This is a genomic window from Actinomadura verrucosospora, from assembly GCF_039540335.1.
Classification (GTDB): domain Bacteria; phylum Actinomycetota; class Actinomycetes; order Streptosporangiales; family Streptosporangiaceae; genus Spirillospora; species Spirillospora verrucosospora.
Genome location: NZ_BAABEV010000014.1, coordinates 1 through 57,671, shown reverse-complemented (window position 1 = coordinate 57,671; position 57,671 = coordinate 1). Strand labels below are relative to the sequence as shown.

Here is a 57,671-nt window from a genome sequence, read left to right as displayed (position 1 = left end):
GCGTCGGCCGTCCGCAGCAGCCGGTCGAGCGCGTCGCGGTCGGGCGCGCAGTCGTCGTGCAGCAGCCAGATCCATTCGGTGCGGGGCTTGGGCGGCCCCTGGGCCTGGTCGGCGTGGTGGGCGGGGGCGGACTCGTCCTCCGGGACGGGAGCGGACGCGGCGTCCTGCCGCAGCGCCTCGGCGACGGCCTCGCCGTAGCCGGTGGTGCGGGGCAGCGTGAGGACCGCGTCCTCGCCGACCACCTCCGCGAGGACGGCGGGGCCGCGGTCGGCGCTCCCGGTGTCGACGGTCACGAGGCGCTGCACGGGGCGCGACTGCGTGAGCAGCGCCTTCAGCGCCTCCGGCAGCCACCGCGCGCCGTCGTGCGCGACGAGGACTGCGGTGACGACATGGCGATCGAGGGTGGGGGCCAAGGGTCGCTCGATCTGTGGGACGGACGGTGTCGGTGCCGGTCGGACGGGCCGTGCGCGGCGTGCACGCGGTCCCGGACGGACAGCAGCCGTGCCGGCCCTGGGGCCGACACGGCTGATAACTGTACGCGTGGCCGCGCCGGGCACGCTCCGGATCCACCGATCCGGGACGCGGCCCGCGAGTCAGACGGCCTGCCGCTTCAGCTTCCGGCGTTCCCGCTCGGAGAGCCCTCCCCAGATGCCGAACCGCTCGTCGTGCTGCAGCGCGTACTCAAGGCACTCCGTACGCACCTCGCATGCCCGGCACACCTTCTTGGCCTCGCGAGTGGAGCCGCCCTTCTCCGGAAAAAAAGCCTCCGGGTCCGTCTGCGCGCACAGGGCGCGCTCCTGCCAGCCCAACTCTTCGCCGTCTGTGCCGTGCGCCAGCGGGATGACCACCTCGCTCACAGCGCACCTCCCTGCCCGTGGAACCCCCTGGTCAATGCCCTCCCACGAGTTCCTTCCCCCGAGACGGCATTGAAACTACACCGACGAAATTACACGCGTGTAGCAGTGGCCCCGTCAAGCCGGAAGACATTCCCGGGCGACATAGCGGGTTTTGCCGGGATGTGAATGCCGACCTTTGGATGAAGATCAGTTAATCGGGCGGTCACCGCCGGGACGGCGGCCTCACTGCGGGGGCGGGGGGCGGTTGTCCCGGTACCAGTCGCCGCCCTCCTGGTCGCCCGCGGGCGGCGCGGGCTGCGTGCCCTGCGGGTCCTGGCCGGAACCTCCGCCGCCGCCGTAGGCACGGGTCCACTCGCCCATGTCCTCCTCCTCGGCGGGCGGCTGGCCCTGCTGGCCGCCCTGCTGGCCGCCCTGGTAGCCGCCCTGCTGCCCGTACTGCTGGTACTCCTGCGGCTGGCCGTACTGCTGCTCGTAGCCGGGCTGGCCCTGCTGGCCGGGCTGGCCGTACTGCTGCTGTCCGTACTGCTGCTGGCCGTACCCCTGGGCGGGCTGCTGCGGCTGCCCTTCGCCGTACTGCTGGTACTGCTGGTACTGCTGCTGGCCGTACTGCTGGTCGTAGCCGGGCTGGGCGGGCTGGCCGGGCTGCTGCCCGTACTGCTGCTGGCCCGGCTGGCCCTGCTGGTAGCCGAAGTCGGGGTAGCCGCCCTGCTGCTGCATCTGCGGCTGCGGGCGGGGCGGCTGCATCCCCTTGAAGACCGTGAAGGCGAACCAGCCGCCGACGCCGACCACGGCCAGGTCGCCGGCGCCGACCAGGAAGGTCGTGAGCTTGGTCACCGCGCCCGCGTAGTCCGAGTCGGCGAGCATCCCGCTCAGCCACGAGATCACGCCGAACAGCCCGATTCCGCCGAGGACGCCGAGCGCGCCCATGGTGATCGTCCGGGCCTGCGGGGTCGGGGTCGCGCCCCAGGTCGTCAGCATGATCGCCAGGACGACGAGGCCGACCATCGCGACCTGCAGGAAGGTCCCGTCGTTGGTCTGGCCGAGGGCGCGCAGCGTGAAGCTGCCGTCGCCGCCGAGAAGCGAGATGATGCCCGCGAGAAGGTGGACGCCCGCCGCGGCGAGCAGGACCCAGGCGGCCGGTTCGCGCAGGCGCTGGACGGCTTCCTTGTTCACGGTGGCATCTCCAGACTCGGGGCCGGGTGTTCTCCGATAGCACGCAAAGCTTTGCATAGTGTCGCCCGGAGCGGCGACCCCTCTGCTCTCCTCGGGGATCACCGTAGGGTTGAGGTCATGAAGATCGTGGCGTTGGCGGGCGGGATCGGCGGCGCCCGTTTCCTGCGCGGGCTCCTGGCGGCCGCCCCGGAGGCGGAGATCACCGTCATCGGCAACACCGGGGACGACATCTCCCTGTTCGGGCTGCGGGTCTGCCCCGACCTGGACACCGTGATGTACACGCTCGGCGGCGGCATCAACGAGGAGCAGGGCTGGGGACGGGCGGAGGAGACCTTCACCGTCAAGGAGGAACTGGCCGCCTACGGGGTGGGGCCGGGCTGGTTCGGGCTCGGCGACCGCGATTTCGCGACGCACATCGTCCGGACGCAGATGCTGGCGGCCGGCTACCGGCTGTCCGCGGTGACCGAGGCGCTGTGCGACCGGTGGCGCCCGGGGGTGCGGCTGCTGCCGATGACCGACGACCAGGTCGAGACGCACGTGGTGGTCGAGGACGAGCAGGGGCGGCGCGCGATCCACTTCCAGGAGTGGTGGGTGCGGATGCGCGCCTCGGTCCCGGCGCTGTCGATCGCCGCGGTGGGCGCCGCGGAGTCCGCGCCGGCGCCGGGCGTGCTGGCGGCGATCGAGGCGGCCGACGTGGTGCTGTTCCCGCCGTCCAATCCGGTGGTGAGCATCGGGACGATCCTGGCGGTCCCCGGCATCCGGGACGCGGTCGCGGCCAAGACCGTGGTGGGCGTGTCGCCCATCGTCGGCGGGGCCCCCGTGCGCGGGATGGCCGACGCGTGCCTGACCGCGATCGGGGTGGAGACGTCGGCGCGCGCGGTCGCCGAGCACTACGGCCTCGGGCTGCTGGACGGCTGGCTCGTGGACGAGGCCGACGCGGACGTGCGGGTGGAGGGCATCGACGTGCGCTCCCGGCCGCTGCTGATGCGCGACGCCGAGTCGACCGCCGCGATCGCGCGGGCGGCCCTGGACCTGGCGGTGGAGCTGAAGCGGGCGGGGGTCGCCGAATGAGCGCGGAGCCGGGCGGAGCGGGCCGGGAAACCGTCCCCGCGCAGAGCATCGAGGTCTTCGGCGTGCCGGGGATGCCGGAGGTCGCCGAGGGGGCCGACATCGCCGCGCTGATCCCGGACGGGACGGTCGAGGACGGCGACGTGCTCGTCGTCACCTCCAAGATCGTCAGCAAGGCGGAGGGGCGGGTCCTGGTCGCCGCCGACCGGGAGAAGGCCATCGACGCCGAGACCGTGCGGGTGGTGGCGCGGCGGACGCACGCGCGCGGGGAGACCCGGATCGTGGAGACGCGGCAGGGGCTGGTGCTGGCCGCGGCCGGGGTCGACGCGTCCAACACCCGGCCCGGCACGGTGCTGCTGCTGCCCGAGGACCCGGACGCCTCGGCCCGGCGCCTCCGCGCCGGGGTGCGGGAGCGGACCGGGGCCGACGTGGCCGTGATCGTGTCGGACACGCTCGGCCGGCCCTGGCGCAACGGGCTGACGGACGCGGCGATCGGCGTCGCCGGCCTGGCCCCGCTCAGCGACCTGCGCGGGCGCGACGACGCCTACGGCAACCGCCTGGAGGCCACGATCACGGCGGTCGCCGACGAGATCGCGGCGGCCGGCGAGCTGGTCAAGGGCAAGCTGGAGGGCGTGCCGATCGCGGTCGTGCGCGGGCTCTCCGGCCTGGTCACCCCGGAGGACGGGCCGGGCGCGCGGGCGCTGGTGCGCCCGCCGGAGGAGGACATGTTCCGGTTCGGATCGGCGGACGTGCTGGGCGCGCGGCGCACGATCCGCGAGTTCACCGCCGAGCCGGTGGACCCGGCGGCGGTGCGGCGGGCGGTCGGGGCCGCGATCACCGCGCCGGCCCCGCACCACACCACGCCGTGGCGGTTCGTCCTGCTGGAGTCGGCGGAGTCGCGGACGCGGCTGCTGGACGCGATGCGCGACGCGTGGGAGGCCGACCTGCGCCGCGACGGCTTCTCCGACGCGTCGGTCGCCAAGCGGCTGCGGCGCGGCGAGGTGCTGCGCCGGGCCCCCTACCTCGTCGTCCCGTGCCTGGTCATGGACGGGTCGCACGACTATCCGGACGAGCGGCGGTCGCGCGCCGAGCGCGAGATGTTCGTGGTGGCGGCCGGGGCCGGCGTGGAGAACCTGCTGGTCGCGCTGGCCGTGGAGGGGCTCGGCTCGTGCTGGGTGTCGAGCACGATGTTCTGCCGCGACGTGGTGCGCGACGTCCTCGACCTGCCGGACGAATGGGACCCGATGGGCGCCGTCGGGGTGGGCCACGCGGCCGCGCCCCCGCGCGAGCGGCCGCCGCGCGCCCCGGACGCCTTCATCGAGGTCAGATGAGGGGAACGTCAGGTAAGCGGAACAGAGTGAACGCGCGGGAATAGATCCGGGCGGGCCCCGGCTTCTACGGCCGGGGCCATTCCTTTTGTCCGTTATTTCGGACCCCGGCGCGGCGCGGAATATGACGATTGGCATAGAGTGCCCGCATGGACGCCACGAGCTCCGCTCTTCGCCGGGCCCTGGCCCGCGCGCGCGACGGCAAGACACTGGACCGATCCGAGGCCGCCACACTGCTGCAGGCGCGGGGTGCGCGGCTCGACGACCTGCTCGCCCACGCGGCGCGCACCCGGGACGCCGGCCTGGAGGCCGCGGGCCGTCCCGGCGTCATCACCTACAGCCGCAAGGTCTTCATCCCGCTGACCCGGCTCTGCCGGGACCGCTGCGGGTACTGCACGTTCGCGACCGTCCCCCACCGGCTCGACTCGCCCTACCTCAGTCCCGACGAGGTGCTGGAGATCGCGCGGCGCGGAGCGGAGATGGGCTGCAAGGAGGCCCTGTTCACGCTCGGGGACCGTCCCGAGGACCGGTGGCGCCCGGCCCGCGAGTGGCTGGACGCGCACGGCTACGACGACACGCTCTCGTATGTACGCGCGATGGCGATCCGGGTGCTGGAGGAGACCGGTCTTCTGCCGCACCTGAACCCCGGGGTGCTGACCTGGCGCGACTTCCAGCGGCTCAAGCCGGTCGCGCCGTCCATGGGGATGATGCTGGAGACGACCGCGACGCGGCTGTTCAGCGAGCGCGGCGGCCCCCACTTCGGGTCGCCGGACAAGGACCCGGCCGTCCGGCTGCGGGTGCTGGAGGACGCGGGCCGCACGAACGTGCCGTTCACGACCGGCATCCTCATCGGGATCGGCGAGACGGTCGAGGAGCGCGCGGACGCGATCTTCGAGATCCGGCGGACGATGCGCGAGTACGGGGCGATCCAGGAGGTGATCGTCCAGAACTTCCGCGCCAAGCCCGACACCAGGATGCGCGACACTCCGGACGCCGAACTGGAGGAGCTCGCCGCGACGATCGCGGTGACGCGCCTCGTCCTCGGCCCGAAGGCGCGCGTGCAGGCGCCGCCGAACCTGGTCGCCGAGCAGTTCGCGCTGATGCTGCGCGCCGGGATCGACGACTGGGGCGGGGTGTCGCCGCTGACGCCCGACCACGTGAACCCGGAGCGGCCGTGGCCGCAGATCGACGAGCTGGCCGCCAGGACCGCCGGGGCGGGCTTCGAGCTGCGCGAGCGGCTCACGATCTACCCCGAGTACGTGCGGCGCGGCGAGCCCTGGCTGGACCCGCGCCTCACCGCGCACGTCGCCGCGCTCGCCGACCCCGCGACGGGGCTGGCGCGGGAGGGCGCCGTCCCCGAGGGGCGTCCCTGGCAGGAGCCCGACGGCGGGTTCGCGGCGTTCGGCCGGACCGACCTGCACACCGAGATCGACACGACGGGCCGCACCGCGGACCGGCGCGACGACTTCGACGAGGTGTACGGCGACTGGGACGCCCTGCGCGACCGCATGGCCGCGCCCCAGCGGTTCGACGCGGACGTCAAGGCCGCTTTGGCGCGCGCGGAACGCGACCCCGCCGGCCTGTCCGACGACGAGGCGCTGGCCCTCCTGCACGCCGAGGGCCCCGAACTGGACGCGCTCGCCGCGCTGGCGGACGGCCTGCGGCGCGACGCCGTCGGCGACGAGGTCACCTACGTCGTCACCCGGAACATCAACTTCACCAACGTCTGCTACACCGGCTGCCGGTTCTGCGCGTTCGCGCAGCGCCGCACGGACGCCGACGCCTACACGCTGTCCCTGGAGCAGGTCGGGGACCGCGTGGACGAGGCGTGGGAGGCGGGCGCCACCGAGGTCTGCATGCAGGGCGGCATCCACCCGGACCTGCCCGGGACCGCGTACTTCGACCTCGCCCGCGAGGTGAAGCGCCGCGCGCCCGGCATCCACCTGCACTCCTACAGCCCGATGGAGGTCGTGAACGGCGCGTCCCGGACGGACCTGTCGATCCGGGAGTGGCTGGAGGCCGCGAAGGAGGCGGGCGTCGACTCGCTGCCCGGGACGGCCGCCGAGATCCTCGACGACGACGTCCGGTGGGTGCTGACCAAGGGGAAGCTCCCCACGGACCAGTGGGTCGAGGTCGTCACGACCGCGCACGAGATCGGCATCCCGACGACGTCCACCATGATGTACGGGCACGTGGACACCCCCGCGCACTGGGTCGCGCACATCAAGCTGCTGCGGTCCCTCCAGGAGCGGACGGGCGGGTTCAGCGAGTTCGTGCTGCTTCCGTTCGTCCACCACAACTCGCCCATCTACCTCGCGGGGCTGGCGCGGCCTGGGCCGACCGCGCGGGAGAACGTCGCCGTCCACGCCCTGGCGCGCATCCTGCTGCACGGCGCGATCCCCAACATCCAGACGTCCTGGGTGAAGCTCGGGGACGAACTGTGCACGCGCGTCCTCCAGGGAGGGGTGAACGACCTCGGCGGGACCCTCATGGAGGAGACCATCAGCCGGATGGCCGGCTCGGAGAACGGATCGTTCAAGCCCATCAGCGAACTGGAGGCGATCGCGGCCCGCGCGGGCCGCCCCGCCCGGCAGCGCACCACCCTGTACGGGGACGTTCCCGCCGAGCGCCTGGAGGCGTCCCGCCGCACGGACGGCATCGGGCATTTCGGACGGCAAGCCCTCACCCTGACGCCGGTGTCCCGGCCCGTGTGAGCGTCGCCGCCGCGGCGGGCCCGGTCAGGGCGCGCCGCGGCGGCAGCTCGGACGGCGTTCGACCAGCAGGTCCGCCGAGCGGCGCAGCTCGCGCAGGACGGCCTCGACCGACGGCCGCACCTGCGCGCCGACGCGCGTCCACATGACCATCCGGCGCTCCACGGGGGCGTCGGCGACGTCCCGCACGACGATGCCCTCCTCCCGCTCGGCGAGCGCGAGGTCGGGCACCAGGCACACGGCGCCGCCCTGGGCGACCATCGCGAAGATCACCATGAGGTCGTTGGACCTGAAGCGGACGTCGGGCCGGAAGCCGCCCAGCTCCACGCACGTCCGTTCGAGCAGGTCGGCGTGGTTGGTGCCGACGTGCCCGGTGGCCCACGGGCACCCGGCCAGGTCGGCCATCCGGACCGGGCCGCCCGGCCCGGCGAGCGGGTGGCCCTCCGGCATCCCGACCCGCATGATCTCGGTGACGAGCACCTCGGAGGTCAGCTCCGGCCTGCGCGGCCGCGGCAGGTGCGAGTACTCGTCGTTCAGCACGACGTCGATCTCCTGGAGCACCAGCGCCTGGAGCACCCGGTGGAACTCCTCGTCCAGCACGTCCACGACGAGGTCGGGATAGGTATCCGCCAGCCGCGGCAGCGCGGGCGCGAGGACGTGCAGCAGCGCCGTCTGGAAGCCGACGACCCGCACCGCTCCCGCGACGCGCCCGCTCGCGGCGAGCGCCGCCTCCTCGGCCCGCTTCGCCCGCTCCAGGAGCGCCTCGGCGTGCTCGACGAGCACCTCGCCCGCCTCGGTCAGCCGCAGCCGCCGCCCGGCGCGCTCGACCACCGGCACGCCGACGTCCCGCTGCAGCTGCGCGAGCTGCTGCGACACCGCGGACGGCGTGTAGCCGAGGGCGTCCGCGACGGCCGCGAGCGTCCCGCGCAGCTTGAGCTCGCGCAGCACCCGCAGACGTCCGAGATCCAACATGGTGAAGAGATTCTTACACAATCCCTACAGAAAGCCTCGCTGGACCTGAATGTTGGACTGAGTCAAACTGTAGGTGCGACGGTGAGAGCGGAGACCCCGGCTCCCCCGGTCGCCCCGCGCGGGAACGCCGCCACTGCGATCCCAAGGAAGAAGACCATGCTGTACGTGCTCGGCCTCATCATCGCCCTCGCCGTCCTCGGCCCCCTCTTCGGCGCCGACAGCCGGGACGGCCTCGACTGGACCCGGAACCATTTCTGGCTGCGCCGCCGCACGGCGCAGGCCCCAGTCAGAAGGACCGATAGTCCCGCACCGGCAAACGGGGGCCACGCCTCGGCGGGTGCATCCCGGACGATTCCAGCAGCCGGGTGACCCGGTATCGATGACCGGCGTAGGGCTCCAGCAGTTCGAGCATCCCGGCGTCGTCGACCTTGCGGCCCGCCAGCGCCCAGCCGACCAGGCCGGGCAGGTGGTAGTCGCCGACGGAGACGGCGTCGGGATCGCCCACCGCGCGCTGCCTGACCTCGGCGGCCGTCCACACGCCGATGCCCGGCAGCGACCGCAGCCGCGCCTCGCCCGGGTCCTCCTCCAGCCGCCGCGCGACCCGCGCCGCCCCGATGATCGTCCGGGCGCGGACGGCCTCCAGGCCGGACCGGTGCCACTCCCACGAGGGAATCCGGATCCAGACCTCCGGCGGCGGCGGCACCCGCAGGTGCGGGGCGCCGGGCGCGGGCTGCCCGAACCGGCGCAGCAGGTACGCCCAGGCGCGCCACGCCTCCTGCCCCAGGACCTTCTGCTCCATCACCGCCGGCACGAGCGCCTCGAAGACCCGCCCCGTCCGTCCGATCCGCAGCCCCGGACGCTTGAGCGCCTGGTCGCGGACGACGTCGTGCCGCGCGACGAACCCGTCCGGTTCGTCGGCCGCCCCCAGTAGCTCCGGCACCCCGTCCAGCAGCCATTCGGCGCCCGGCCCCCAGGCCTCGGCCTCGACGGAGTCCCCGGCCCACCCGACCCGCAGCGTGCCGGGACCGTCGGGGGTGTGGGACGTCCGCCAGACGGACCCGTCCCGCTCGAACCGGCACGCCGGATCGCGGGACCCGCGCCGATGCGGCGCCAGGACGTCCCGCAGATCCAGCTCCCACGGCGGCCGCCACATCCGGACCCGGCCGGGGAGGCGCCCAGCGGTCGCCTCCCCGGCCACCCCGGGCGACGGTTCAGCAACGCTCAACGAGCCGACTCTCCCTGCCTCACATGCTCCACCGGGGCCTTCTCGCACGTCGGCGCCTCGACGGTCTCCGGCACCAGTCTGCCACCGCCCGGCGGGTGAACTTCCCGTTCCACGGCAAAATATAAATATCGCCATAAAGCAGAATTCTTCTTGCTTTGCCCCGGCATAACTCTGACGCGACGGCCATCCGCGCCCTTACCTTGCGGCCATATTGCATTCAGAAAATGGCTGTTAATCTGCCGGGCAGCATCATCCCCCAACAAAAGGAAGAGTTCATGGCGAAAATGCCATTTCGGGCGTCCGCGTTCCTCGCCGCCACCTGCGCGGCCCTCCCTCTGGCCGCGACCGTGCCCGCGCACGCCGACGCCGGTGTCGCGTACCGAAGCTGCCTGCAAGTGCGCCAGAACTTCCCCAGCGCGCCGGACGGAACCTATCTGCTGAGCGACGGCGCGAAACTCTTCACGGTCTACTGCGCCGACATGACGACGACTCCCAAGGAGTACGTGACGCTCGAAAGGACCGGTTCGTCCGAGAATTACTCGCAATACAACGCCGGCGGCGCGTCGCCCGGGACGAACGTCAGGACCACCTTCACCCGGCTCCGCCTCGACCCCGCCGCGTTCACCGTGGACATCGGCGACCTGAAGTTCGCCTCGTCCACCGGCTCGCTCCGGCACAGCGGCTCCGAGACCGTGACGAGCATGCCCTACGCCGTGGCGATGTCGTGCACCGGCACTCCCGTCGGTGAGGGGAACATCGACCTGCGCGGCACGGCCGTCCGGGTGAACAACACGTTCGCCACCGGCGGCGCCGGCCCCTCGGGCACGGCCACCGTCAGCCCGGACGCGCAGACCGTCGCCCTGCGCGGCGGCGGCTTCTGCGGCTGGATCATGCCGGCCCCGGTCCGGTACAACCCGTTCAACCCGAGTCCGGGCATGCCCAACCTCAAACTGGACTGCACGAACCAGATCCGCAGCGAACGCCAGATCTGCCTGCGCCTCACCCCGGCGGCCGGCCCCCGGATGCAGGTGACGCGGGAAGGCTCGCACCGCCTGGTGCACCTGCGCCCCGGCGGCCGCACGGTGGTGCTCGGCCTGGACGGCCGGGTCCGCTCCCTCCGCTGACCCACGGCATCCGTGAGACCGCCTTGCGCCCTGGGCGCAAGGCGGTCTCACTTCGCCCGAACCCAGCGGTCAGCGGCCCCCACCGAGCACAGCGCATCAAATGGTCGCCATGAAGTGATTTCTTTGCCCGCCCCAAAAGCGACCACTACCGACGCTTTCCTCTGGCGAACAATCGTGGGTCGAGGCGGCCGAGCACACCAGAACCAGCAAGTATTACTGAGCGGATCGGAGCGTGTGAGCCGCGCCCGATACCGGTCAGGACGAAGAGTCAAATCGCCACTTGCATGGCGTCTGGTGTCAGTGGATTCTCTGTTGAGCGGATACCGCGGGTGCCTCTGACCGAGACAGCACGAGTACCCGCACGGTCTCTCGTCGTCGCCCCACGGAGGCATCATGCTCCCCAAAATCGCCACGACCGCCCTCGCCCTCGCCCTGAGCGCGAGCGGACTGGCCCTGACTCCCACCGCCGCCGGCGCCGCGGCACCGGCCACCGCGCCGAGCAGGGCACTCGCCGCGCCGGCGTTCAACGCCGCCGGCGTCTACACGATCTTCCAGAGCCGCGGGGGCAACATCCAGGTCAACGTGACCCAGGACGGCGCCGGCAGGCTCTTCGGGTCCGCGGTCTACGGCAGCACGGCCGGGACGATCGAGACGGGATCGGTGGACGGCTTCAACATCTTCTTCATCATCGGATGGTTCAACGGGACCCGGGGACGCTACGACGGCTCGCTGGGCGGCGACAGGCGCCTGTCAGGGATCACCGTCGACCTGAACCACCCCGGCAGCCAGGCGACCTGGTTCACCAGCCGCACCTTCTGAGCAAAGGGCCAGGCCGGAATACCGTTGAGAAAGGGCCGCGGCGCGGCCGAATTCGGCGCACCGCGAATACGCCGCCGGATGGGAACGGAGTAAAGAACTCAGTCGTCGGCGGAGAAGCGGATGGCCGTCGGCGGCAGTTTGATCCCGGGCCAGACGCGCACGCCGCAGCGCAGTTCGTTGCCGGGGCCCACCACCGCGCCGTCGCCCAGCACAACGCCGTCGAGGACCGCGCCGGGGCCCACCCGGGCGCCCCGGCTGAGGACCGAGTCGCGGACGGTGGCGCCCTCGGCGACGAACGAGTCCTCCAGCAGGACGCTGCCGATCACGGTGGCGCCCGCCTCGACCACGGCGCCGCGGCCGACGGTGGTGCCGCCGCGCACGACCGCGCCCGGCGCGACGCGGGCGCCCGTGAGAGCGAGGCGCTCGCCCGGCTCGCCGGGCATGGCGGGAGACGCCAGGGCGCCGAGGACGAGGTCGCGCGAACCCCGGACGAAGGCCTCGGGGGTGCCGACGTCCAGCCAGTAGCCCGACTCGACGTAGCCCATGACCACCGCTCCGGACGAGATGAGCGACGGGAACGTCTCGCGCTCGACGGAGACCACCTCGTGCTCGGGGATCGTGTCGATGGCCGACCGGCGGAAGACGTAGCAGCCCGCGTTGATCTGGTTCGTCACCGGATGGGGCGTCTTCTCCAGGAAGGCGGTGACGCGGCCGTCGCCGGCGGTGGGGACGCAGCCGAACCGGGACGGGTCGTCGACCTCGGTGAGGTGGAGCGTCACCGAGGCGGCGGCGGCCTCGTGCAGCTTCACCTGGGCGCGGACGTCGTGGCCCGACAGGATGTCGCCGTTCAGGATCAGGACCGGGTCGTCCGGGCCGCAGGTGAGGGCGCGCGCGGCGTTGCGGATGGCGCCGCCGGTGCCGAGCGGCTCGTCCTCGCTGACGTAGGCGAGGTCGACGCCGTAGGCGCGGTCGCCGAAGGCGGCCTCGAACATCTCGGCGCGGTAGGACGTGGCGAACACGATGCGCTCGACGCCAGAGGCGTGGGCGCGGGCCAGCTGGTGCGCGAGGAACGCCACCCCCGCCGTGGGTAGCAGGGGCTTTGGGGTGGAGATCGTCAGGGGGCGCAGGCGGGTGCCTTGACCTCCCACCAGGAGGATCGCTTCCACTCGGTTCCTTTCTCCACGCGCGGTCGGAGAGAGCCTAGTGGGTGCGTGCCGCGGCGTACTGGTCCACGGCACGCCGGTAGGAGGCCATGTGCGCCTCGGCGGACGCCGACCAGGAGAACCGCTCGGAGCGGGTGTGGGCCGCCTCGGCCAGTTCGGCTCGGCGGGACGGGTCGTCGATCAGCGAGGTGAGGGCGGCGCCGATGCCCTCCGGGTCGGGTTCGGTGTAGGCGACCGCGTCGCCTCCGACCTCGGGGAGGGGGCCGCGGTGCGTGGTCAGGACGGGCGCGCCGCAGGACATGGCCTCCAGGACGGGCAGCCCGAAGCCCTCGCCGCGGCTCGGGAGCGCCACGACCAGCGCGCCGCCGAAGAACCCGGGCAGGGCCGGCCAGGGCAGGTAGCCGGGGCGCAGGACGCGCAGTTCCAGCGGGACGGTGGCGAGGGCCGCGTCGACCTCGTCGTCCCAGCCGCCGCTGCCCGCGAGGACGAGCGCCGGCGCGTCCTCGCGGCCGGCGCACGCCCGCACCCAGCCGCGGATCAGGTTCGGGACGTTCTTGCGGGGCTCCAGCGCGCCCAGGTAGGCGACGTAGGGGCGGCCATGCAGGCCGAGGCGGTCGGAGACGTGCTTGACCTCCGCCTCGGACGGGCGATGGAAGACCTCGTGGTCGACGCCGTGGTAGGCGACGTCGATGTGGGACGGGTCGGCGCCGAGGATGCGGACCAGCTCGTCGCGCGTCGCGCGGGACGGCGCGATCAGCCGGGTGGCGCGGCGGGCGGCGGTGCGGGTCGCCGACTTGATGTAGGAGGTGCGCACCGGGTCGTGCGGCTCCGGCTCGGCGAACAGGGTGACGTCGTGGATCGTCACCACGGTCGGCAGGCCCGCGCTCACCGGCATCGTGTAGGTGGGCAGGTGGATGACCTCGGCGCCGACGCGCCGGGCCACGTGCGGCAGGCCCGACTGCTCCCAGGCCAGGCGGGTGGCGCGGTGCGAGAGCGTCGCGGGCCCGGCGACCACCTGCGCGCCGGGCACGAGGCCCTCATAGCGTTCGGCGTCCGCACGCTGGCAGGCGACGGCCAGGTCGGCGCCCTGCCGGTGCAAGGCGCACAGCAGCCCGTCCACATACCGGCCGAGCCCGCCGCGGTCGGCAGGCACGGCGGTGGCGTCGAGCAGAATCCGAGGCGCCACGGTCCACTCCCCCATCCAGCGCGGTGGCGTAGATCACTCTTTACTCTCCGAGCGTACGCCCGGAAGGCGCCAACTCGCCGGATCTCGTTCCACGCGATTCATCCGTGAGGGGCCCTCCCCACACGGCCACCGCTTACGCGCCCCGGCCCCCGCGGGGCCTTATCTTTTTCGGGCGCGGACCAGGACGATGCTGCCGCGCTCGTTCGGCGCGGCGCGGTCGGCGAGGGCGACGAGCGGCGTGAGCGGCGCGGCCGCGTTGAAGCCGACCCTGCCGCCGTAGGTGGAAAGGGACAGGTAGAGGCGCTCGGTGGCCGCGGTGCGGAACTGGTAGCTGTGACCGACGAGGTCGAGGCCGCGCTCGTCCATCAGCTTGCGCAGGCTGTCGTGCGTGTAGGTGTGCTGGACGTGGTACTTGGCCTTGTGCGCGTCGCGCAGTTTGGGCCAGGCGTCGGCGCGGCTCAGCACGTCGGCGGACATGAAAATCTCACCGCCGGGCTTGAGGACCCGCGCCATCTCGTCCAGCGACCTGCCGCCGTCGTCGAAGTGCTCGATGGCGCAGACCGACAGGACCGCGTCGAACGAGCCGTCGGCGAACGGCAGCCGCAGCGCGTCGCACTCGATCAGCGCGGGGGCGTGCGCGAGCGTCCGCCCGTAGACCATCTTGCCGCGGGCCAGGTCGATCGAGACGGCCTCGGCGCCGCGCCGGCGCGCGCGGCCGGCCCAGTAGCCGTCACCGCCCGCGACGTCGAGGACCCGCTTGCCGCGCAGGTCGCGCCCCATCCAGTCGAGCAGCGTCCCCGCCTCGCGGTACCGGCACACGTGCACCTGGTGCCCCATGAAGGCGACCACATCCGAAATCTTCATCGCTCCCCAACTCTAGGCGGAGCGGACGGCCGCGAGGTCACGTTCGCCTACGCTGGGCGCGTGAAGATGAAGGTCGTCGCCGTCCGGGCCCTGCGCGCGCTCCTGGTCCTGCTCGCGCTCGCGTTCTGCGGCTACAGCGTGGCGTCCCAGTGGGACGCCGCGGTGGACGCTTTCCGGCAGATGTCGTGGGCGACGCTGGCCGGGGCGCTCGCCGCGGGCCTGGCGGGGCTCTTCGCCTGGATGCTCGGCTGGCGGGAGTTCCTCGCCGGGCTCGGGTCGCCGCTGCCGGTGCGGGCCGTCTTCCGGATCTCGGGGATCAGCCAGCTCGGCAAGTACGTCCCGGGCAAGGTGTGGGCGCTGGTCACCCAGATCGAGATGACGCGCGAGCACAAGGTGCCGCCCGAGCGCAGCTTCGGCTCGACGATGCTGGCGGTCGCGACGTCCACCTCGTGCGGCCTCGCGGTCGCGGCGGTGACGCTGCCGCTGACGTCCGCGGCGGCGCGCCGGGAGTACTGGTGGCTGTTCCTGCTGGCGCCCGTCCTGCTGGCGATGCTGCACCCGAAGATCGTGAGCTGGGCGCTCGGCGTGATGCTCAGGCTCGTGCGGCGGCCGCCGCTGGAGCACCCGGTCGGCCTCGCCGCGACGCTCAGGGCCATCGGGTGGACGGTCCTCGGCTGGGCCCTGTTCGGCGTGCACACGTGGCTGCTGTGCGCGGCCGTGGGCGGCGACGGCAAGGGGCTGCCCTTCCTGGCGACCGGGGCGTACGCGCTGGCGTTCGTCGCCGGCTTCCTCGTCTTCATCGCGCCGGGCGGCATCGGGGCCCGGGAGGCGGCGCTGACGGTCGTGCTGACGCCGGTCCTCCCGGCGGGCGCGCCGGTCGTGGTCGCGATCGCGTCCCGGGTGCTGCTGACCGCCGCCGACCTGCTGATCGCGGGCGCGGCGTTCCTGCTGGGCAGGACGGCCCCGGCGACCGGGAATGAACCGCGCTCCGAGCCGCTTGTGACGGGTACGCAGCCCATGACGGATGCGCAGCCTACGAAGGAGGGACCGTGACGGCCCCGATCACCGTGACCGACGCGACGTTCGCGGACGAGGTCCTGAGCAGTGACACCCCCGTGCTGGTCGACTTCTGGGCCGACTGGTGCGGGCCGTGCCGCATGATCGCTCCCGTCCTGGAGCAGATCGCCGCCGAGCAGGACGGCAAGATCAAGATTGCGAAGATGGACTACGACGCGAACCCTCAGACGCCGGGCAAGTACGGCGTGATGGGACTGCCGACCCTCCTGCTCCTCAAGAACGGCGAGGTCGTGGAGCAGATCGTCGGCGCCAAGCCGAAGCGCGCCCTGATGAAGGTCATCGAACCGCACCTTTGACTTCCTCCCCTCCAGGTTGGGAGGGGAGTGCTACGGCTCGCACCGCAGAGTTTTCTGCTTCGCGGCCGACTGCGGAAGGGAGGGCCCCGGCCGTCTGACATCAGCTCCACAGACATCACCGGGGTCTCCCCTGGCTACGGCTCGACCAGCCGCAAGGATGTTCTTTGCCGCATTGATGTCCCGGTCGTGCCGGGTGCGGCAGCCCGGGCACGTCCAGTGCCGGGTGGACAGGCTCAGTTCCGCGAGCAGGTGCCCGCAGTGCGAGCAGGTCTTGGACGAGGGGTACCACCGGTCGATCACGACCAGGGTCCGCCCGACCCGTTCGGCCTTGTACTCCAACTGGCGGCGAAACTCACCCCACCCGCAGTCGGAGATCGCCTTAGCGAGCCTGCGGTTCTTCACCATGTTGGCGACGGCGAGGTCCTCGATCGCGATGACGTCCGCCCTGCCGACGAGGGAGGTGCTGGTGCGGTGCAGGAAGTCGGTGCGGGCGTTGCGGATCTTGCGGCAGGCGCGGGCGACCTTGATCTTGGCCTTGCGCCGGTTGCTGCTGCCGGGCTGCTTGCGGGCCATGCGCCGCTGGTACCGGGCTAGATTGCGCTGCTTCTTCTCCAGATGGCGGGGGTTGGCGATGCGCTCCCCGTCAGAGGTCACCGCGAAGTCGTTGACCCCCAGGTCGATGCCGATCTGACGCCCGGCGGCCGGCATGGGCTCGGGCTCAGGGGTTTCGACGGCGAAGGTCACATACCAACGGCCGTCCGCTTCCCGGGAGACAACTACCATCGTCGGATCCAACGTGGGCAGGTCCACATCCTCGAACGACCACACCAGTGCTAGCGGCGCCCGGGTTTTGGCCAGCCACAGTTCCCCGTCCTTCATCCGGAAGGCTGAGCGCGTGTAGTGCGCGGACTGGCGAGAGGTGCGGCTCCTGAAGCGCGGGTAGCGGGCACGTCCGGCGAAGAAGTTAGCGAAGGCGGCGTGCTGGTGGCGCAGCGCCTGCTGCAACGGAACCGAAGAAACTTCGTTCAGGAACGCCAGGTCCTCGGTCTTCTTCCAGGCGGTCAAGGCGGCGTCGGTTTCCCGGTAGGAGATTCGCCTGGCATCGGAATGCCAGGCCCGGTGGCGTTCGGCGAGGGTCTTGTTCCAGACCAGCCGGACACAGCCGAACGTGCGGCCGAAGAGGGCCGCCTGATCGGGGTCGGGGTAGGCCCGGCACTTGTACGCCGTCCGCATGACCGCGACATTACTAGTGGACGGGAAGGCTGTAAGGATTTCCGGTTACACCGGGGATCGCCCAGCTGCGCCGGACCGCTCGGCCTCACCGCCATCCTTACCCGACCGCCTGATCCCCCTGTCGGGGCCGCTGCCGCCTGCCCGGGCGAGGCGGTTAGTTTCCTGTGAGCGCGTCGAGGTAGGCGGTCCAGAGGGGGCCGTGGTCGACCGGGCGGACGCCGGAGCGGAGGCGCTCCGGCTCGCCCGGCTCGTAGAAGCGGCGCAGGGCCGAGGCGAGGGACGCGACGTCGTCCGGCCGGCAGATGAGGCCGTCGGCGCCGTCGCGTATCTGGGCCGCGAAGCCCCCCACATCGGTGGCGATCACCGGGAGGCCGTGCTCGTGGGCCATCCAGACGTTCTGTGACGCGGTCGCCGTGCGGTACGGCAGGACGAGGGCGTCGGCGGCGGCGAAGAGTCCCGGGACGTCGGCGGCCGGGACGTATCCGGGCCGCAGCTCGACCATCGACGTGAGGTCCAGCGAGCGGATCAGCTCGCGGGTCTCGTCCAGGCCGCCCCAGAACTCGCCCGCGACGGTCAGCGCCACGTCGTCCGGGCCCTCGGCGAGGGCGCGCAACAGGACGTCCAGCCCCTTGTACGGGCGGACGATCCCGAAGAACAGCAGCCGCCGGCGTACCTTGCCGTCGCCGGGCGCGGCGGCGCCGGCCGCGGGCAGGTGCGCGGCCATCTCCGCGACCCGCACCGGCCGCGGGGTGAGCCCCCGCGCCAGGTCGGCCTGCTCCTCGGTGTGGACGAGCACGCCGTCCACCTTGCGGAGCAGGCGCCTCATCAGCGGCTCGTCGTAGGGCTTGCGCTCGTGCGGCAGGACGTTGTGGCACAGCGCCACCACCGGGGTCCGGCCCCGGAGCCCGGCGAGGATCCCCAGGTAGGACGGCACCTGAACGGTGCTCAGCACGACCAGGACGACCAGGTCGCACTCGCTCAGCGCGCGGCCGGTGCGCCACCAGCCGTCCGGGCGGCGCCAGTCGAGCCGGCGCCGGGTGCCGGGGAACGGCTCCCCCTCCGGCTCGGAGATCGTCTGCTGGCCGGGGTACAGGAACGAGGGGTACTGGGCCCGCCACGACTCGATGACGACGTCGTGGCCCGCCGCCGCCAGCCGGTGCGCCAGCTCGGTGGTGTGCCGGGCGCCGCCGCCCTTGTAGGGGAACGCGGGCCCGACGATCGCGACGCGCATGCCGCTAGACGTCGCCGCGCGAGCGGACGATCAGGTCGGCCAGCAGCGCCAGCGACGCGATGATCAACCCCGTCACGAAGATCATGATGGTGTTGTTGGCGAAGTAGCCGAAGTGCACCACCATGTCGAACACGCCCTTGAGCAGGCCGATCACGATCAGCCACAGCGCGGGCGGCATCAGCACCTTGAGCGGGTTGAAGTACATCACCATCCGCAGCACCTGCAGGATGTAGCGGTAGGCGTCCTTGGTGAAGTGGAACTTCGACTTGCCGGCCCGCTTGGCGTAGTCGATCGGCACGTACCGCACCGGGTGCTGGTTCGACAGGAACGCGATGGTGATCGTCGTGACGCAGGAGAACCCGGGCGGCAGCAGCCGCAGGTACGGCAGCGACACCTCGCGGCGGAACGCGCGCAGCCCCGAGTTCAGGTCGGGGATCTTCGTGTTGGTGAGCCGCTCGGCGACCTTGCGGATGAACCACTTGGCGGGCACCCGCAGCGCCTTGTGCGTCCCCTCCTCGGTGGTGCGCGCCCCGACGACCTGGTCGACCGCCGGGTCGGAGTCGAGGAGCTCGACCAGCTCGGGGATCCGGTCGTTCGGGTAGGACATGTCGGCGTCGGTCCACACGACGATGTCGCCGCGGGCCTGCTGGGAGCCGATGCGCCGGACGGTGCCCGAACCGCTGTTGTGCTGGAACGCCATGATGCGCATGTTCGGGAAGCGGGGCGCCGCCTCCTCCAGCCGGGCGAGCGTCGCGTCCGTCGAGCAGTCGTCGACGGCCAGCAGCTCGTAGGTCTTGCCGCTGGCGTCCATCGCCGCGCAGATGCGCTCGACCTCGGCGATCACGTGGTCCTGCTCGTTGTAGCAGGGCAGGACGATCGTGACGTGCACGGCGTCGGAGGCGGCCGGCGGACCGGGCGCGGGCGCCGGCTCCGGCACGGGCGCGGACTCGGACGCGGGCTCCACATCGGCGGGCGGATGGGGCTTCGGCTCGACAGACTGGGTGCTCACGCAGCGCGAGGATACTCGCCCCGGCGCGCATCGGCGGCCACTACGCCCCCGCGGGCTCGGCCGCCCACACCTCCATGGTCAGCCCCCAGGTGCCGCCGGGCGGCCCGGTGAGCGTGCGCCCGTCCTGCCGCGTCACCAGGTGCAGCACCCGCCGCGCCGGCCCGTAGGGGGCGACCTGCTCGGGCCTCGCCGCCATGATCACCGGTCGGCGCCCGGCACGCCGCGCCCCGGCGGCCACGCGCCGCACGTCCTCGGGCGACGCGGAGCCGGTCGTGCGCGCGGCGGGCAGCCCGCACTCACCGCGGACGACCTGGAGGAACCGGTCGGCGGTGGCCTGCTCGACCATCACGACGGAGGCGCGCGCGGGCAGCGCCCGGCACAGTCCCTCCACGGCGGCGACCTCGCCCTGCTCCGTGCGGGTCACCAGGTAGCCGCCGGACGTCAGCAGGATCGGCACCAGCATCAGCACGAAGCCGGCGACCGTTCCCGCCCGCACCATCCTCGGCCCGTAGCCGAGCCGCCGGACGCGCTTGACGGTCCAGGCCGACGCGAACACCGCGAACAGCAGCAGGCCGGGGATGACGAGGCCGATCAGCCGGCGGGACGCCCACGGGTGGTCGGGCGTGATGCCGGGACGCACCAGCACCTGCGCGGTCGTCCAGACGACCATCGCGTAGGGCAGGAGCCATTCCGGCGACTGCCCGCGCAGCAGCCGCCGCACCAGCAGCGCCGCGCCGAACGTCGCGAACAGCAGCGCGGGGACGCCGATGTACCAGAGGACCCAGTACAGCGACAGCTCGGAGTACTGCCGGGTGCCGTCGACCGGGATGTCCTGGATCTTCTGGATCATCTCGATGAACCGGACGTTCATCGCGTCGTCGCCGGTCGCGGGCGGGCGGCGGACGGTCTGCACCAGCGGCCGGAGCGCGAAGCCCGCCATGACCAGCACGGTGAGGACGGCGACGGCGCCCGGCAGGCGGCCGCGCGCGACCGCCGCGCCGGCGCGGCGCAGCCGGGTCCCCACCCGGTCGCGGCGCAGCGCCACGACCATGACGACCGTCGCGGCCAGCACGGCCGCGGAGATGGCCGCCAGCGGCACGAGCGAGCCGCGCAGGTAGGAGAGGTAGGGCCGGGACATCGTGAGGCCCTCGACCACGCCGGCGCCCGCTCCGAGCAGCAGGCCACCGGCGGTCCAGTAGCCGGTCGCCCGTCTGCGCGCGATGAGCAGTCCCGCGAACGCCACCACCGGCAGGACGTCCCGCAGCCCGTCGATGCGGACGAGCACGATCAGCCCGAGCGCGGCCCCGCCGAGGAGCGCCTTGGCGCCGGCGACCCGGCCGTCGGCGGGCTCCCGGCGGACGTCGTACAGCAGCGACAGGCCGCCGAGCAGCAGGACGATGGCGGGCAGCTCGCTGAAGGCGTTGCGGGAGACGTAGAGCATCGGCAGCGTCAGCGCGAGGAGCAGCGCCCCGGCGGGGGCCCAGCGGGGGCCGACGAGGCGCGCGACGAGCCCGGCGAACGACAGCACGCAGCACGCGCCGAGAACCGGGGCCGCCAGCACCATCCCGTGGGCGCCGCCGACCCATCCGGCGGGCGCCAGGACCAGCGGCCACCCCGCCATGAACTGCGGGACGACGGCGCCGCCGTCCTGGTAGAAGGCGGGGCTCGCGAAGGCCAGGGCCGCGTCCGGGCCGCCGAACGCCCGCTCCGACAGCGGGATCGGCAGGGATCCGTGCTTCGCCAGCCACATCGCGAACTGGACATAGGACGCGGGGTCGCGGCGGACGACGATCTGCTCGGAGCACATGACGACCTGGAGCACCAGGAACGCGGCGGTGACGGCGAACACCGACCACACCGGCCGGCGCCCCACCGCGTCCAGGCCGCCTGGGGCGTTCAGGCTCCCCGGGCGCCCGCCGGGGGCGTCCCCGGGCCCGGTCCGCAGGCCGAGCCACAGCACCAGGGCCGCGACCGGCACGAACAGCGCGACCGCCGGGGCCGGGCGGAACACGCCCGCCATCAGCAGCGGCAGCGACACCGCCAGCCAGGCGACGAGGACCAGCGCCGGGACCGCGGTCGCCCGGACGAGCAGCCGACCAGCGTTCATGATTCCGCCCCGGGCTCGCCGTCGGGGCGCGCGCCCGCCACTGTTCCGTCGTTCACCCGTGCGGAGCGTAGCGGCATCGGCGGGATGGCGGCGCCAGGACGATCATGCGGGCATACGCTCGGACCATGAGCGCACATGCCGGGGCCGCGGACACGCCCGCGGAGCTGCTGCGGCGGCGGGTCGCGGACGACCCGTCCCGCCCGCTGGTCACCTTCTACGACGACGCGAGCGGCGAGCGGGTCGAGCTGTCCGCGCGGACGTTCGGGAACTGGGTGGCCAAGACGGCCAACTTCCTGGTGGACGGCCTCGCCGCCGAGCCCGGCACCCGCGTCGTCCTGGTCCTGCCGCCGCACTGGCAGACCGCGGTGTGGCTGATGGCCTGCTGGTCGGCCGGTCTCGTCGCCGAGCCCGTCGATCCGGAGGACTTCGGCCGCGGCGGCGCCGAACCGGCCGGGGCGTCCGAGCCGTACATCCTGGCGGTGGCGCAGGAGGTGCTGGACGACGTGCTCGCGGACGAGGTGCTCGCAGGAGGGGCCGAGGAGATCGTCGGCCTGTCGCTCCACGCGCTCGGCGGCCCGCTCGCCGACTGCCCGCCCGGGGTGACCGACTACGCGGCGGAGGTGCGCGCGTACGGAGACAGGTTCGCCCCCGGCCCCGGGGCGGATCCGGAGGCCCCCGCGCTGAGTGTGACAAAGGCCACATTCAGCGCGGCGGAGCTGGTGGGCGCGGCACGCGGGGCCGTTGAGAAATGGGAGCTGGACGCACGCGACCGGCTCCTGGTTGACATGTCCTTCACCACACTCGACGGGGTTCTGGCCTGCCTGCTCGCACCACTAGCCTCGGGTGCTTCCGTCATAATCCAACGAAACTTTGACAAAGCCGCCCTAGATCGTCGCCTGACCCTGGAGCATGTGACGGTGGTGGCCGGTACTTCCGGACCGAATGACGAATCCGGCTCCGTGTACCGCCTCCCCTGACCTACGCTTCCCTTTGCCCTCGTCCCGTCCGTTCGAACCATGAGCCACGGGCCGGCCCCATAGCGGGGACGTCCCCCGGACCCCCGGAACCGCCCATACCCCCGGACCTCGGAGCCGATGAACAGCAACCCGATGTACATGGAGTACGTCGACGACGCCGACCCGCAGCCGGCGCCGCGACGCGGCTGGCGCATCCTCGGCTGGGTGTGCATCGGACTGTCGGCGGTCATGGTGGTCGGCTCTCTCACCGCCTACGGCCTGTACCGCCAGGCGTTCGGGAACATCTCGCACGAGGACGTCAACGCCCAGCTCGGCCCCAACCGGCCGAAGAAGCTGAACAGCGCGATGAACATCCTGATGCTCGGGTCCGACACGCGTGAGGGCTCGAACGCCAAGTACGGCCGCTCGATGAAGAACGAGGTGCCGCGCTCGGACACGATGATCCTGCTGCACCTGTCCCCCGGCGGCGGCCAGGCGATGGGCATCAGCTTCCCCCGCGACCTGATGGTCCGGATGCCCTCCTGCAAGAGCCGCAAGGGCGGGGTGGTCCCGGCGCAGACCCGCGCGCAGATCAACTCGTCGTTCAGCAACGGCGGCGCGGCCTGCGTCATCAAGACGATCGAGAGCATCTCCAACATCCGCATCGACCACTTCATGCAGGTCGACTTCAACGGGTTCAAGGCCATCACCAACGCCGTCGGCGGCGTCCCGGTGTGCCTTCCCAAGGATGTCAACGACCCCAAGTCCAAGCTGAAGCTGACCGCGGGCAAGCACAAGATCAAGGGAGAGACGGCGCTCGCCTACGTGCGGGTGCGGCACGGCCTCGGCGACGGCTCCGACACCGACCGCATCAAGCGCCAGCAGAAGTTCATGGGCTCCCTCGCCGGCCAGGCGATGAGCGCGGGCGTGCTCAGCAACCCGCGCCGCATGCTCCAGCTGATGAACGCCGTGACCAAGTCGCTCACCACCGACAAGGAGCTGACGCCGCAGGTCATGATGGACATCGGCAAGGAGATGCAGGGCATGACCACCGGCAAGCTGCGGTTCGTGACCGTCCCGTCCGGGCCCGACCCGCTGGACCCGAACCGGGTGGCGCTCACCCCCGCGGCCCAGCCGTTCTTCTCCGCCGTCCGCAATGACAAGACCGTGCCGAAGGAGCCCAAGCCGGGCGCCACGAAGATCCCGCCGAGCCAGGTGCGCGTGCGGGTCTACAACGGCAGCGGCATCGACGGCCAGGCCGGGCGCGTCGCCAGCGACCTGGAGTCGCAGGGCTTCCAGGTCACCGTCGGCGGGAACGCCCCCTCGCCCACGACCACCACGCAGGTGCTGTACGGTGCCGGTGCCGACCAGCAGGCGCAGACCCTGACCGCGCTGATCCCGAGCAAGCCGCAGGCCGCGGCGCGCACCACGGGCGGCACGCCGGGCGTCGTCGACCTGATCGTCGGCCAGAACTGGACGAACCTGAAGAGCGCCGGCGCCGGCATCCCGAAGCAGCAGGGTGAGATCCGCGCCAGCGACGACATCTGCAAGGAGACCTGACCGGGCAGCCGTATGACTTACACCACCAGGCCCTCGGAGGCCGACGCGGCACAGCGAACCGAACGGCCGCCGTCCACGGAACCCGCGGCGCCCCCCTTGGCGGGGGCGCCGGAGGCCGCGGGCGCCGCCGCCTCCGGAAGCCCGGCCCCGCAGGGCCCAGGCCCCGCGCGCAAGGTCCGCGACCCGTTCTTCGACAACGCCAAGTACTTCGCGATCCTGCTGGTGGTGGCGGGGCACTCCCTGGCCAACCTGCTGAACGTCCCGATGGCCAAGGGCCTCTACCTGTTCATCTACCTGTTCCACATGCCGCTGTTCATCGTGATCACCGGCTACTTCTCCCGGAACTGGACGTTCGCCGGCGGCAAGGCCCGCAAACTGATCACCAACGTCGGGGTGCCGTACGTGGTGTTCGAGTTCGCCTACTCGATCTACGACTGGCTCGCGGGCCGCAACCACCTCGAGATCAGCCTGCTGAACCCGTACTACCTGACGTGGTTCCTGTGCGCGCTGTTCATGTGGCGGCTGTCCACCCCCGTCTGGCAGCAGATCCGCTGGCCGCTCGCCGTCGCGACCGTTTTCGCCCTGCTGTCGTACATGAGCGACCTCGGCGGGACGTTCGACATCCACCGGGTGATCGGGCTGCTGCCCTTCTACGTTCTCGGGCTCTCGCTGAAGCCGCAGCACTTCGAGCTGCTGAAGAAGCCGATCGCCCGGCCGATCGGCGCGGTGGTGCTCGCCGCCGGGCTCGCCGGCACCTACCTCGTCATGGACCACATGTCGCGGGGCTGGATCTACTGGAAGCACCCGAACTTCGAACTCCACGTCGGCAACCTCACCGGCACCGTGGTGCGGATCGCGATGTTCGCCGCGGCGGTCGTCTTCGTCGCCGCGTTCCTCAGCCTCATCCCGCGCGGGCGGTACTGGTTCACCTCCCTCGGCTCCTACACGCTGTACGCCTACCTGCTGCACGGGTTCGTGACCCGGCTGCTCAACTTCACCGGCTGGTGGGACGCCGACTGGATGCACACCCCGACCGGGGTGGTCGTCGTGGTCGCCGGCGCCCTGGTGGTCGGAACGTTCCTGTGCTCCAAGCCCGTCGTGCGGACGATGAGCTGGGCACTGGAGCCGAAGATGACGTGGGTCTTCACACCTCTGAGAAGGCCCGCCCGCTCCCGCTGACGCTCCCCCGCTCCCGCTCCTAACCCCGCTCCCCGCTCCCCGCTCCCCGCTCCCCGCTCCCGCAGTACCCGACCCCCCGGAGATATGTCCGACGTCCTCCCCACCCCGCCATCCGCCACGGGCAGTGCGCCTTCCGCCACGGGCAGTGCGCTCGCCCTGCCCGAGGCGCCGCCCGTCCCCGCTCCCCGCCCCGCGCCCGACCCGGCGGCGCCGCCGAAGCCGGCGCCCCGCCCCCGAGACGCGTACTTCGACAACGCCAAGTTCTTCACGGCCGTGCTCGTCGTGGTCGGGCACTTCTGGTCCCAGTTCGGGGACAGCCGCGCGGCCCACGCCGCCTATGTCGTGCTCTACGCCTTCCATATGCCGGTCTTCGTTTTTATTTCCGGCTATTTCTCCCGGGGATTCATGCGCTCGACGGACAAGTTCCGCAGCGTCCTCCCCACGCTCGTCGTCCCTTATGTGATATTCATCCTGCTCTACCGGGCGCAATTGATGCTCATCAACGGAGTGCAGTTCCGGCTGAGCGAGCTCTTCCGGCCGCATTTCCTGATGTGGTTCCTGGTGGCGCTCGTGTTCTGGCGGCTGAGCGCGCCGCTGTGGGGGCACCTGCGCCATCCGGTGGCCGTCTCGGTGGCGTTCTGCCTCGTCGGCGGGAGCTGGGCGTTCACCGCCGACTCCACGCTCAGCCGGACCGCCGGACTGCTGCCGCTCTTCGTCCTCGGGCTGACCGTCGACCCGCGGCACGTGCGGCGGCTGCGCGCCGGATGGGCGCGGTGGGCCGGGCTCGCCGTGCTGGCCGCCGCCCTCCCCGTCGCCTACGTCTGGGAGCTCGGCACGGTCGTCCCGAGGATCGACAGCGGTCTGCTCTACTGGAACCAGGGTTACGATGCCATGGGGTTCGGCACCGTCGAAGGCATGATGTGGCGGCTCGTGGCCCTTGCCTTCGCCGTTCTCCTCGGCGCCGCCTTCCTCGCGAGCATCCCGCGCGACCGAGCCTGGTACACCGAGATGGGGACGCGGACCATGTACGTGTACCTGCTGCACGGCCTCGTCATGAAGACGTTCGACTACACCGGCGTGCTGGACGAGCCCGTCCTGCACGAGCCGTTCGGCATCGTCTCGGTCACCGTGGCCGCCGCCGCGCTCGGCGTCGTCCTCGCCACCGCCCCCGTGCGGCGGGCCACCCGGTGGGCGGTCGAACCCGAGGCGCGGTGGCTCCTTCGACCCGCGCCCGCCAGGACCTGAGGTTCAACCCCGACCTGTGGGTATAGTCCAGAATCACCGAGTAGTTGATTGGCCTTCGCGTGAGCTCTGATCACGATATTTCCCTGAGCATCATCGTGCCCGTGCACAAAGTGCAGGGGTACATCCGGCAATGCCTTGATTCGATCCTTGATCCGGATCTTCCCCATCTTGAGGTCATCGCCGTCGACGACCACTCGCCGGACGGCTGCGGTGAGATCCTCGACGAGTTCGCCGAGCGCGACCCGCGCGTCAAGGTCCGGCACCTCGCCGAGAACGTCGGCCTCGGCCGCGCCCGCAACATCGGGCTCGACATGGCGACCGGCGACTACGTCTGGTTCTTCGACAGCGACGACTACGCGACCGAGGGCGCCGTCCGCGCGATCTGCGACCGGCTCGCCGAGACCCGCCCCGACGTGCTGGTCTTCGACTACGCCCGTGCCTACTGGAACGGCAAGGTCAAGCGCAGCATCATCAACGACCTGTTCCGCGAGCCCCCCGCGCCGGACGTGTTCACCCTGGCGGAGCGGCCGAGCGTCCTCGAGATGATGATGACGGCGTGGAACAAGGCGATCCGCCGCGAGTTCCTGCTCGACCTCGGGCTGCGCTTCAGCGGCGGCTACTACGAGGACGTCAACGTCACCTACCCGATCCTGATGGCCGCCGAGCGCCTGAGCCTGCTGGACCGGGTCTGCTACATCTACCGGCAGCGCCGCCGCGGAGCGATCACCAAGACCGCGAGCGCCAAGCACTTCGACGCGTTCGCGCAGTACGACCGCATCTTCGAGTTCATGGACGGGATGGGGGCGAAGGCCGACCCGTTCCGCACGCTGATGTTCAACCGGACGATCTGGCACCTGCTCGTCATCATCGAGCGGCCCGACCGCGTCCACGAGTCGGAGAAGGCGCGCTTCTTCGCGGAGATGTCGAAGACGTACAACAGGTACGAGCCGGCGGGGCACGTCCCCCCCGACGACAAGCCGTTCCTCGCCGACAAGCACCGCATGATCAAGGCGGGCGACCACCGGGGCTTCGAGCGGGTCCGCGCCGCCGAGGCCAAGGACAAGGCGCGGGGCCGGGGCGGGAAGGCCGCCAAGCTCCGCAGGCGCGGCGTGCTGCTGGGCAAGGAGCTCGCCAAGGAGCGCTACTACCAGATGCAGCGGCGCCTCCCGATCGAGGAGGACCTCGCCGTCTTCGCCGCGTACTGGTACCGCGGGTACGCCTGCAATCCGGCGGCGATCTACGAGAAGGTCCGCGAGCTGGCCCCGGACGTCCGCCCGGTGTGGGTCGTCAAGCCCAGGGCCCGCAGGACGATGCCGGAGGGCGTCGACTACGTCGTCGCCGGCTCCGCCGAGTACTACCGGACGCTGGCCCGCGCGAAGTACTTCGTCAACAACGTCAACTTCCCCGACAACTACGTGAAGCGGCCGGGGCAGGTGCACATGATGACGCAGCACGGGACGCCGCTGAAGAAGATGGGCCTCGACCAGATGGAGTATCCGGTCGGCGCCAACGACATGGACTTCAAGGCCCTCATCGCCCGGTCGGACCGCTGGGACTACCTCGTCTCGTCCAACCCGCTGTCGACGGAGGCGTGGGAGCGCGGGTTCCCCTGCGACTACGAGATGCTGGAGATCGGCTACCCGCGCAACGACCGGCTCGTCGCCGCGGACGAGGACGAGCGCACCCGGCTGCGCGCGGAGCTCGGCGTCCCCGCCGGCGCGACCGCGATCCTGTACGCGCCGACGCACCGCGACTACCAGCGCCGCTACACCCCCATGTTCGACATCGGGCGGGTCGCGGAGGCGCTCGGCGAGGGGCACGTGCTGCTGCTGCGGGCGCACTACTACTACAAGATCAAGAACATGGCGGCGGACCTGGGCTGGCCGGAGGGCCGGGTCATCGACGTGTCCAGGCACCCGTCCGTCGAGGACCTCATGATCGCCTCGGACGCGCTGCTCACCGACTACTCCTCGGTGATGTTCGACTACGCCAACCTCGACCGGCCGATCGTGATCTACGCCAACGACTGGGAGACCTACCGGCTCACCCGCGGGGTCAACTTCGACCTGACGGCGACCCCTCCCGGTGTCGTCGCCGCGACCGAGGCCGAGCTGGTCGAGGCGTTCACGTCCGGGGCGGCGTGGGGCGACGCCGCCGCGAAGAACCGCGCGAACTTCAGGGCGCGTTTCTGCCCGTGGGACGACGGGCAGGCGGCCGAGCGCGCCGTGCGCCGCATGTTCCTCGGCGAGAAGATCCCGAACCCGCCGCAGTAGGCCCCGCGCCGGGCCCGCCGCGGCGCCGTCCGGTGCACACCCCCGTCACGCCGAAGGAGTGGGTCGCTTGCCCTCCAGCAGGATCAGCGTCGTCGTGCTCGCGCACGGAGCCGGAGAGTCGCTCGGCGGCACGCTCGCGTCGATCGCGGGCCAGTCGCACGCGGACCTGCGGGTCCTGGTGATGGACGACGGCGCGGGCGCCGCCGCCGGGGCCGTGCTGCCCGACGAGCGGTTCCGCGTCGTGCGGCGGGGCGCGCTCAGCCGGGGCGCGGCGCGCGGCCTCGGCGCCGCGGAGAGCGACGGCGACTTCCTGCTGTTCGTGGACGGCGGCGACGAGCTGCCGGCGGAGGCCCTCGCGTCGCTGGCCGCGGCGCTGGAGTCGTCAGGCTCCGACATCGCGCTCGGCCGCGAGGCCGTCCGCCGCGGGCCGGAGCGGGCGCCGGAGTGGCGGCCCGCCGAGCCGTCCCTCGCCCCGGCCACCGGCACGGGCGTGCGGCGCACCCCCGGCCTCGTCCGCGAGCGCGGGGTCGGCGGGAAGCTGTTCCGGCGGTCGTTCTGGACGTCGCACGGGCTGGAGTTCCCCGACCTCGGCCGCTACGACGACCTGCTCCCGGCGGTGCGGGCGCTGCACCTCGCGGAGGGCGTGGACGTGCTGCCCGGCGTCGTCCTGCGCCGGCGGGGCGAGCGGTTCCCCGCCACCACGGAGGCGCAGGAGATCGCGGACGGGTTCGGCGCCGTCGCCCTCGCGGTCGCCTGGCTCGGCGAGCACGGCCACGCCCGGTCCCGGCGGCGGCTCCAGGCGCTCGCGGCGGCCGAGGAGCTGCGGGTGTTCCTGGACGCGCTGCCGGACCTGCCCGGCGACGAGCGCGAGCAGGTCGTCGCGCAGGCCGCCGCGTACGCGTCCGAGCTGCCCGCCAAGCTGCTCGCCGGCGTCCCGGCGCTGACCCGGCTGAAGTGGCATCTCGCCTCCGCCGGGCGCACGAGCGAGCTGGTGAAGGTGGTCCGGTACGAGCGGGGGAAGGCCTCGCCGTCGATCGTCCGCGACCCGCTGCGCCGGTACGTCGTCTACCCGTACTGGAAGGACGCCGAGGTCGGCGTCCCGCGCGAGGTGTACCGGGCCCGCGGCGAGCTGGGGATGCGGGGCCGGGTCCACGCGGTCGGCTGGGACGGCGACCGGCTCACCGTCACCGGCGAGGCCTACATCAACTCCGTCAGCATGCGGCGCCGCTGGACGTCGGTGAAGGCGATCACGCTGCGGTCCGGCGGCCGGAGGATCCTCGCACGGGCCCGGCAGGCGCCGGCGCCCGGGAAGCGGTCGGGCTGGTCCGGCTTCGCGTTCGCCCTCGACGCGGCTCGCCTTCGCGACCGCAGGAAATGGGTCGAGGGGGTCTGGTCGGTCGAGGCGTCGGTGCTCAACGCGGGCGTGTTCCGGCGGGGGCCGCTGCGCGGCGGCGGCTCCGGCAGCGGCGCGCATCCGCCCTACCGCTACGTCGCCGACGACGTGCGCGTCGTCCCGCGCATCGAGGACGGCCGCCTCGTCATCGAGGTCGAGCGGGTCCGGTCGGCGGCGGTCGCGCTGTCCTGGGACGGCGGCACGCTCGTCGTCGAGGTGAAGGCGGACGAGGCGCCGGACGGCCTGTCGCTGACGCTGGGCGACGACCGCGTCGACGTGCCGGTCACCGCGTCCGGCGGCCGGTACGTCGCCCGCGTCTCCCCGGAGTCCCTCGAAGGATCCCCGCCGCCGGAGGAGGAGATCGACGACACCCGCGACTGGACGGTCCGGGTCGCGGGCCGCCCCCTGGTGCTCGCCGAAGGGGTCGAGGACGTCCGGCGGACGTTCGGCCCGCTGGAGGTCGCCGCGGGCCGCGGGCCCGGCGGCTACCTGCGCGTCCGGCGCACCACGGCGCGGCTCTCCGTCGACGCCTGCGCCTGGCGGCCGGACGGGACCCTCGTCCTGACCGCTGCGCATCCCGCGCACGCCGGTGGCCAGATCGTGCTGCGCGGCCGATGGCACCGCAAGGAGTACGCGTTCGACCTCGTCCCCGATCCGGCGCCGGGGCGCCTGCGCGGGGAGATCCCGGTCGCGGCCGTGCCGGGCGTCGCGGGCGTCCTGCCGCTGCGTCCCGGCCGCTGGGACGTGCTGTTCCGGCCCCCGGGCGGGCGGGCGCTGACCGTCCGGCTGTCGGCGGAGGCGCAGGACGGCCTGCCCGGGCCGCTGGAGGTGGCGCGGCGCGGCTACGCCCTGGAGGCGCGCGACGGGCTGCTCGCCGTGGCGGTGACGGGCGACGTGCCGCCGGAGGAGAAGAGCGCCGGCGCCAGGTACCGGGAGGAGGCGCGCCGCCGAGCCGACCGCGACGGGCTGCGCGACGCCGTCCTGTTCTCGTGCTTCAACGGGCGGCAGTACTCCGACAGCCCGAAGGCCGTCCACGAGGAGCTGATGCGCCGGGACTCCGGCCTGGAGCAGCTCTGGGTCGTCAACGACGCGCAGGTGGAGCTGCCGGACACGCTGCGGCCCGTCCGGCTGCACGGCAGGGAGTGGCACGAGGCGCTCGCCGCGTCCCGCTACATCGTGACGAACCACCGGCTGGGCGACGCGTTCCGGCGGCACCCGGACCAGGTCGTCCTGCAGACCTGGCACGGCACGCCGCTGAAGAAGATCGGCGGGGACATCAAGGAGGTGCACTTCGCCTACGCGCCGGGCATGAGGAAGGCGCTCCAGTCGCGCTCGAAGGACCCCGGGCCCTCCCTGCCCGAGTGGAGCCACCTGCTGTCCCCCAACCCGTTCAGCACGGAGATCTTCCGTCGCGCGTTCGCGTTCAAGGGGGAGATGCTGGAGGTCGGCTACCCCCGCAACGACCTGCTGTACAGCCCGGAGGCCGACGCGGTCGCGGCGCGGGTCCGGGCCCGGCTCGGCATCCCCGAGGGCAAGCGGGTCGTCCTGTACGCGCCGACGTGGCGGGACGACCAGTACTACAGCCGGGGCCGCTACCGGTTCGACATGCGGATCGACCTGGAGCGGGCCCGCGCCGCGCTCGGCGACGACCACGTCCTGCTGGTGCGGCTGCACACCAACGTGGTGGACGGCGTCCGCGAGGACGGCCACGGCTTCGTCCGCGACGTCTCGGCCTATCCCGACATCACCGAGCTGTACCTGATCTCCGACGTGCTGATCAGCGACTACTCGTCGGTGATGTTCGACTACGCCAACACCGGCCGGCCCATGCTGTTCTTCACCTACGACCTCGCCGACTACCGCGACCGGCTGCGCGGCTTCTACTTCGACTTCGAGGCCGAGTCCCCGGGGCCGCTCGTGGAGACCTCCGATGACCTCATCGAGGCGGTCCGCGACGCGGAGTCCGCCATGGAGGGCTATCGCGACCGCTACAAGGACTTCGTCGCGCGTTTCTGCCCTCTCGACGACGGGCATGCCGCCTCCCGTGCCGTCGACCGCGTCTTCGGCGCGGACGGCACAGTCCGGTAAGCGTCATCGGGGAAGGCGACTGGGCCGTGACCACGGTTCCCGACCGTTGTGAGAAGTCGGACGCCCGCGGGGTGGCCGACCATTGCAGGGTCGGTGCGGACGACGCCCTGCGCATCCGCTGGCCCCGGCCGGCGGCGGAAGGCGAGCGGATCGTCCTGCGCCACGAGAGGTCCGGGGAGGTCCGCGCCGGGCCGCTCTCGGACGACCGGCGCTCCGCCGTCCTCACGGTCGCGGGGCTGGCGCCCGGCACGTGGGACATCCTGATCGGCGCGGAGCGTCCCCTGGTGACCGACGATCCCGGGTTCTCCTTCGACGGCCTGCGCGAGTACGCCGGACGGGCACGGGACCGGGCCGTCCGCGTCGTGCGGCTGCCGGACGGGCGGGCCGTGCTCGACGTCCGCGAGGTCGTCCCGCACGCCGAGGTCGAGGAGGTGCACCCGCTCGACGGCGAGATCGGGATCACCGGATGGCCGGCCTACGCCGGGCCGCGCCCGGGCGGGGCCGCCCGGCTGGTCGCGGTCGCGCGCGAGGGCGGCGGCAGGGAGACGTGGAGCGCCCGGCTCGACGGGACCGCGTTCGACGCCCGCCTGGACGTCCGCGCGTTCACCCGGTGGGAGCCTTCCCTGTGGGACCTCTGGCTCGACGCGGGCGACGTCCACGCCCGCCTCGCCACGTTCCTCTACGACGCGCCGGGCAAGCTCGGCACGCTGTCCTACCCCCGCCAGGTCGTCGCGTCCGGCGGCGGCCGGATGAGCGTACGGCCGTACTACACGCGGCAGGACGGGCTGGCGGTCTCCTGCCACCTCCTCCCGGAGGACGCCGGCCCATGAGGATCACGTTCCTGCTGCTGGAGGCCTGGACGATCGACGGCACGGTGCGCAGCACCTTCACGCTCGCCGACGAGCTGTCCCGCCGCCACGACGTCGAGATCGTCAGCGTGCGGCGCACGGCCGACCGGCCGGTGTTCCCGCTGTCGGGCCGGGTCCGGCTGCGCTCCCTGGTCGACGTCCGGCCGGGCGCGAAGGCCGCGTGGCCGCACGCCGCGCGCGCCGGGCGGCTCATGGACGAGCCGAGCCGGATGGTCCATCCCGAGGAGCGCAGCTTCTCCAAGTACTCCGCCTGGACGGACGAGAGACTCGCCCGCTTCCTGCGCCGGCCGCGCACGGACGTGCTGGTCACCACCCGCGCCGGGCTCAACCTGATGGCGGCGCGGCTGGCGCCGGCCGAGGTCGTCGTGGTCGGGCAGGAGCACCTCCAGCTCGGCATCAACGACGCCGGGATCCTCGCCGAGATCGAGGAGGGGTACCCGCGGCTGGACGCCCTCACCTGCCTGACGGCCGCCGACACCGCGGACTACGAGCGCCTGCTGCCCGCCGGCTCGTGCCCCGTCCACACGATCGGCAACGGGCTGCCCCCTCGGGTGCATCCGCGGTCGCGGCAGGAGAACCGGGTGGTCGTGGCGGCGGGCCGGATCGTCTGGATCAAGGGGTTCGACCTGCTGCTGGACGCGTTCGCGAAGGTCGTGGAGAAGCATCCGCGGTGGCGGCTGCGCGTCCACGGCGAGGGGCCGCGCCGCGAGGAGATGCGCCGCCGGGCCACGCGCCTCGGCCTCTACAACCACGTGCGGATGCTGGAGCCGGCCCGCGACATGGAGGGCGAGCTGGCCAAGGCGTCCGTCCTCGCGCTGCCCTCGCGCGCCGAGCCGTTCGGCATGACGATCATCGAGGCGTTCGCGTGCGGGCTGCCGGTGGTCGCCTTCGACTGCCCGCACGGGCCCCGCGAGATCATCACCGACGGGGCGGACGGGCTGCTCGTCCCGCCCGGGGACTCCGGCGCCCTCGCCGAGACGCTGATCCGGCTGATCGACGACGAGGAGCTGAGGCGCGCGATGGCGGCGAACGCCGTCGCGTCGGCCGAGCGGTTCGCCGTGTCCGCCGTCGCCGCGCGCTGGGAGCGGATGCTCGCCGGGCTGCTCGCCGCCCCGCGCCGCGACACCGGGCGGCGCTAGCCGGACTCGGCTTCGATCTTCGCCCGGGCCGGCCGGGACTCCTTCCGCGGCGCGGGCACGCGCGGCGGGCGGCGCGGCGGGAACAGCGCCAGCCCGAGCGCGACGCACGCGAACGGGACGGCGGGCATGACGTAGCGGTAGTCGAAGTCGGCGGTCGCGGCGGGGATCACCAGCAGCGCCAGGCTCGTCCCCCACGGGAGCAGCGCGCCCGCCGTCCAGTGCCGGACGGGCCGGGCGAGGCGCCACCGCCCGTTCGACCGCGCGTGGGGGACGGCCCCGGCGAGCCCGCCGAGGAGCAGGACGCCGAGGATCGTGCCGGGCATGACCAGGTGGTCCTGGTAGGCGAGGACGACCCCCGACCACGGCCGCACGACCCGGGTCTCGCCGTCGCCGCCGTACCGCCCGGCGAGGCGCGCCTGCCTGTCGCTCCACGCCTCGCCCTCGGGGAACTCGTACTGGAGCCACGTCCACGGCGTGGGGTACGGCTGCCGTCGCCAGGCGAACGCCCGCAGGGTGTCGCGGACGACGACCTCCGCGTAGCCGGCGGGCTGCGCCTTGATCGCGGCCCAGGCGAACTCGCCCGCGAGCCGGTTGCCCTCCTCGCCGTAGACCCAGCCCGGGATGCGGCGGAACGGGGAGTCGGGCGTCCACATGACCGAGAACGACCGGGAGATCCGGGGGTCGCTCCGCTTCGGGCACATGATCGCCAGCTCGGGCCGGGGCCTGATCACCCGGCAGTCGGCGAACGCGGCCGTGCGCCCGTACAGGAACACCTGGTCGGCCTTGGCGAGCTTGTACTGGCCGTACTCCGCGTGGAACCAGACCATGTAGCCGGCGACGGGCAGGACGAAGGCGAGGGCCGCCGCCGCGCAGGCCGTCCGGCCCGCCCTCCTGACGAGCATCGCGAGGAGGACCAGCGCGATCAGCGGCAGTCCCGCCGTCCGGGTGAGCGTCGCGCACGCCGTGAGCACCCCGGCCAGGGCGCCGAGCCACCAGGCCGGCCGGCGACGCCACAGCACGGCCGCCACCGCCGCGAGCAGCAGGAACGCGAACAGCGAGTCCGACATGAGCATGTGCTCAAGGGCGATCTGGTGCGCGGGGATCAGCACCGGGACGGTCAGCGGCGCCGCGGCCGCGCCGGGCAGCCACACCCGCCACGGCTTCCCGTCCTCGACGGGCAGGGCCGCCCGTCCCGCACGCCAGACCAGGGCGTAGACCAGCACACCGGTCAGCACCCCGACGGCGTGCTGCACGGAGACCATCAGGCCGAAACTGTGGAAGGGCTTGAGCAGCCACAGCAAGATCGGATATCCACTGGGACGCGTCGGATCCGGCCGGAACGCGACCGCGGCCTCCAGGTACCCGGGCGAGTCACCGAACCACAGGGGAGCCGGATAGGCGAGGACGGCGACGGCCCGGATCCAGACCGCGACGGCGAGGACTCCGGCGAACGGCAGGTGGGGAGCGAGGGGACGCACGCGCATTCTGCGTCCCTTACCCGCGGCGCTGATCGTCATGTGACCGGACGATCACGATCCGGGAGATCCCCGGTGACCGGAACCGGACAGCCGATACGATCAGACCGCTCCGCGAACGAAAGGAACCCCATGGCGAACTTCACGCTCGACGACGTTCGGCAACGGACGTACAAGGCGCGTGACGCCTGGTGGACCGTGCTGCTGGTCGACCCGCTGGCCGCCAGGCTCGTCAAGTTCACGGCGAACAGGACGCGCGTGACGCCGAACCAGCTCACCGTCGGCGCGCTCGTCCTCGGCCTCGCCGCCGGCGCCTGCTTCGCCGTCGCGTCCTGGCCGTGGCTGCTCGCCGGCGCGCTGCTGTACCACCTGTCGTTCACCCTCGACTGCATGGACGGCAAGGTCGCCCGGCTGAAGGGCACCGGCTCGGTGTTCGGCGCCTGGCTCGACTACATCTTCGACCGCGTCCGCGTCCTGGCCTGCGCGATCGCCCTGATGGCCGGCCAGTACGCCGCCACCGGCAACGTCGCCTACGTCTGGACGGCGCTCGCCGTCGTCTTCCTCGACATGCTGCGCTACATGGACGCGCTGGAGATCTACAAGGTCCGCTCGCAGATGCGGACCACCCTCAGCGCGGCCCGCGAGGAGGCCCAGGCCCTCGAACTCGCGGCCCGCCGCGCCAACGGCGACCTGGTGGAGGCCGACGAGGACCTGCGCTCCGCGGAGGCGCTCACCGAGGACCCCGAGGCCGACGCGGAGAACCGCGTCGTCGGCGACGACCCCAACGCCGCCGTCCTCCAGGCGGGCTTCAACCAGCGCTTCCCCTGGTACGCCCGCATCCGCAACGTCCTGATGGCGGGCCGCATCCGCCCCCACCTGATCAGCGGCATCGAGTTCCAGATGGGCGTGTTCATCGTCGCCCCGATCGCCGCCGCGATCGTGCCGGGCGCCATCATCCCCGTGGTGGTCCTCAGCGGCGTCGGCCTGCTGGCCTTCGAGCTGATCATCATCTACAAGTTCTGGCTCTCCAGCCGGGACTACAGCCGCAGCCTCGCCAAGCTCAACGCCAAGATCGAGTCCCACCGCGCCGAGCTTCCCGCCGAGCCCGCCCAGGCCGGCGCGGTCGTCGGCAGCTCCGGCTGACCCGTACCGCCGGAGAGGTCCCCGCGGCGCCGCCGCGGGGACCTTTCTCTCTGGACGGCCCCTCCCGGCCCGTCCTTCACCCGGCGCGGCGGCCCGTCGCGGAGGGAGCGGCCTAGCCGGTGAGGAGGTCCGTCCACTGGCGGCAGACCTCGTCCAGGCCGTAGGCGGCCTTCACCTGGGCGCGGGCCTGCTCGGCGTCGTCCTGCCAGCGGCCCAGCGAGACCGTGGTGGCGATGGACGCGGCCATGGCGGAGGTGTCGTCGTGGATCCAGCGGCGCTCGTAGATGGTCTCGGCGCCGGGCCAGGGCAGCAGGGCCGGGACGGCGCCCGAGGCCATGCCCTCGGCCGGCGCGAGATGGAAGCTCTCGTCGTCGCTGGTGGACAGCACCCAGCCGATGCGGCGCAGCCAGGAGGCCACGTCGCGCCCGTAGGAGTCGAAGACGACGCCGCCCGAGAGGAGGCGGGAGCGCCGGATGCGGCGGAAGACCTCCTCGTAGTGGGCCCGCTCCTCGTCCTTCTGCCAGATCCACCAGTACTCCCAGGGGAGCTTGGACTTGACGAAGAGGGTGAAGCGCGGGTCGTCGCGGCGGAGCTCCTCGACCACGTCGAGGGCCAGGTCCAGGCGCTTGCGGGACGGGGCGATGCCGATCATCCCGAGGTGGTGCTCGGCGCCGGGGAGCTTCGCGCGGTCGAGCTGCGCGTCGTCCACCCAGTTCGGGACCGTGACGACCTTCTCGGCGGGCCAGCCGGTGATCTCGCGGGTCAGCGCGTCGTAGTGGGGGCTGACGCAGACGACCCGGTCGACGGCGCCGATGTCGAGCTGCTTCGGCCAGCCCGCGTACAGCTCGAACCGGTGCAGGCGCACGACGAGGCGCTGGTCCGGGCGCTTGCGCCGGGCGAACCAGAGGGCGTTCGGGCCGCACCACTCGCAGACGATGACGTCCGCCCAGTCGACCAGGGCCTGGCTGCGCTCCTCGTCGTGGGCCTTCAGCGCGGCCCAGTGGTCGACGCGGACCTCCAGGTCGGGACGGGAGCGCAGGTAGTCCAGCAGGCGGGAGAAGAACTTCAGGTCGTGGCCCGCCACCCCGACGCGCAGGCGGCGCCCCTTCACGGCGAGGACCTTCTCGGAGGGCTCCGGGAACGCCTGCGCCAGGTAGCCGCGCAGGCGGGCGGCGGCCGCGTCGAGGGTGAACTCCGCCGCCGCCGCGCGGCAGCGGTCCGCGGCGAGCGTGAAGATCTCCGGGTTCTTGCCGATGAGCGTCAGGGCGTCGAGCACGTCGTCCTCGGTGGCCGCGAACAGCGGGTAGTCGGTCCCGAGGAGCCGTTCGTGCATCGGGGTGCGGTTGAGGACGACCGGGACGCCGAGCGTCCCGCACTCCAGCACCTTCGTGGACAGTTCGAGGCTGGCGTCCATGGAGGCGTCGCGCCAGGACAGGCCCACGTCGCCGGCGGCGGTCAGGCGCATCGCCTCGGCCCGGGGGTGGCCGCCGTGCCAGACGACGCCCTCGCCCGTCTCCAGCGCGGTCCTCATCCGGGACGCGAAGCCGGGATCGGACGGATCGTCGTGGATCTTGTCCCCGACCATGTGCAGTTCGGCGTCCACGCCGCGCATGGCCAGCAGGCGCGGGAGGGACGTCATCTCGTAGGTGTTCCACCGGGGCGCGAACTTGCCGGTGTAGACGAGGCGGAGCGGGCCGTCGGAGGGGCCGGGGCCGCGCGTCTCCAGGCCGTCCGGGAGCACGACGACCGGCGGGAACAGCACGCTCTTGCCGGCCGTCGCCGGGACGGCGCTCTCCAGGAAGCCGCGCAGCTCCTCGGTCTGGCAGAGCAGGACGCGGGAGGCGTCGGCGATCCGGCGCAGGTCGCCCTTGGCGGAGGCGGTGAACTCCGCGGCCGACTGCGGGACGTCGGTGAGGTACGTCCAGAGCCGCCCGGCCATCGGCCCGGCGGCGAGCTTGCCCGCGAGGATGCGGCCGCGCACCACGACGAGGTCGTGCGGGTCCTCCTCGTCGACGCGGGCGAGCACCCCGGCGGCCTGCCGCGCGGCCATGCCGGCGGGGCCCTCGAACAGTCCCTCGGCGTGCGGGCTGCGGACGGTGACGCCGGGCAGGGCGCGCAGCGGGTCGACGAGCCGGCCCGTCCGGACGGGCGCCTTGAGGACCAGGGTCACCTCGCAGCCGGCGCGGGCCAGGGCCTGCACCATGCCCTGGGCCCAGATGGCCGACCCGTCGATGATGTTGAGGTCGACGTCGCCGTAGACGAGGGCACGTGGTCGCACGGTGGTTCCTTTCAACGGGCCGGACTCGTGGTGGCACCGCTCGTCGCGGCGGGGCCCCCACCGGCGTCCGGCGACGGCGCCGGGTCGAGGAGGCGGACGAGCCCGGCGGGCGCGGTGGCGGTCGCGTCCCAGTGCAGGGACGCCAGGGTGGCGGGCGGCGCCTCGCCCCACAGGACGAGCGGGAGCGATCGGGCCGCGGCGATCCGGCGGATCTCGTGCAGCGCCAGATCGCGGTCGTACATGCCGGGGACGCCCAGGTAGGCCCACGGCCCGCCGGGCTCGCCGGCCGCCGCGTCCACCACGAGCGCGTCCACGTCGGCGGTCTCGAGGGCGATCGCGGCGTCGTGCGGGTAGAGGGCGACGACCCTGGCGTGCCCGGCGAGGACGGCGGCCGTGCCGGGCGCGAGCACCCCCGCGATGATCGGGACGTCGCAGGGCCCCGCGACGAGCAGCCGGTCCTCGGGCCGCTCGACCCGGTCGGGCTGGACGCCGCCGCCGGTCGCGCGCGCCGCGGCCGAGACCGGGGCGCTGCGCTTGCGCCAGAGCCGGTACAGCTCCCGCGGCAGCCGCTTGCCGCGCCTGGGGTTGCGCGCCGCGCCCGCGACCAGCCGCCCGAACTGGACGGCCGTCGAGGCCTCCAGGGCCGCGAGCCGCTTCTCCATCTCGTCCAGGCGCGCCTCCCGCTCGCGCAGCGTGGACTTCAGCCGCCCGAGCTGCTGGTAGGCCTTGGCGTTCTTGTCCTCGTCACTCACCCAGGAACTCCATGATCACTTCGGCGATGCGGGGGCCGGCGTGGCCGTCCCACAGCGGGGGCCTGCGCTCGCCCGGCCCGCCCGCGGCCGCCGCTCCCCCTTCCAGGCACTTGCGGACCCCCGGCACCAGCTCCTCGAACGTGACGAGCCGGTTCGTGCCGTGGGTGATCGTGATCGGCCGCTCGGTGTTGGGGCGGACGGTCAGGCACGGCACCCCGAGGATCGTCGTCTCCTCCTGGAGGCCCCCCGAGTCCGTGACGACCGCCGCCGCCCCCCGGACGGCCGCGATGAAGTCGATGTACCCGAGCGGCTCCAGGATGTGCACGCGGTCGTGCTCGTCCAGCCCGGCGGCCAGCAGGTTCGCCCGCCCGCGCGGGTGGACGGGGATGACCAGGTCGGCGAGGTCGGCGACGCCGTGCAGGCGCCGGACGAGGGCCGCGGCCGTCTCCGGCGCGTCGACGTTCGCGGGCCGGTGCATGGTCGCGAGGACGTAGCGCTCCGGCAGCCCGTGCGCCGCCCGCACGGCGGCCGTGTCGAACTGGTCCAGGTTGGCCAGCAGCGTGTCGATCATCGGGTTGCCGACCAGGTGCGCCCGCTCCACCGCGACGCCCTCCGCGGCCAGGTGGCCGATCCCCTCCGGGCTCGTGACCAGGCACAGCGCGGAGAGCTGGTCGGTGATCCTGCGGTTGACCTCCTCCGGCATCGTCATGTCGAAGCTGCGCAGCCCGGCCTCCACATGGGCGACCGGGATGTGCAGCTTGGCCGCGACGAGGGCGGCGGCGATCGTCGAGTTCACGTCGCCGTACACGATGACGAGCGCGGGTGAACGACCCGTGAACTCCTTCTCCAGCCCGATCATGAGCGCGGCGGTCTGCTCGGCGTGGCCGCCCGAGCCGACGCCGAGGTTGACGTCGGGCTCGGGAAGCCCGAGCTGGTCGAAGAAGATCTCCGACATCCGCGCGTCGTAGTGCTGGCCGGTGTGGATCACCGCCTGCTCGGCGCCCGCCGCGGCGAGCGCCGATATCACCGGCGCCGCCTTGACGAAGTTGGGCCTCGCCCCGAGGACGTGCACGATGGGTGCCAACACAATTTCCCTTCTGTTCATCGGGGTTCCCTACCGTCCGGCCTGTGGCCGACGAACCCGTGAAGAAAACCGTCTACCTGGCCGGACTCGCCTGGCGGCAGCTCCGCGACGACCCCGGGAGGGCGTCGCGGCTCGCCGTGCGGCTGGCCGCCCGGACCCCGCTCGGCGCCCGGCTGCGGCGCTCCCGCCTCGTCGTGCCGAAGCCCCGGGACGTGGGACGCGAGACGCGGGACCTGCGGCTCCTGCTCGCCGAACCCGCGCCCACGCGTGCGCGACGGGCCGTCCAGGGCACGACCGTCCTGCAGTTCGTCACCAACGCCCTGCCGCGCACGAACGCGGGTTACACCGTCCGGACGCACCGGATCGCCCTCGCCCAGCGCGAGATGGGGCTCGATCCCCACATCGTGACCCGGCTCGGATACCCGCTCAGCCAGGGCATCGCCGACGGGCGGGCCCGCGTGGACGTGGACGGCGTCCCCTACCACCGGCTGCTGCCGTGGTTCCCGCGGACGGATCCGCGCGACACCGTGGTGAAGAGCGCCGACCTCGCCGGACGGCTGGTCGAGGAGCTGAGGCCGTCCGTCCTGCACGCGGTCAGCAACCACCTGAACGCGGCCGTCGCGCTGGAGCTCGGACGCCGCCACGGCGTCCCGGTCGTGTACGAGGTGCGCGGCTTCCTGGAGGACTCCTGGCTGTCCCGCGACCCCGCGCACAGCGAGGACGACGAGTTCTACCGGCTGACCCGCGAGCTGGAGACCCGCCGGATGGCCGAGGCGGACGCGGTCGTGACGCTCGGCGAGGCGATGCGCGCCGAGATCGCCTCCCGCGGCGTCCCCGCGGAGAAGATCTTCACGGTGCCGAACGGGGTGGACGAGGCGTTCCTCGCGCCGCTCCCGGACGGCTCCGGCCTGCGCGAGCGGCTCGGGATCGACCGCGGCGCCACCGTCGCCGGCCTGACGTCGTCGTTCTACGGCTACGAGGGCATCGACACGCTCATCGACGCCGCCGCCCTGCTGCGCGAGCGGGGCGCTCCGGTCACCCTCCTGCTGGTCGGGGACGGCCCCGAGCGCGGCGCGCTCGAACGGCGCGCGGCCGAACGCGGCGTCCACGCCGTGTTCACCGGCCGGGTGCCGATGGAGTCCGTTCGCCAGTACCACGCCGTCCTCGATGTCTTCGCGGTTCCGCGCCGGGCGGACCGGGTGTGCCAGTTGGTGACGCCTCTGAAACCGATCGAGGCCATGGCGGGGGGAATCCCCGTTATAGCCAGTGATGTCAAGGCTCTTCGCGAAATCGTGGAACCGGGCGTGACGGGGGCGTTAACAGTTCCGGAAGACCCGGAAGCCTGGGCGAATTGCCTGGAAGATCTGGCTTACAGTCCCGAAAGGAGACAGAAAATCGGGCGGTCGGCCCGTGAATGGGTCGCGGCGGAACGGACCTGGCGCGCCGTGACGGCCGGATACCGGGCCGCCTATCGCTTCCCGACACGCCAGAGCACATAGATCGAAGGGGGCTGCCGCGTGGATCTCGTGGTCATCGGACTCGGATACGTGGGGCTGCCGCTCGTGCGGGAGGCCTGCCGGGCCGGCCTGCGGGCCGGCGGGCTCGACCGGGACGCGCGCGTGGTCGCCGGCCTCAAGGCCGGGATGTCGCACGTCGACGACGTGTCGGCGGACGAGGTCGAGCACATGCTGCGGGCGGGGTTCGCCCCGAGCCTGCACGAGGACGTCCTGGACGGCGCCCGCACCGTGGTCATCTGCGTCCCGACGCCGCTCTCGCCGGAGGGCGGACCGGACCTGACCGCGGTGCGCGGCGCGGCCGAGACCGTCGCCCGCCACCTGGAGCCCGGGACGCTCGTGGTGCTGGAGTCCACCACCTACCCGGGCACGACCGAGGAGGTCGTGCGGCCGATCCTGGAGACGTCCGGCCTGGTCGCCGGGGAGGAGTTCCACCTGGCGTTCTCGCCGGAGCGGATCGACCCCGGCAACCCGGTCTACGGCGTCCGCAACACCCCGAAGATCGTCGGCGGGCTGACCCCGGCCTGCGCGTCGGCGGCCTCGGCGTTCTACGGCAAGTTCGTCGACCGGGTCGTAGAGGCCAAGGGGACGCGCGAGGCCGAGATGGCCAAGCTGCTGGAGAACACCTACCGGCACGTCAACATCGCGCTGGTCAACGAGATGGCGGTGTTCTGCAACGAGCTCGGCATCGACCTGTGGGACGCCATCGACTGCGCGGCCACCAAGCCCTTCGGGTTCCAGGCGTTCCGGCCGGGGCCGGGCGTCGGCGGGCACTGCATCCCGATCGACCCGAACTACCTGTCCTACAAGGTCCGCTCGCTGGGTTACCCGTTCCGGTTCGTGGAGCTGGCCCAGGAGATCAACGACCGGATGCCCCGGTACGTCGCGGAACGCGCCCAGCAGCTGCTCAACCGGGAGGGACGCGCGCTCAAGGGCGCCAGGGTCCTGCTGCTCGGCGTCACCTACAAGGCCGACATCGCCGACCAGCGCGAGTCGCCGGCCCGGCCGGTGGCGCGGCGGCTGGCCCGCCTCGGCGCCGACCTGTCGTTCCACGACCCGTTCGTCACCCTGTGGGAGGTGGACGGCGAGCCGGTGCCGTCCGCCGGGGACGACCTGGCCGCCGCCCTGGAGGCGTCGGACCTGGCGATCGTGCTGGCCGACCACGCCGCCTACGACGCGGCGACCCTGGCGCGGCACGCCCGTCTGCTGTTCGACACCCGCGGCCGGACGCGCAACGTCCAGCAGGACACCGTCGAGCTCCTGTGACGGGCGGGCGCATTTCGGTGGCGGGCTTCTTTGACAGGGCTTTTCCCATCGGCGGGTTTCGCGTGACCGGCGGCCTTCCCTTTCGTACGAGGAAGAGTAGCCCGGCAGCGTCCACGCCCCGGACAGCGGGAATTCATCGGCAATTTCCATCGGCACCCGAGACTCGCCGGTGATGGACGAATCGGACGTTGCGGAGTGAGTGTGATGCGGGTCTGCGTTTGCACGGTCGTGCACCACCCCGAAGACGCGCGCATTCTGCACCGGCAGATACGCGCCCTGCTCGACGCCGGCCACGAGGTCACCTACATCGCCCCTTTCCGGGCGTGCAACGCGACCCCGTGGCGCCAGATCAGCCCGGTGGACGTCCCGCGGGCCACCGGACGGCGCCGGGTCCGGGCCCTGCGCGCCGCCCACCGCGCGCTCGCCGAGCACGCCGCGTACGCCGACGTGGTCCTCCTGCACGACCCCGAGCTGCTGGTGTCGCTCCCGAGCGAACTCCAGGGCCGCACGGTCGTCTGGGACGTCCACGAGGACACCGCCGCGGCCCTGTCCGCCAAGGGCTGGGTGCCGGGGCCGGCCCGCCCCCTCCTGCGCCCGGTCGTGCGCCGCCTGGAGCGGCGCACCGAGCGGCGGCACCGGCTGCTGCTCGCCGAGGAGGGCTACCGGGACCGGTTCCGCGAGGACCACCCGGTCGTGCCCAACACCACCTACGTGTCCGACCTGCCGCCCGGACCGCCGGACGGCCGCCGCGCCGTCTACGTCGGGCAGCTCTCGCGGGCCCGCGGCGCCCTCGACATGATCGAGATGGCCCGGACGCTGGCCGCCGAGGGCGTGCTGGTGGAGCTGATCGGCGCGGCCGACGCCGACGTCCGGGACGCCCTGCGCGCGGCGCAGCGCGAGGGGATCGTGCGCTGGTACGGGTTCGTCCCGAACGACCGGGCGCTGCGCATCGCCGAGGGCGCGATGGCCGGGCTCGCGCTGCTGCACGACGAGCCGAACTACCGGCACTCCATGCCGACGAAGGTCGTCGAGTACATGGCCCGCGGCATCCCGGTGATCAGCACGCCGAACCCGCCGGCCGTGGGCATCGTGGAGCCCGCCGAGTGCGGGGTGATCGTCCCGTTCGGCGCCCCGGAGGCCGCCGCCAAGGCGGTCCTGCGGCTGCGGGACGACCCCGTCCTGCGCGCCGCGTTCGGCCGGCGCGGCTACGAGGCCGCCCGGGAGCGGTTCCACTGGCCCGTCCACGCCGAACGCTTCGTCGCCCAACTGGAGGCGTGGGCGGGCCGCTCCCCCACGGCCGTCGCGGAACCCGAGGCCGAGCCCGTCCCCGAGTTCTGAGCCGCCCGGCGGGGACGGGCGGCGGGCCCGGTCAGGACGGGGCCTCGGACAGGTGGCGCAGGCGGTAGGCGACGGACCGGGCCAGGCGGGCGGCGGCTCCCGGCGGGCGGTTCGCCTCGACCATCACCACGCACCGGCCGACCCGCAGCGCGATCATCCCGGCGGTCGGGCCGATCTCGTAGGCCTCGTCGCCCCCGATGTCGCGCCGCCGCCGGGCCTGCGCCTGCGCGGCCTGCAGCGACTCCAGCATCCGCGACGCCGCCGCGTCGGTGTCGGCCACCCAGCGGACGCTCACCGTGAGGCCGGTGACGGCGGCCTCCGGGCCGTCGTCGCGCTCCGGGCCGCCCTCCCGCGGCCCGGCGGAGGGATCGGGCGTGGCCGAGCCCGTCGCGCTCGGCTTGGGCGACGGCGACACACGCGCGCCGGACCCGGCCGGGTCGCGCCTGCCGCCGCGCGGCGTGTACGTGCAGGACACCGGGTGCGGAAGGCGCACCGACCCGGCCGACGCGCGGCGCGGCCCGGTGACGTAGCCGGTCAGGCGCGCCGCGGCCAGATCGGGCTTCCTGAGCAGGGAGCACGCGTCCGGCCAGTCCTTCGCCGGCACGCCGCCGAGTTCCGGCGGCCCGGTGCCGGCGAGCCCGCCGCGCAGGGCGACCAGCCGCGCCGCGCCGTCCGGGCGCGGCGCCGCCTGGGGGAGGGCCGTGTACAGCAGCCCGCCGGCGGCCGCCAGCCAGGGCCGGACGCCCGGTAGGTCTGGGTCCATCGAGAACGGCGCGGGCGCGGTCGTGGTGCTCCCGTCGCCGGGCTCGACGATGTCGACGCCCGCGGGCAGCAGCCGCTCCGACAGCCGCGGGCGCAGCGCGAACACCTGCCCGCCGGCCTGCGCGAGGGCGGTGTACGCGGGCACGTCCCGGCTCCACCCGACCCGCCCGGACCGCACGTCCACCGCCTCCATGCGGGCTTCCTCCGCCGCCACGCCGCCGGCGCCCGCGCCGCCGGTCCCCGTCCCGGCGCCGGCCCCCTCGGTGCCCGTCCCGTCCGGGTGGTAGACGACCACGAGCCGCCCCGGCGCGAGCACGCCCGGGCACATCAGGTCGCCGCAGACCCCGTCGCCCTCCCAGACCGCGAACTGGCGGCCGCCGTCGTCGAACGCGCGCAGGGCCGTCCCGTCCGAGACGAGCGTCACGCCGTCCAGCATCGACACCTCGGGAGACTCCCGGGAGTCGAGCCCCCGTTCCCAGCGCACGAGGCCCTTCGTCGGGTCGAGCGCGAGCAGCCGGCTCCGGCGCCCCTTGCCGCCGCCGGGGCCCGCGCAGCGCAGGCCCACCGCGGCGAGCCCCTCCCGGCCGTCGGACGGGTGCGCCCCGCCCTCGAACAACCGGCAGCCGCGCGGCAGGGCCAGCCGCCACACCCGGTTCCCCGTCACGGCCGACACCCCGAACAGCGTCCGGCGCCCCTCGTCGGCGGTGAGCAGCACGTCGGACCCGGCGGGCCAGCGCAGCGTCGTCCGGGACACCGCGGCGGGACGCTCGTCCGCGCGCCGCCACAGCTGCCCGCCCGACAGCGCGTCGAACGCGACGAGCGTCCGCTCGCCGCGGTCGCCGTCCCGCTCGAAGTAGGCGACGACCCGCGACCCCGTGGACGTCCAGCCGAGCAGGGACCACCCGGCGCGCCGGTAGCTCCAGCGGGCCCCGCCGGTGCGCGCGTCGCGCGCCTCGATGCCGTGCCCGGACGCCGTCACGACCTGCCCCTGCGCGACCTGGTAGGCGACGCCGTCGTAGCCCGCGACCGAGCCGCGGTGCGTCCGCGTCGAATGCTCCCAGCTCACCGCCAGCGGGCCCGGCGGCGGACCCACGCCGCTCTGCGGCGCCACGGGCTCCCCGGTCACGGTGTGGCGGACCTGCCACCACTCGGCGCGCAGCACGTAGGTGTCGACGAGGACGACGCAGAGCGCGACGGCGACCGCCCCGGACAGGAGGCCGAGCGTGACGCGGACCCTGCCCACGGACTCCGGTCGGCCGTCAGGCCGCTGCCGGCTCCCGACCACGACCGCGCCGCCTCCCTCCACGTACGGTTATCACCGAGGACTGCTCATAAGGACGACACCCACCATGCCCTGTACGGGGCTCCCGCGCGACACGGCCGGGAAGAACGGAGCGAACCCGTGGAGGTCTTCACCCGCTGGCACGCCTGGGAGACGGCCCGCGCGGACATCGCCGCGTCCGGCGCGCCCGTCGACGTGGACGGCCTGGAACGGGCCGTCGCCGCCGCCCTGCGCTGGCACGGCGACCAGCGGCGGCCGACCGGCGACCCCTACGTCGAGCACCTGCTGGAAGCCCTCGAAGTGCTGGTGCGCGGGGCGGGGGTGACGACGCCCGCCGTCCTGTCCGCCGCGGTCCTGCACGACGTCGTCGAGGACACGCCCGCCTCCCTCGCCGACGTCGAGGCCGAGTTCGGCCCCGAGGTGACCGAACTGGTCGACTGGGTCACCAAGCCGCCCGCCGCGGGCGCCGGGCGCCAGGCCAAACGCGCCGCCAAGGCCGCCTACCTGCGGCGCCTGGGCGAGGCCCCGCGCGAGGCGGTCCTGGTCAAGCTCGCCGACCGCGCCAGCAACGTGCAGACCCTCGACCGGATGGCGCCGGACTTCCAGCGCCGCTACTACGCCGAGACGCTCACCTACGTCGTCCCGCTGGCCGAGCCCGAGCCGTGGTTCAGAGCCTGGTACGCCGACTGGCGGCGCCGTTTCGCCCACCTCCTGTGACCCACCGGTCATCGAGTGGGAGGATGCGGTCCCATGGAGCGCGAGTGGGTCGTCGAGGAGAGCGTGGTCGTCGCCGCGCCGGCGCGGGACGTGTACGCGGCCGTCGCGGATCTGCGGCGGATGGGCGAGTGGAGCCCGGAGGTGTTCGCGACGTGGGTGCGCGGGCGCGCCGTCAGGCCGGGGACGAGGTTCGTCGGCTTCAACCGCCTCGGCTGGCGCGTGTGGTTCACCACCTGCCAGGTGAGCGCGGCGGTGCCCGGTGAGGTGTTCGCCTTCCGGGTGTCGAGCTTCGGGGTGCCGGTGGCGCTGTGGGGGTACCGGTTCGAGAACGTCTCCGAGGACCCGTCCGCGCCCCGCACCCGCCTCACCGAGTACTGGGAGGACCAGCGCCGCGACCACCGGGGCGCCGGGTTCGTGTCGCTGCTCGGCAAGGTCTTCACCGGCGTCCCCGCCGGGGAGCGCGCCGAGGTGAACCGCGAGGGGATGCGCGCCACGCTCGACCGGATCCGGACGGCCGTCGGGAAGGGCTGACCCCCTTGCCGGGCTCCGGTGCTTGGCAGCAAAACGAGAACCTGTTCTACTTAGCGGTGTGACCACGACCGCACACGCGCACATGATCCAGGGCGAGCGGGTCGCGCTCCCGGTACGGATCCGTGACGCCGCCGTCGGCTCGGCGATGTTCGTCGTGCCCGCCCGCGCCGCCCAGGACGTCATCGCCTACTCCGGGCTCGCCGTCGCGGAGCCGCTGCCCGGCAGGGCCGTCTGCTCGCTGGCCTTCGTCCGGTACGCCGAGGGCGACCTCGGCCCCTACCACGAGTTCGCCGTCGCGTTCCTGGTGCGCCCGCCCGGCGCGGGGCCGTCGCCGGGCGTGCTCGGGCGGATGCGCGGGATCGGCGCGTTCATCCACTGGCTGCCGGTCAACCAGGAGTTCACCCTGGAGGCCGGACGGACGATCTGGGGCTTCCCCAAGGAGATCGCCGACATCCCCATGGACCTCTCCGGGCGCGTGAAGCGCTGCGCGGTGCGGTTCGGCGGGCGGACGGCGATCGAGGTGGCGATCCGGCCGGGCGTGCCGACGCCGGCCGGCTCGGCGGCCCCGAGCGTCGACGCCTACTCCTGCCTGGACGGCGTGACCCGCCGGACGCCGTGGACGCTCACGCCGTCCGGCGTCCGGACCCGTCCGGGCGGCGCGAAGGTCGTCCTCGGCGACCATCCGGTGGCCGACGAGCTGCGCGGCCTCGGGCTCGACCGGGCGCGGGCGCTCACCACGAGCACGGTCGGGCATCTGCGGATGGTCTTCCAGGGCGCCGAGGAGGTGCGCACGTGAAGCGGACGGCCCTGGTGACCGGCGCCGCGCACGGGCTCGGCGCCATGGCGGCGCGACGGCTCGCCGCGGCGGCGTGGGACGTCGTCGCGGTGGACGTGGACGAGCTCGGCCTCGCCAAGACGGCGCAGCGCTCCCCCAACACCCACGCGCGGGTGTGCGACGTCACCGACCCGGACGCCGTGGCGGGGGTGCTGGCGATGGCCGGCCCGGTGCACCGCGTCGTCCACGCCGCGTCGGCCGCGCCGTCCGGGCCGGTCCTGGCGCGGCCGCTCGGCGAGGTGGAGGACGACCTGCGGACGAACGTCCTCGGCGCCGCCGTCGTCGTCCAGGCCACTCTGCCGGGGATGCTGGAACGGCGGGCCGGAGAGCTGTTCCTCTGCCCGGACGCCTCGGGCCCGCCCGCGAGCCCGTCCGCCGCGGCCGTGGCCGCCTACGCCGACGCGCTCTGGGCCGAGCACGGCGGGCAGGGCGTGATGCTGCGCTGCGTCCACGCGGCCGCCGGGACGCCGCACGGCCTCGCCCTCGACGCGATGGACCGCTCGCTCGCGCGCCCCGCCCCGGACGTCCACGTACGGGTCCGGCCGGCGCGCCGACCGCTCCTGGCGGCACTCGCCCGACGCTGAACGTCACCCTGACCGCATAAGCTGTCTCTTTCGCCTTCGGGGTGCCGGGGATGTCCCCGGCATGACACACGCGCGAGGAGCAGCCTGCATGTCGTCCCAGGTCAACGGGCGCCCGACCGATCCGCGCGGCACGGTCAAGGACCGGGAGATCGCCGCCGAACAGCGCTACGTCGACACCGCCTACACCCGGCTGGAGGAGATGCGCGCGGACGCCCAGGCCATGATCCGCGAGGGCTACCGCCAGTCGCTCGCCGGCACCAAGGGCTCGCTCGTCGACCGGGACGCGATGGTCCACCAGGCGGCCCTGCGCGTCCAGGCCCTCGACGTGGCCGACGACGGCCTGGTGTTCGGCCGGCTCGACCTGGCCTCCCGCGAGGTCCGCTACATCGGCCGCGTCGGCGTCCGCACCAGCGAGCACGACTCGCTCGTCATCGACTGGCGGGCGCCCGCCGCCGAGGACTTCTACCGCGCCACCCCCGAAGACCCGCGCGGCGTCGTGCGCCGCCGCGTGCTGCACTCGCGCGGCCACACCGTCGTCGACCTGGAGGACGACCTCCTCGACCCCGAGGCGTCCGACGGGATGACCGTCATCGGCGACGGCGCGTTCCTCGCCTCCCTCGCCCGCACGCGCGAGGGCGCGATGCGCGACATCGTCGCGACGATCCAGCGCGAGCAGGACGAGGTGATCCGGGCCCCCGCCGACGGGACGGTCCTGGTGCGCGGCGCCCCCGGCACCGGCAAGACGGCCGTGGCGCTGCACCGCGTCGCCTACCTGCTGTTCCGGCACCGCCGCCGGTTCGGGTCCCGCGGCGTCCTCGTCGTCGGCCCGAACCGCAGGTTCACCGCCTACATCGAGCGCGTGCTGCCGTCGCTCGGCGAAGGGTCGGCGACGCTCCGCTCGCTCGGCGACCTCGTCGACGGCGCCACCGCCACCGTCCACGACACGCCGCGGCTCGCCCGCGTCAAGGGCGCGGAGGCGATGGTGACGGTGCTGCGGCGCGCCGTCGCCGACCACGCCCCCGGCGCCCCGGACGAGCTGCGCGTGGTGTTCAAGGGCGTCGTCGTCGCCCTCGACCGCGCCCGCCTCGACCGCATCCGGAACGAGGTCCACCGGCGCAGCCGCGGCAGCGTGAACGCGGCCCGCGGCCGGGCCGCGGAGATGCTCCTGGACGCCCTCTGGCACCGCTTCGGCGAGGTCGGGGGCCCCGAGGCGGCCGAGGCCGAGGAGGGCGCCGAGGCGGGCCTGTGGAACGCGATCCTCGCCGCCGACGGGCTGGCCTCCCTCGACGAGGAGCCCGCGCGCGGCAACGGGGCCGCGGGCGGCGACCCGAAGCGCGCCCAGTTCGACGCGCGGGTCCGCGAGCAGCGCGCGTTCACCGACTTCCTCGTCGCCTGGTGGCCGATCCGCCGCCCGCTGGACGTGCTGCGCTCGCTCGGCGACCCGTCCCGCCTGCGCCGCGCCGCCGGGCGCGACGTCGACCGCGCCGACGTCGAGCCGCTCGCCGCCTCCTGGGCCGGCGACGGCGCGCCGCTCAGCTACCAGGACGTCGCGCTGCTCGACGAGATCGACGCGCTGCTCGGCTCCCCGCCCCGGCCGTCCCGCCGCCGCGGCGCGCCGTCCGAGGACGACCCGTTCGTCGTGGACGGCGTCAACATCCTCACCGGCGAGGAGGTCGTCGACGAGACGTGGGAGCCGGAGATGCGGGAGCTCACCACGTCCATCGAGCGGCTGGAGCGCTCCCGCCGCGTCGACGACGGCGTGGTCGAGGAGCGCCCCGAGTACGCGCACCTCGTGGTGGACGAGGCGCAGGACCTGTCCCCCATGCAGTGGCGGATGCTCGGCCGCCGCGGCCGCCAGGCGAGCTGGACGGTCGTCGAGGACCCGGCCCAGAGCGCCTGGGAGGACCTGCCCGCCGCCCGGCGGGCGATGGAGGCCGCGCTCGGCGGCGAGCGCCCCGCGTCCCGGAACCGCCGCCGGGGCCGCAAGGCGCCCCCGCCCCGCGCCCGGCACGAGTACGAGCTGACCACGAACTACCGCAACTCCACCGAGATCGCCGCCGTCTCCGCGCGGGTGCTCGCCCGCGCGCTGCCGGACGCGAAGCCGGCCCGCGCCGTCCGCACGTCCGGGATCGAGCCGGTCGTCCGGGTCGTCCCCGAACCCGGGCTCGGCTCCGCCGCCCGCGCCGCCGTCGAGGAGCTGCTCGGCCAGGTCGACGGCACCATCGGCCTGATCGTCCCGCTCTCCCTGGAGGAGTCCGGCGGCCAGGCCTCGCTGTTCGAGGGGTCCGCCGCCGCCTGGGACGCCGCCGAACGCGACCGGCTCGGCGCGGGACTGCCCGAGCGCGTCCAGGTGCTCGACGTCCTGGAGGCCAAGGGCCTGGAGTTCGACGCCGCCGTGATCGTGGCGCCGGAGACCGTCGCCGCCCAGTCCCCGCGCGGGCTGCGCGTGCTGTACGTGGCGGTGTCGCGGGCCACGCAGCGGCTGACCGTCCTCACCGCCGACCCCGGGTGGAGGGACGCGCTGGTCACCGGCTGACGGGGCCCTGCGCCGCTCCGCCCGGCGTTAGGCTGACGCTGCCCCATCCGCACGGGTGAACGGAGACCGATGAGCGGCCGCAATCCCGCACCCAGGCGCAGCTACGCAGGCCGGTCGGCCGAGGAGCGCCGTGCGGAGCGGCGCGACCGCCTGCTGGCCGCCGGGCTCGAACTGTTCGGGACGCGCGGGTACGCGGCGACGTCCATCGAGCGGCTGTGCGCGACCGCGAGCGTGTCGACCCGCAACTTCTACGAGGAGTTCTCCGGGCGCGAGGAGCTGCTCACCACGCTGCACCGCGGGATCAACGAGCGCGCCGCCGAGGCCGTCTCCGCCGCGTACGGGAGGGAGGCGGGCGCCGCCTTCCCGGCCCGCGTCGAGAGCGCCGTCCGCGCGTTCGTCACCGTCACCGCGAGCGACCCGCGCTGGGCCCGCATCGCGTTCGTCGAGGTGATCGGCGTCAGCGCCGGCCTGGAGCGGCACCGCTTCCGCTGGCGCGGCCAGTGGGAGGACGCGATGCTCGCGATGGTCCGCGAGGCCGCCGGGCGCGGCGAGGCCGCCGACCGCGACCACCGGCTCACGATGATCGCCGTCATCGGCGCCGTGAACAACCTCGTCCACCACTGGTCGGCCCGCGACCAGCACGTCCCCCTGGACGACATCACCACCGAACTGACCCGCCTCATCGTCGCGGCCGTGACGACCCCCTGACCCGTGGCGTGAGGATCGTCCGGCGCGTGGCGGGAGTCCCAGGGGGCCGCCCCCCTGGGAAGGCGCGAACCCCTAGATGATCGGGGGGCGGCCCGTGCGGGTCATGCGCCAGGCGGTGCGGTAGGAGATGGGGCGGCGGGGCCCGGCGGACTTGCGCCAGCCCTCCACGAAGCCCTTGAACCACGGCTTGAGGGCGCTCGGCTTGCGCTCGCGCAGGAGGGTCATGCCGACCCACACGGCGAGGTAGGTGAGCGCCAGCGGCCACGGCAGGTTGCGGCGCGCCAGCCACACGCGGTTGCGGGCGTTGTAGCGGTAGAACATGGCGTGCCGCGTCGGCAGGACGGCGGGGTGGAACATCACCGCCGAGGCGTCGTAGACGATGCGGTAGCCGGCGTTGAGGATCTGCCAGGCGAGGTCGGTCTCCTCGTGGGCGTAGAAGAAGTCCTCGGGGAGGCCGCCGCCGGCGTCGAACGCGGCGCGGCGGATCGCGCAGGCGCCGCCGAGGAACGTGGTGACGGGGGACGAGCGCTCCGGGTCGCCCGCGCGCAGGCGCGGGACGTGGCGGCGCTCGCCGCGCCCGCCCTCGGGGTCGCGGACGCGGAACGAGACGACGCCGAGGTCGGGCTCGGCGGAGAACCGGTCGCGCAGGTGGGCGCCGAGGCGGGGCGAGCGGTACCAGCCGTCGTCGTCCAGGAACAGGATGACGTCGCCGCAGGACGCCTCCACGCCGCGGTTGCGGCCGCCCGGGATGCCGAGGTTCTTCGGGAGGCTGAGGGTCTTGACGCGCTCGTCGTCGAACGGCGGCGCGCCCGCCGCCTCGCCGACGGGGTCGGCGCCGTTCCCGACGAGGACGACCTCGACGTCCACGTGCTCCTGCTCCAGGGCGCTGCGGACGGCGCGGGCGAGCTCCTCCGGCCGGTTGCCCATGGTGAGGACGACGACGGACAGTTTCACTTCAGCCTCCGGGAGGCCAGGATGCTGACGAGGTGCAGCAGGGTCTGCAGGACGGCGACGGCGGCGACGGCGACCGTCAGGACGCGGACCGCGACGGGGTCGTCCGCGCCGGTGAGGGTGTCGATCACGGCGGCGGCGAGGATCAGCAGCGACAGCTCGACCGCGCCGATGATGCGGTGGAAGCGCAGCATGGACGCCGCCTGCCGGGCCAGCGCGATGCCGGTGGAGCGGGGCCGCAGCGCGCGGTCGCCGCCGGTCGGGTCGGCGGTCAGCCCGGACTTGGCGCGGGCGACGACGACGTTGTCGGTCTCCGCCTTGATCAGCGCGGCGCCGAGGGCGGCGAGCAGGCCGAGCTCGACCCAGCCGCCGTTCTCCCAGCCGCCCTGCGCCATGAAGCCGAGCCCGGCGAGCAGCGACACCTCCGACAGGTAGTGGCCGATCCGGTCGAGGAACACCCCGGCGACCGACGTCTGCCGCAGGTAGCGGGCGACCTCGCCGTCGACGCAGTCGAGCAGCAGGTAGACCTGGATGAGGAACGCGCCGGCGAGGGCCGTCCACAGCGGGTCGACGGGCAGCGACACCGCGACGCCGGCGAGGACGCCGCTGAGCATCATCAGGTAGGTCAGCTGGTTGGGGCTGAACCCGAGGCGCAGCGAGATCCACGCGAAGTACGGGGACAGGTCGCGCATGTAGAGGCGGCCGGCCCAGTGCTCCTCGTTGCGCCGGTCCTTCAGACCGGGCGGCTGGCCGTACCGGCGGATGTCGGCGACCTTCGCGCCCTTGCGGTGCGGCCGGTGGTCGTCGCCGGACGGCTCCGCGGGGCCGGGTGGTTCGGGGGAGCCGGGGGGCTGCGGGGAAGGGTTCTGCCCGGACAGCTCAGCCTCCATGGGCCTGGACATACTCGTGCACCGCCTTGCGGGTCTCGCCCTCGTCGAGGCTGAGGTGTTCCAAGATCGTATAGCGGCCGGGGCGGGTCTGCGGGGCGTACAGCACCGCCTCCGCGAACTGCTCGGCGGACAGCCCGATGTCGGCCGGGAACCGGGGCAGTCCGTGGCGTCCGAGGCAGGCGAGGATCTCTTCGAGCCGCTCCTCGCCCGCACCGAGCCGGGTGGCGCGCAGGTGGTAGCAGAACGCGGCGCCGATCCCGGCCAGCTCGCCGTGGTTGGCGGTGTCCGGGAAGAGGTGGTCGATGGCGTGCAGGATCTCGTGGTCGCCGCCGGACGCCGGGCGGGAGTCGCCGGCGAACGCCATCGCCATGCCCGAGAGGACGAGCCCCTCGGCGAGGACCGTCAGGAACCGGTCCGAGTCGATCGAGCCGGGCTGGTGCAGCAGGGCCTCGGCGGCGGTGCGCGCCACGGTGAGCGCCATCCGGTCGATCCGCTCGCCGCACTCGTCGGCCGCGAGGAGCCAGTCGTCCACGGCGGAGAAGTTGCTCACCACGTCGCCGATCCCGGCGCGGACGAGCCGGTCGGGCGCGGCGCGCACGTAGTCGAGGTCGACGATCATCGCCAGCGGCATCACGACGCCGAACGAGCCCTTGCCCTTGTCGTGGACGAGGGAGGCGACCGGCGAGCAGATCCCGTCGTGCGACAGGTTCGTGGCGACCGACACCATCGGGATGCCCGACAGCGTCGCCGCGTACTTGGTGGCGTCGATCGTGCGGCCGCCGCCGATGCCGACGACCGCCTCGTAGGACCCGGCGCGCAGCCGGGAGCCCAGGTTGACCGCCGCCTCGACGGTGCCGCCCTCGACGTGGAACACCTCGCAGGCGGCCAGGGACGGCCGGACGTGCTCGGCGATCTGGTCGCCCTGGCCGGGACCGACCGCGATCGCGACGCGCCCCTCGGTGGCGATCCGCCTGTCGGCGAGCAGCTCGCCGAGGGTCGCCACGGCTCCCCGCCGCACGTCGATGGAGAGCGGCGCGTTCAGCATCCGCGTCAGCAGGGGCATGGGCCTCCTCGTGCCGTCGTGCGGTCGGTTCGTGCCGTGCGTGCGGTCAGTAGCCCTTGGCGATCCGGCGGGCCTTCTCCAGGTCGTCGTGGTTGTCGACCTCGACCCAGTCGACCTGGCCGATCGGCGCGACGCCGATGCGTCCGCCGCGGTTCACGAGCTCCTGGTAGCCGTCCTCGTAGTAGAGGTCGGGGTCGCCCTCCCAGGTGGCCTTGAGCGCGTCGGCCAGCGGCCCGGCGGCGGCGGGCTCGATCAGGGTGGCGCCGATGTACTCGCCGTTCGCGGTGGCGGGGTCCATGAGCTTGGTGATGGTCTTCAGGCGGCCCTCACCGTCGAGGATCACCTTCATCTCCTCGTCGGCGAGAGTTTTCACGTCGTCCACCGCCAGGAGGATGTCCGGTCCGCGGTTCGCCAATAGTGTCTTCTCGACGCTCACCGGATGGACCGTGTCGCCGTTGACCATCAGGACGCCCTTGGAGAAGTGCTCCCGAGCGAGCCACATGGAGTAGGCGTTGTTCCACTCCTCGGCCTTGTCGTTGTGGACGAGCGTCAGCGACACGCCGTACCGCTCCTCGAGGGCGGCCTTGCGGTCGCGCACGGCGTCCGCGCAGTAGCCGACCACGATGACGACGTCGGTCAGCCCGACCTCGGCGAGGTTGCCGAGGGCGATGTCGAGGATGGTGGTCTCGCCGTTCACGGGGACCAGGGCCTTGGGGAGGGTGTCGGTGTACGGCCGCAGCCTCCGGCCCGCGCCCGCCGCCAGCACCATGCCGATCATGCTTTCTTCTCCCTCTCGCAGTGGGGCCCGTCCCCCACACCCTCGGACAACTTCTTCGTCAGGTCGATCGTCACTGCGCCGGCGCGGCCGTGCCGCGCCCACGTGGCGGCGCTCTCTCCGCCGGACAACACGCCAAGGTAGGCGGCCAGCGCCGCGTACGCGAACGGAAGCGGCGCGAACGCCCCCGCGAAGGCCGTGAACAGCATCCGGCCCTCCCAGCCGAGTCCGGCGAGGCGGACCCACCGCGGCGGCCGGCGCCCCTGGCGGGTGCGGTAGGCGGCGTCGTAGTGGTGGAGCGCGAGAACCGTGAGCAGCACGTAGACGAGCGGCGCCGGGACTGCCCGCGCGTCCCCCAACACGGCGAGGTAACCATACTCGATCCCGCGCAGAATAGGCGGAACCAGCCAGTCCAGCCGCCCGGCGTGGGGGTTCTCGGACGCGGGCCCGGCCAGCAGCAGCACGACGAGCGGCGCGAACACCGCCGGCTCGGGCCCGAGCCGCGTTCCGGGCAGCGGGCCCGCCGCGAGCAGGACGGCCGCGGCGTCCTCGGCGAGGTCGGCGACCGGCAGCGGCGGGAGCCGCCCGCCCGACGCCCGGCCGAGGGCGCGCGAGAGCGGGCCGTCGTCGCGGTACGTCCGCACGCCCGTCATGGCGCCAGCGACCTCGCCGCCCGTCCGCCCAGGGACAGCGCGGCGGCGGCGGAGCCCCACGCGAGCAGGGCCGCGAACGTCAGCCGCGCGTCGGCGAGGGCGGCGGTGACCGCGATCAGCGCGAACCGCTCGCCGAACGGCAGCCGCAGGCTCTCGGTGGCCCGCCCCGCGACCCCCCCCCGGCGGGACGGGCGCGGCCGGCGGCGGCGCCGGCCCGCCGCGTACGAGGCCGAGACCGTGTGGCGGACGGACAGCAGCGCCGCCGCGCCCACCGCGAGCCACCACGCGCTCCGCCCGGCGGCCGTGGCGCCGGCCGCCAGGGCCGCGTAGACGGCGCGTCCCCGGACGCACGGCACGATCAGCACGGGGACCCGCGCCATGACCGTGGC

The 57,671-nt window shown here is 73.3% G+C and carries 47 protein-coding genes and 1 pseudogene (1 of these 48 running past the window's edge); 25 read left to right on the top strand and 23 right to left on the bottom strand.

The features are described from left to right. From ABD944_RS17540 to ABD944_RS17530, 3 genes are all read right to left on the bottom strand, one after another. Window positions 1–413: the 5' end (the start) of a glycosyltransferase family 2 protein gene (locus ABD944_RS17540; RefSeq protein WP_345177722.1), read on the bottom strand. Its footprint begins 2,890 nt before the window's first position; only the first 413 of its 3,303 coding nucleotides appear in the window; its start codon is at window positions 411–413; its stop codon lies off the left edge, out of view. A gap of 180 nt (window positions 414–593) precedes the next feature. Continuing rightward, window positions 594–857, bottom strand: coding sequence for a WhiB family transcriptional regulator (locus ABD944_RS17535; RefSeq protein WP_021594342.1), 264 nt, complete (start codon window positions 855–857; stop codon window positions 594–596). A 222-nt stretch (window positions 858–1,079) separates the two neighbouring features. Next, complete coding sequence (locus tag ABD944_RS17530; protein ID WP_345177720.1) at window positions 1,080–2,030, bottom strand: hypothetical protein; 951 nt, start codon at window positions 2,028–2,030, stop codon at window positions 1,080–1,082. A gap of 117 nt (window positions 2,031–2,147) precedes the next feature. Here ABD944_RS17530 and cofD point away from each other — a divergent pair, with 117 nt between their 5' ends. The 3 genes from cofD to ABD944_RS17515 all read left to right on the top strand — a co-directional run bounded on the left by cofD (window position 2,148) and on the right by ABD944_RS17515 (window position 7,140). Then, a complete protein-coding gene (gene cofD / locus ABD944_RS17525) occupies window positions 2,148–3,101 on the top strand; it encodes a 2-phospho-L-lactate transferase (RefSeq protein ID WP_345177717.1) in 954 nt (317 codons plus the stop codon). Further along, a complete protein-coding gene (locus ABD944_RS17520) occupies window positions 3,098–4,429 on the top strand; it encodes a coenzyme F420-0:L-glutamate ligase (RefSeq protein WP_345177715.1) in 1,332 nt (443 codons plus the stop codon). Before cofD ends, ABD944_RS17520 begins: the two co-directional genes overlap by 4 nt. A 146-nt stretch (window positions 4,430–4,575) precedes the next feature. Beyond that, window positions 4,576–7,140 carry a bifunctional FO biosynthesis protein CofGH gene (locus ABD944_RS17515; RefSeq protein ID WP_345177712.1) on the top strand — a complete coding sequence of 855 codons (2,565 nt, stop codon included), beginning with the start codon at window positions 4,576–4,578 and terminating at the stop codon, window positions 7,138–7,140. Between the two features lie 24 nt (window positions 7,141–7,164). On the opposite strand, the gene ABD944_RS17510 is transcribed toward ABD944_RS17515, so the two are convergent. Together ABD944_RS17510 and ABD944_RS17505 are read right to left on the bottom strand one after the other, a co-directional pair. Continuing rightward, window positions 7,165–8,109 (bottom strand): LysR family transcriptional regulator, encoded by a 945-nt coding sequence (locus ABD944_RS17510; protein WP_345177710.1) that lies wholly within the window; start codon window positions 8,107–8,109, stop codon window positions 7,165–7,167. A gap of 286 nt (window positions 8,110–8,395) precedes the next feature. After that, the gene (locus tag ABD944_RS17505) at window positions 8,396–9,334 is read right to left on the bottom strand and encodes a DNA-3-methyladenine glycosylase family protein (protein WP_345177708.1); all 939 of its coding nucleotides are present in this window, start codon (window positions 9,332–9,334) and stop codon (window positions 8,396–8,398) included. 275 nt (window positions 9,335–9,609) lie between these two features. Between ABD944_RS17505 and ABD944_RS17500 the strand changes: the two genes are divergently transcribed. Next, a complete protein-coding gene (locus tag ABD944_RS17500; protein ID WP_345177707.1) occupies window positions 9,610–10,458 on the top strand; it encodes a GON domain-containing protein in 849 nt (282 codons plus the stop codon). A gap of 393 nt (window positions 10,459–10,851) precedes the next feature. Then, window positions 10,852–11,277, top strand: coding sequence for a hypothetical protein (locus ABD944_RS17495; protein ID WP_345177705.1), 426 nt, complete (start codon window positions 10,852–10,854; stop codon window positions 11,275–11,277). 98 nt (window positions 11,278–11,375) lie between these two features. On the opposite strand, the gene manB is transcribed toward ABD944_RS17495, so the two are convergent. The 3 genes from manB to ABD944_RS17480 all read right to left on the bottom strand — a co-directional run bounded on the left by manB (window position 11,376) and on the right by ABD944_RS17480 (window position 14,490). Further along, complete coding sequence (manB, locus tag ABD944_RS17490; RefSeq protein ID WP_345177703.1) at window positions 11,376–12,443, bottom strand: mannose-1-phosphate guanylyltransferase; 1,068 nt, start codon at window positions 12,441–12,443, stop codon at window positions 11,376–11,378. Between the two features lie 34 nt (window positions 12,444–12,477). Then, window positions 12,478–13,626 carry a glycosyltransferase family 4 protein gene (locus ABD944_RS17485; protein ID WP_345177701.1) on the bottom strand — a complete coding sequence of 383 codons (1,149 nt, stop codon included), beginning with the start codon at window positions 13,624–13,626 and terminating at the stop codon, window positions 12,478–12,480. A 159-nt stretch (window positions 13,627–13,785) separates the two neighbouring features. After that, window positions 13,786–14,490 carry a class I SAM-dependent methyltransferase gene (locus ABD944_RS17480; protein ID WP_345177699.1) on the bottom strand — a complete coding sequence of 235 codons (705 nt, stop codon included), beginning with the start codon at window positions 14,488–14,490 and terminating at the stop codon, window positions 13,786–13,788. Window positions 14,491–14,556: 66 nt separating this feature from the next. On the opposite strand from ABD944_RS17480, the gene ABD944_RS17475 reads away from it, so the two are divergent. After that, window positions 14,557–15,543: a lysylphosphatidylglycerol synthase transmembrane domain-containing protein gene (locus ABD944_RS17475; protein WP_345177883.1), complete on the top strand. Its 987-nt coding sequence runs from the start codon at window positions 14,557–14,559 to the stop codon at window positions 15,541–15,543. After that, the gene (gene trxA, locus ABD944_RS17470) at window positions 15,540–15,863 is read left to right on the top strand and encodes a thioredoxin (RefSeq protein ID WP_179837481.1); all 324 of its coding nucleotides are present in this window, start codon (window positions 15,540–15,542) and stop codon (window positions 15,861–15,863) included. Before ABD944_RS17475 ends, trxA begins: the two co-directional genes overlap by 4 nt. A 30-nt stretch (window positions 15,864–15,893) precedes the next feature. Here trxA and ABD944_RS17465 read toward each other — a convergent pair whose 3' ends face one another. From ABD944_RS17465 to ABD944_RS17450, 4 genes are all read right to left on the bottom strand, one after another. Next, entirely contained in the window at window positions 15,894–17,096 is a 1,203-nt protein-coding gene (locus ABD944_RS17465) for an RNA-guided endonuclease InsQ/TnpB family protein (RefSeq protein ID WP_345177697.1), read from the bottom strand. Window positions 17,097–17,250: 154 nt separating this feature from the next. After that, complete coding sequence (locus tag ABD944_RS17460) at window positions 17,251–18,327, bottom strand: glycosyltransferase family 4 protein (protein WP_345177694.1); 1,077 nt, start codon at window positions 18,325–18,327, stop codon at window positions 17,251–17,253. A gap of 4 nt (window positions 18,328–18,331) precedes the next feature. Next, on the bottom strand, window positions 18,332–19,264 hold the full coding sequence (locus tag ABD944_RS17455) for a glycosyltransferase family 2 protein (protein ID WP_345177881.1): 933 nt from the start codon (window positions 19,262–19,264) through the stop codon (window positions 18,332–18,334). A gap of 112 nt (window positions 19,265–19,376) precedes the next feature. Further along, window positions 19,377–21,443 carry a hypothetical protein gene (locus tag ABD944_RS17450; RefSeq protein WP_345177692.1) on the bottom strand — a complete coding sequence of 689 codons (2,067 nt, stop codon included), beginning with the start codon at window positions 21,441–21,443 and terminating at the stop codon, window positions 19,377–19,379. A gap of 125 nt (window positions 21,444–21,568) precedes the next feature. Here ABD944_RS17450 and ABD944_RS17445 point away from each other — a divergent pair, with 125 nt between their 5' ends. From ABD944_RS17445 to ABD944_RS17410, 8 genes are all read left to right on the top strand, one after another. Beyond that, window positions 21,569–22,420 (top strand): TIGR03089 family protein, encoded by an 852-nt coding sequence (locus tag ABD944_RS17445; protein WP_345177691.1) that lies wholly within the window; start codon window positions 21,569–21,571, stop codon window positions 22,418–22,420. A 117-nt stretch (window positions 22,421–22,537) separates the two neighbouring features. Then, window positions 22,538–23,959, top strand: a complete 1,422-nt coding sequence (locus ABD944_RS17440) for an LCP family protein (protein WP_345177689.1) — start codon at window positions 22,538–22,540, stop codon at window positions 23,957–23,959. Window positions 23,960–24,055: 96 nt separating this feature from the next. Further along, the gene (locus tag ABD944_RS17435; protein WP_345177687.1) at window positions 24,056–25,138 is read left to right on the top strand and encodes an acyltransferase family protein; all 1,083 of its coding nucleotides are present in this window, start codon (window positions 24,056–24,058) and stop codon (window positions 25,136–25,138) included. 84 nt (window positions 25,139–25,222) lie between these two features. Further along, window positions 25,223–26,383, top strand: a complete 1,161-nt coding sequence (locus ABD944_RS17430) for an acyltransferase family protein (protein WP_345177684.1) — start codon at window positions 25,223–25,225, stop codon at window positions 26,381–26,383. Window positions 26,384–26,442: 59 nt separating this feature from the next. Then, window positions 26,443–28,656 (top strand): bifunctional glycosyltransferase/CDP-glycerol:glycerophosphate glycerophosphotransferase, encoded by a 2,214-nt coding sequence (locus tag ABD944_RS17425; protein WP_345177682.1) that lies wholly within the window; start codon window positions 26,443–26,445, stop codon window positions 28,654–28,656. A gap of 67 nt (window positions 28,657–28,723) precedes the next feature. Next, window positions 28,724–32,137 (top strand): bifunctional glycosyltransferase/CDP-glycerol:glycerophosphate glycerophosphotransferase, encoded by a 3,414-nt coding sequence (locus ABD944_RS17420; RefSeq protein WP_345177681.1) that lies wholly within the window; start codon window positions 28,724–28,726, stop codon window positions 32,135–32,137. A gap of 26 nt (window positions 32,138–32,163) precedes the next feature. Further along, window positions 32,164–32,967 (top strand): hypothetical protein, encoded by an 804-nt coding sequence (locus tag ABD944_RS17415; RefSeq protein WP_345177678.1) that lies wholly within the window; start codon window positions 32,164–32,166, stop codon window positions 32,965–32,967. After that, window positions 32,964–34,145, top strand: coding sequence for a glycosyltransferase family 4 protein (locus tag ABD944_RS17410; protein WP_345177676.1), 1,182 nt, complete (start codon window positions 32,964–32,966; stop codon window positions 34,143–34,145). Before ABD944_RS17415 ends, ABD944_RS17410 begins: the two co-directional genes overlap by 4 nt. On the opposite strand, the gene ABD944_RS17405 is transcribed toward ABD944_RS17410, so the two are convergent. Beyond that, window positions 34,142–35,629, bottom strand: coding sequence for a hypothetical protein (locus tag ABD944_RS17405; protein ID WP_345177673.1), 1,488 nt, complete (start codon window positions 35,627–35,629; stop codon window positions 34,142–34,144). The genes ABD944_RS17410 and ABD944_RS17405 overlap by 4 nt on opposite strands. Before the next feature lie 123 nt (window positions 35,630–35,752). On the opposite strand from ABD944_RS17405, the gene ABD944_RS17400 reads away from it, so the two are divergent. Further along, window positions 35,753–36,763 carry a CDP-alcohol phosphatidyltransferase family protein gene (locus tag ABD944_RS17400; protein ID WP_345177670.1) on the top strand — a complete coding sequence of 337 codons (1,011 nt, stop codon included), beginning with the start codon at window positions 35,753–35,755 and terminating at the stop codon, window positions 36,761–36,763. A gap of 112 nt (window positions 36,764–36,875) precedes the next feature. On the opposite strand, the gene ABD944_RS17395 is transcribed toward ABD944_RS17400, so the two are convergent. The 3 genes from ABD944_RS17395 to wecB all read right to left on the bottom strand — a co-directional run bounded on the left by ABD944_RS17395 (window position 36,876) and on the right by wecB (window position 40,898). Continuing rightward, window positions 36,876–38,966: a glycosyltransferase family protein gene (locus ABD944_RS17395; protein WP_345177880.1), complete on the bottom strand. Its 2,091-nt coding sequence runs from the start codon at window positions 38,964–38,966 to the stop codon at window positions 36,876–36,878. Window positions 38,967–39,052: 86 nt separating this feature from the next. Continuing rightward, a complete protein-coding gene (locus tag ABD944_RS17390; RefSeq protein WP_345177668.1) occupies window positions 39,053–39,793 on the bottom strand; it encodes a serine/threonine-protein kinase in 741 nt (246 codons plus the stop codon). Beyond that, window positions 39,786–40,898: a non-hydrolyzing UDP-N-acetylglucosamine 2-epimerase gene (wecB, locus tag ABD944_RS17385; RefSeq protein WP_378190685.1), complete on the bottom strand. Its 1,113-nt coding sequence runs from the start codon at window positions 40,896–40,898 to the stop codon at window positions 39,786–39,788. Before wecB ends, ABD944_RS17390 begins: the two co-directional genes overlap by 8 nt. A gap of 23 nt (window positions 40,899–40,921) precedes the next feature. Here wecB and ABD944_RS17380 point away from each other — a divergent pair, with 23 nt between their 5' ends. The 3 genes from ABD944_RS17380 to ABD944_RS17370 all read left to right on the top strand — a co-directional run bounded on the left by ABD944_RS17380 (window position 40,922) and on the right by ABD944_RS17370 (window position 44,995). Continuing rightward, window positions 40,922–42,376 (top strand): glycosyltransferase family 4 protein, encoded by a 1,455-nt coding sequence (locus ABD944_RS17380; protein ID WP_345177665.1) that lies wholly within the window; start codon window positions 40,922–40,924, stop codon window positions 42,374–42,376. Window positions 42,377–42,394: 18 nt separating this feature from the next. Continuing rightward, window positions 42,395–43,657: a nucleotide sugar dehydrogenase gene (locus ABD944_RS17375; RefSeq protein ID WP_345177663.1), complete on the top strand. Its 1,263-nt coding sequence runs from the start codon at window positions 42,395–42,397 to the stop codon at window positions 43,655–43,657. Between the two features lie 204 nt (window positions 43,658–43,861). Continuing rightward, entirely contained in the window at window positions 43,862–44,995 is a 1,134-nt protein-coding gene (locus tag ABD944_RS17370) for a glycosyltransferase family 4 protein (protein ID WP_345177659.1), read from the top strand. 31 nt (window positions 44,996–45,026) lie between these two features. On the opposite strand, the gene ABD944_RS17365 is transcribed toward ABD944_RS17370, so the two are convergent. After that, a complete protein-coding gene (locus tag ABD944_RS17365; protein WP_345177657.1) occupies window positions 45,027–47,000 on the bottom strand; it encodes an outer membrane protein assembly factor BamB family protein in 1,974 nt (657 codons plus the stop codon). A gap of 159 nt (window positions 47,001–47,159) precedes the next feature. On the opposite strand from ABD944_RS17365, the gene ABD944_RS17360 reads away from it, so the two are divergent. The 6 genes from ABD944_RS17360 (at window position 47,160) to ABD944_RS17335 (ending at window position 52,950) form a co-directional block, all read left to right on the top strand. Beyond that, on the top strand, window positions 47,160–47,756 hold the full coding sequence (locus ABD944_RS17360) for an HD domain-containing protein (protein WP_345177656.1): 597 nt from the start codon (window positions 47,160–47,162) through the stop codon (window positions 47,754–47,756). A 33-nt stretch (window positions 47,757–47,789) separates the two neighbouring features. Next, complete coding sequence (locus ABD944_RS17355) at window positions 47,790–48,287, top strand: SRPBCC family protein (RefSeq protein ID WP_345177653.1); 498 nt, start codon at window positions 47,790–47,792, stop codon at window positions 48,285–48,287. A gap of 58 nt (window positions 48,288–48,345) precedes the next feature. Further along, window positions 48,346–49,083 carry an acetoacetate decarboxylase family protein gene (locus ABD944_RS17350; protein WP_345177651.1) on the top strand — a complete coding sequence of 246 codons (738 nt, stop codon included), beginning with the start codon at window positions 48,346–48,348 and terminating at the stop codon, window positions 49,081–49,083. Beyond that, on the top strand, window positions 49,080–49,706 hold the full coding sequence (locus ABD944_RS17345; RefSeq protein WP_345177648.1) for an SDR family NAD(P)-dependent oxidoreductase: 627 nt from the start codon (window positions 49,080–49,082) through the stop codon (window positions 49,704–49,706). Before ABD944_RS17350 ends, ABD944_RS17345 begins: the two co-directional genes overlap by 4 nt. An 88-nt stretch (window positions 49,707–49,794) precedes the next feature. Continuing rightward, entirely contained in the window at window positions 49,795–52,242 is a 2,448-nt protein-coding gene (locus ABD944_RS17340) for a HelD family protein (protein ID WP_345177646.1), read from the top strand. A 69-nt stretch (window positions 52,243–52,311) separates the two neighbouring features. Next, window positions 52,312–52,950, top strand: a complete 639-nt coding sequence (locus ABD944_RS17335; protein WP_345177645.1) for a TetR/AcrR family transcriptional regulator — start codon at window positions 52,312–52,314, stop codon at window positions 52,948–52,950. Between the two features lie 72 nt (window positions 52,951–53,022). On the opposite strand, the gene ABD944_RS17330 is transcribed toward ABD944_RS17335, so the two are convergent. From ABD944_RS17330 to ABD944_RS17305, 6 genes and pseudogenes are all read right to left on the bottom strand, one after another. Then, a complete protein-coding gene (locus ABD944_RS17330) occupies window positions 53,023–53,904 on the bottom strand; it encodes a glycosyltransferase family 2 protein (RefSeq protein ID WP_345177642.1) in 882 nt (293 codons plus the stop codon). Beyond that, window positions 53,901–54,791 carry a CDP-alcohol phosphatidyltransferase family protein gene (locus ABD944_RS17325; RefSeq protein WP_345177639.1) on the bottom strand — a complete coding sequence of 297 codons (891 nt, stop codon included), beginning with the start codon at window positions 54,789–54,791 and terminating at the stop codon, window positions 53,901–53,903. The genes ABD944_RS17330 and ABD944_RS17325 overlap by 4 nt, the downstream gene beginning before the upstream one ends. Continuing rightward, window positions 54,781–55,854 carry an iron-containing alcohol dehydrogenase family protein gene (locus tag ABD944_RS17320; RefSeq protein WP_345177635.1) on the bottom strand — a complete coding sequence of 358 codons (1,074 nt, stop codon included), beginning with the start codon at window positions 55,852–55,854 and terminating at the stop codon, window positions 54,781–54,783. Before ABD944_RS17320 ends, ABD944_RS17325 begins: the two co-directional genes overlap by 11 nt. Before the next feature lie 46 nt (window positions 55,855–55,900). Then, window positions 55,901–56,632 carry a phosphocholine cytidylyltransferase family protein gene (locus ABD944_RS17315; protein WP_345177633.1) on the bottom strand — a complete coding sequence of 244 codons (732 nt, stop codon included), beginning with the start codon at window positions 56,630–56,632 and terminating at the stop codon, window positions 55,901–55,903. Then, window positions 56,629–57,282, bottom strand: a complete 654-nt coding sequence (locus tag ABD944_RS17310) for a DUF5941 domain-containing protein (protein ID WP_345177630.1) — start codon at window positions 57,280–57,282, stop codon at window positions 56,629–56,631. The genes ABD944_RS17315 and ABD944_RS17310 overlap by 4 nt, the downstream gene beginning before the upstream one ends. Continuing rightward, window positions 57,279–57,671, bottom strand: a pseudogene (locus ABD944_RS17305) (hypothetical protein); the annotation flags it as partial. The pseudogene ABD944_RS17305 and the gene ABD944_RS17310, both read right to left, overlap by 4 nt.

Coding starts and splice junctions, on each gene's coding strand:
- cofD (WP_345177717.1), top strand. CDS start 2,148: ATGAAGATCGTGGCGTTGGCGGGCGGGATCGGCGGCGCCCGTTTCCTG.
- ABD944_RS17520 (WP_345177715.1), top strand. CDS start 3,098: ATGAGCGCGGAGCCGGGCGGAGCGGGCCGGGAAACCGTCCCCGCGCAG.
- ABD944_RS17515 (WP_345177712.1), top strand. CDS start 4,576: ATGGACGCCACGAGCTCCGCTCTTCGCCGGGCCCTGGCCCGCGCGCGC.
- ABD944_RS17510 (WP_345177710.1), bottom strand. CDS start 8,109: ATGTTGGATCTCGGACGTCTGCGGGTGCTGCGCGAGCTCAAGCTGCGC.
- ABD944_RS17500 (WP_345177707.1), top strand. CDS start 9,610: ATGGCGAAAATGCCATTTCGGGCGTCCGCGTTCCTCGCCGCCACCTGC.
- ABD944_RS17495 (WP_345177705.1), top strand. CDS start 10,852: ATGCTCCCCAAAATCGCCACGACCGCCCTCGCCCTCGCCCTGAGCGCG.
- ABD944_RS17480 (WP_345177699.1), bottom strand. CDS start 14,490: ATGAAGATTTCGGATGTGGTCGCCTTCATGGGGCACCAGGTGCACGTG.
- ABD944_RS17475 (WP_345177883.1), top strand. CDS start 14,557: ATGAAGGTCGTCGCCGTCCGGGCCCTGCGCGCGCTCCTGGTCCTGCTC.
- ABD944_RS17465 (WP_345177697.1), bottom strand. CDS start 17,096: ATGCGGACGGCGTACAAGTGCCGGGCCTACCCCGACCCCGATCAGGCG.
- ABD944_RS17460 (WP_345177694.1), bottom strand. CDS start 18,327: ATGCGCGTCGCGATCGTCGGGCCCGCGTTCCCCTACAAGGGCGGCGGC.
- ABD944_RS17450 (WP_345177692.1), bottom strand. CDS start 21,443: ATGAACGCTGGTCGGCTGCTCGTCCGGGCGACCGCGGTCCCGGCGCTG.
- ABD944_RS17445 (WP_345177691.1), top strand. CDS start 21,569: ATGAGCGCACATGCCGGGGCCGCGGACACGCCCGCGGAGCTGCTGCGG.
- ABD944_RS17440 (WP_345177689.1), top strand. CDS start 22,538: ATGAACAGCAACCCGATGTACATGGAGTACGTCGACGACGCCGACCCG.
- ABD944_RS17430 (WP_345177684.1), top strand. CDS start 25,223: ATGTCCGACGTCCTCCCCACCCCGCCATCCGCCACGGGCAGTGCGCCT.
- ABD944_RS17410 (WP_345177676.1), top strand. CDS start 32,964: ATGAGGATCACGTTCCTGCTGCTGGAGGCCTGGACGATCGACGGCACG.
- ABD944_RS17405 (WP_345177673.1), bottom strand. CDS start 35,629: ATGCGCGTGCGTCCCCTCGCTCCCCACCTGCCGTTCGCCGGAGTCCTC.
- ABD944_RS17400 (WP_345177670.1), top strand. CDS start 35,753: ATGGCGAACTTCACGCTCGACGACGTTCGGCAACGGACGTACAAGGCG.
- ABD944_RS17395 (WP_345177880.1), bottom strand. CDS start 38,966: ATGGTGCAGGCCCTGGCCCGCGCCGGCTGCGAGGTGACCCTGGTCCTC.
- wecB (WP_378190685.1), bottom strand. CDS start 40,898: ATGAACAGAAGGGAAATTGTGTTGGCACCCATCGTGCACGTCCTCGGG.
- ABD944_RS17370 (WP_345177659.1), top strand. CDS start 43,862: ATGCGGGTCTGCGTTTGCACGGTCGTGCACCACCCCGAAGACGCGCGC.
- ABD944_RS17355 (WP_345177653.1), top strand. CDS start 47,790: ATGGAGCGCGAGTGGGTCGTCGAGGAGAGCGTGGTCGTCGCCGCGCCG.
- ABD944_RS17340 (WP_345177646.1), top strand. CDS start 49,795: ATGTCGTCCCAGGTCAACGGGCGCCCGACCGATCCGCGCGGCACGGTC.
- ABD944_RS17335 (WP_345177645.1), top strand. CDS start 52,312: ATGAGCGGCCGCAATCCCGCACCCAGGCGCAGCTACGCAGGCCGGTCG.
- ABD944_RS17325 (WP_345177639.1), bottom strand. CDS start 54,791: ATGGAGGCTGAGCTGTCCGGGCAGAACCCTTCCCCGCAGCCCCCCGGC.
- ABD944_RS17320 (WP_345177635.1), bottom strand. CDS start 55,854: ATGCCCCTGCTGACGCGGATGCTGAACGCGCCGCTCTCCATCGACGTG.
- ABD944_RS17315 (WP_345177633.1), bottom strand. CDS start 56,632: ATGATCGGCATGGTGCTGGCGGCGGGCGCGGGCCGGAGGCTGCGGCCG.
- ABD944_RS17310 (WP_345177630.1), bottom strand. CDS start 57,282: ATGACGGGCGTGCGGACGTACCGCGACGACGGCCCGCTCTCGCGCGCC.